The sequence below is a fragment of the Streptosporangium sp. NPDC000095 genome (assembly GCF_042899335.1).
Classification (GTDB): Bacteria; Actinomycetota; Actinomycetes; order Streptosporangiales; family Streptosporangiaceae; genus Streptosporangium.
This window is the reverse complement of the sequence record NZ_JBIAZS010000002.1, coordinates 372751-430245: the sequence shown is the minus strand read 5'-3', so window position 1 is coordinate 430245 and position 57495 is coordinate 372751. Positions and strand designations below refer to the sequence as shown.

Sequence of the window (57495 nt, the reverse complement as noted above, 5' to 3'; positions counted from 1 at the left end):
GGCCGGGCCGGGTAGGCCGAGCGGATCGAGTGGAACATCTGGAAGATCCGTTTTGGCGGGATTTTCTTTAGCGGGATTCGCCGGGATCGCCGATTCCGACGGCAGTTCGAGACTCGACGATTTCTTTCCGCGGTCCCGGCCGCTCCTGCCCTTTCCGCTGCCCCGATTCTTGCCGGGACGATCGCGGTCACACACGCAGTGCTGTCCACGGCACTTGCAGTCTTCCCGCCCGAGGGTTCCGATCAGGGAGAAGCTCGCGCCCCCGGGCGCGCCGATCGTCCTCCCGACCGGGACGGTCTCGCTACCCGCGGCTCGCGTGCTGAGGAGAACGACTCCCGTGGTGTCGGTCACGGCGCCGGCCGGCGCCTGGCAGGAAAGTGCCAGAATGGCGCCGATTGCTGTTGTCGCGACGGACCGGTTTCGAGCGTGTTGGCTGGAATTAATGTTTTGAGCCCGTCTTCTACCGCTAAAAGTCATCGCATTCCATGTCTTTTGTGATTTCAGGAGATCGGATTGCTTGAACCGCGACGATGGCGGCAAGCAGGAGTTACCCGATGATCGACATGGCAAAGCGTGACCCTCGTTAAGAAGGTTTAAACGGATTCGTCAATGGCGGGGATATGTCCAGGTTGCTGGATTCCCCGCCGTACGGTCGCGGCAGAGGGTGCTCTCTCGATTCGCGTATCCGAGTCTAGGCATTTTTGTTGCCCGTAATGATTTTTGAGATGATTATTCGGGCCAAAATCAGTGACGTGCGTCGTGTCGTCCCTGGCGGCGGGACCGAGAGCGCCGGATCCCGCCGCCGACAGGTGTCGTGGGTGAACCCGGTGGACGCCCTCTCGGTCGTGTCTACTGGCCTTCGCTCGCCTGTGCCTCTCCCTGCTCGGCGAGCGTGCCGCACTTGTAGCCCGGCTCGCGGTCCGGCTGCAGCTGGACGTTGCCGAGGAGCGTGCCGTCGATCGGGCGCCGGAAGGTCTCCAGCTTGTCGCAGTCGTAGAAGACATAGGTGCCCTGGCTCTCGCCGAGCAGCATCATCCACCGGCCGTCGTAGAGGGGCTTGTTGTCGTCGGCGTTCTTGATGACGGCCCACTGGTCCTGGAAGCCGACGTAGGGGAGGAGGTCGTTGGCCCGTCCCGTCTCCTGCATCTCGATCGCGCCCATGGTCATCTGCAGGATCAGCAGGAATCCCAGGCCGATGCCCGTGAGGGCGCCGGTGAGCACCTTCAGGCCGGCGCGGCCGACGGGCTTGCGGCGCAGCAGCCGGAACGGCACCAGGAACGTCAGCACGCCCAGCCCCACCGCGACGACGACCATGACGGCGATGTCGAGGTCGCCCACGAGGTTCAGCAGACCCCAGTAGGTCGCGCCACACCACAGCGCGGCGATCAGGGCGGCCACCCAGGGGCGGCTCCGTACGGCCGTCATGACTTTTCCGACCGCGCCGAGGGTCATCTTGTCGGCGATCCAGCCCACCCCGACGACGAGGCCGAGGAGCGGCGCGATGAAGAGCAGAAGCAGGATCAGCGTCCCCATCAACCGGCCGAGCAGGACGGACTGGTCGATTCCCGCCTGCTGGGGGCTGATGCCGAACACGCCGTACATCTGCTCGACGCCGAGGTAGAGGACGGCGTAGAACGCGACGCCGATCGGGACGATGATCGAGCCGATGCGCTCGATCATCGCCAGCACGCCGCTGCCCTCCTCCTCCGTGGGTTCCACGGGCTCTGCGGAGGTTTCGGCGGGAGGCGCAGGGGGGATATATGCCTGTCGCTCTGAAATATCCTGACTTGTCACGAAGGATGATGGTAGGTCATGGCGATTGACGCGACGTTGACTATCTGTAAACGCGTCGAATCCGCCCTTCACCTGGGCGGGAGCAGTGGAGACCGGCTCTCCTCGGAAAACCGTCATCGGGGAACGAATCGCCCGCCCGAGGTTCCCTTGCTCGCAGTGTCCCGCAGTCCGGAGTGGTCCCACTAACCTCCGGGATGTCCTCCTGATCTGTGAAAAGTAACTATAAGTTTTTGCTGCGCGACCTAAAGTGATGGAGCTAGCCTGCCTACCGACACAGGCGGACCGTGGCGAGGGCGACGGGAGCGCGAGCGAACGACGAGACACGGCGAGACACGGCGAGAGACGGTCGACGACCCCCTCCTGAATGCCTGAAGGAGGGGGCTTGAGGTGCCGCCTGGTGCCTTGAGCCCGTATTGACCAGCCCCAGCCATCACGAACAGGAGGTGCATCCTCGATGGCTACGTTCACCGCAAGACAGCAGACCCACCAGCCCGTGCTTCCTCAGCGGGCTGCTCTGGAATCCGTGGGAGCAGACAACCCGGGGCGGGACGAAACGGCTCACGGACGCGGCTTCGCCGCACCTGGCGGTGGACATGGGCGAGGGGAGACCGTACGGCACGCACCGGCCGTTCGGCGTCACCCCCAGGGCACCGAGGTGTCCGAGGGAGCCAACCGTGAGGTTCACCCGGCCGTGTTCGTCCTCGACGTCCACGGCCACCCGCTCGACCCGTGCCATCCCGCCCGTGCCCGCCGCCTGCTGGCGGCCGGGCGGGCGGTGGTGGTGCGCCGCACCCCGTTCGTTATCCGCCTCAAAGACCGGCTGGTGGCCGACTCCACCGTAAAAGGCGTGCACGTCGGTATCGACCCCGGCTCCCAGCACACCGGCATCAGTGTGTTCGCCGACCGTGACGGGAGCCGCACCGGCCTGTTCGGCATTCAGCTCGACCATCGGGGCGGGCGGATCCGCGACAGGCTCAGCGCGCGGGCCGCGTTGCGCCGTGGCCGCAGGTCGCGGAACCTGCGCTACCGCGTCCCCCGCTTCAACAACCGCACGAAACCTCAAGGGTGGCTGGCGCCGTCGCTGCGACACCGCGTGGACACGACGATGTCGCAGGTGGCGCGGCTGGCCCGATGGGCGCCCATCACCGCCGTCCACGTGGAGGAGGTCTCCTTCGACACCCACACCCTCGTCGCGGGCAAGCCGCTCGAAGGAGCCGAATACCAGCGGGGCACCCTCGCCGGGTACGAGGTCCGCGAATACCTGCTCGCCAAGTGGGGGCGCGCCTGCGCCTACTGCGGCGCGAGCGGCGTGCCGCTGAACCTCGACCACATCCATCCCCGCAGCCGGGGTGGCTCCGACCGCGTCAGCAACCTCACCCTGGCCTGCATCCCGTGTAACCAGGCCAAGAACGCCACCCCGATCGAAGAGTTCCTCCAGGCCAAACCCGCACTCCTGGCGAAGATCCTCAAGCAGGCGAAAGCGCCGCTGCGCGCCGCCGCCGCCGTCAACGCCACCCGCTGGGCGCTGTGGCGGGCACTGCAGGCGACCGGCCTGCCGGTCGCGACGGCCTCGGGCGGGCGCACCAGGTGGAACCGGTCGCGTACCGGCGCCGCCAAGTCGCACACGTTGGACGCCCTGCACGTCGGCCACCTGGAGACCGTGACCGCCTGGCCGTCCACGATCCTGCTGGTCGCGGCGACCGGGCGCGGCACCTACGCCCGCACCACCCCCGACCGCTACGGCTTCCCCCGCCTGGTGCGGCCACGGATCAAACGCCACCACGGCTTCCAAACCGGCGACCTGGTCCGCGCGGCCGTTCCGGCGGGCAAGAAGGCCGGAGTCCACACCGGGCGAGTCCTGGTCCGCTCTTCCGGCTCGTTCGCCATCACCACCCGGCACGGCCGCATCACCGGGATCAACCACCGCCATGTCCGCCATCTTCAACGCGCGGACGGCTACGGCTACACGACACAGAAAGAAGCCGATCTCAATGACCGACCGATCAGGACACGCTCGGGCCTCGGCGGCCCTCCCGCCCCCGACTCCTCCCCAGCCTGAAGGCCGGAACATCCTGGGGAGGTTCCGGTGAAGGCATGGTGATGGAAGGCGCGGTGGCCGTGGTCACCGGTGCGGCACAGGGCATCGGCGAGGCCGTGGCGCGAGCCCTGACGGCGACGGGCACACGTGTCGCCGCGCTCGACGTGAACGCCGAGCGGGTCGCGCGGGTCGCCGCCGACCTCGGCGTCGCGGTCGCCTACCCCTGCCAGGTCACCGACAGCGCCGCCGTCGACGACGTGGTCGCGCGGGTCGAGGCCGATCTCGGCCCGATCGGGCTGCTCGTCAACGTCGCAGGGGTGCTCTGCTCGGGACCCGCCGTCGCCATCAGCGACGACGACTGGGCTCGCACGTTCGCCGTCAACACCGGCGGAGTCTTCCACCTGTCCCGCGCGGTCGCCCGCCGGATGATCCCCCGCAGATCCGGGGCGATCGTCACCGTGGGGTCCAACGCCGCGGGCGTGCCCCGGACCAACATGTCGGCCTACGCCGCCTCCAAGGCCGCGGCCGCGCAGTTCACCAAGTGCCTCGGCCTGGAGTTGGCGCAGTACGGCATCCGCTGCAACGTGGTGTCGCCCGGCTCCACCGACACTCCCATGCAGCGCGCCCTGTGGGCCGGCGGCCACGACGCCAGGACGGTCATCGACGGCTCGCCGGCCAGTTTCCGGGTGGGCATTCCCCTCGGCAGGCTGGCCGATCCCGCCGACATCGCGGACGCCGTCCTCTTCCTGGCCTCCGACCGTGCCAGGCACATCACCATGCAGGACCTGTACGTCGACGGGGGCGCCACGCTCCGGTCGTAGTACGGCACACCCCCCGTTCCTGGATTTCTCCCGACAGGAGACCTCTTAGCCATGTCGTCGAACGACACCAGCACCATGTCTCGAACGCCCGACCTTCTGGGAGATTACGAGCCCGGTACCTTCTTCTTCACCTCGCCGACCAGGACCCTGCTCGCCAGGGGGGTGGTCCAGGAGGTCCCCGACTCCGGGACGACGAGCCTGCAGGGGCGCGTCGCCTCGGCCCTGCGCGACGCACGGGATTCCGGTCACCCCAATCCCGTGGTGGTGGGCGCGGTTCCCTTCCGCGACGACCGTCCCGCGCGCCTGCTGGTACCCGCCACCGTCTGCTGGACGAGTCCGCCGACCGGCCTCTCCGCCGCCCCCGAGCAGGTCACGGGGACGTTCACCGGGGTCGGTCCGGTCTCCGATTCCGACGACTACATGCGCGGTGTGGAGAAGGCGCTGGTCAAGCTGACCGCCGGAGAGCTCCAGAAAATCGTGCTGGCCCGGACCCTGGACATCACCATGGGCGCACCCGTCGACGTCGGCCGCATCCTGCGCAACCTCGTCCGGCGCGATCCGCAGGCCTACGGTTACGCGGTCGACCTGCCGTCGAGCGACGACACGGCCCGTACCCTCCTGGGAGCCAGTCCCGAACTCCTCGTCTCCCGCTCGGGCCGCCGGATCACGACGAACCCGCTCGCGGGGTCCGCGCCCCGCCACCCCGACCCCGTCGTCGACCGCGAACGGGCCCGCGCTCTGCTCGCCTCGGACAAGGACCTTCGCGAGCACGCCCTGGTGATCGAGAGCATCGTGGAGGCACTGCGCCCGTACTGCAGGAAGTTGTCCGTCCCCGCCGGGCCCTCGCCGCTGTCCACTGCCTCCATGTGGCACCTGTCGACCCGGATCACCGGCGTGCTGGACGACCCGACGGTCACCTCGCTGGAACTGGCCACCGTGCTGCACCCCACCCCCGCCGTCTGCGGCACGCCCGCGAGCGCCGCGCGTGAGGCGATCGAGGAGATCGAGTCGTTCGACCGCGGTCTGTACACCGGCCTGGTCGGGTGGGGTGACGCGACGGGCGACGGCGAATGGGTCGTGACCATCCGCTGCGCCGAGGTCGCCGACCAGACCCTGAGGCTGTTCGCGGGCGCGGGGATCGTCGCGGGGTCGGTACCGGAGACCGAGCTCGCCGAGACGACCGCCAAGTTCCAGACCATGCTCCGCGCCGTCGGCCTGGACCAGGACCGCTGACCCGCCGGCACGGGAAACGATCCGTCGTCACGGGCGATGATCCGCCACGGGGAGGCGACTCGCCGTCACGGAGGAGGTTCACCGTCGCGGGAGGCGGTCCGCCACCGCGAGAAGGTTCCGGCACCGCAGAGAAACCGCAGAAAAACCGCAGGAAACCCACGAAAACCGAGGAAAGGAGACAGTGCCCGTGGCCCTTCCCCAGATCGCCTCCTACCCGCTGCCGAGGGAGAACGACCTGCCCGAGAACCGGGTGAGCTGGCGCCCTGATCCGCGCCGCGCCATCCTGCTGGTCCACGACATGCAGAACTACTTCCTCGCCCCCTTCGCCGCCGACGCCTCCCCGCTGACCGGGCTCATCGCCAACATCGGTCACCTGCGCGACGCCTGCGCGGAGCTGGGGGTTCCCGTCGTCTACTCGGTGCAGCCCGGCGGCCAGAGCAGGCATGAGCGCGGCCTGCTCCAGGACTTCTGGGGGGCGGGCATCCCCGGTCCTCGCGAGAGCGAGATCGTCGCGAGCCTCCTTCCCGCGGAGTCCGACATTCTGCTCACCAAGTGGCGCTACAGCGCCTTCCACCGGACCGACCTGCGTACCCGGATGGACGCGATGGGACGCGACCAGATCATCGTCTGCGGTGTCTACGCGCACATCGGCTGCCTCATGACCGCCTGCGACGCCTTCATGCAGGACCTTCAGCCGTTCCTCGTCGCCGATGCCGTCGCCGACTTCTCTCCGGAACATCACGCCATGGCCCTCACGTACGCCGCGCAACGCTGCGCGGTCACGATCGCCACCCGTGGGCTGGTGGGCGGGTGGGAGCCGGTGCCGCCGCCCGCAGAGATGGTCGGCGGCATGTAGGCGGCCGCGGTCGGCGAGGCTGCCTTGAATACTAGCGGGGGGTATCCTTTCGCAGGGGAAGCCGAGCGGAGGGGGCGAGATGTACGGATACACCGCCAACAAGCAGGACCATGTGCGGCGGCTACGTCGGATCGAGGGACAGGTGCGGGGCCTGCAGCGGATGGTCGAGGAGGACAAGTACTGCATCGACATCCTCACCCAGGTGTCGGCGGCCAACCGGGCGCTGCAGTCCTTCGCGCTGTCCCTGCTGGAGGAGCACCTGGCGCACTGCGTGGCCGAGGCCACCGCCAAGGGCGGAGCCGAGGCTGAGGAGAAGGTTAGGGAGGCGTCCGACGCGATCGCCCGCCTCGTCCGTTCCTGAGCGAGTCGTGATGGGCGGCGCCGTTCCTGAGCGCGTGGTGATGGGCGGCGCCGGTGGGTGGAAGGCCGAACAGGCCGGACGCGCGTGCCGGACGATCCCTCCTGGCCGTGACGCTGTCCGCCGCGACCGAACGCCGACCCCGGACGACCGGCGGGGACGGGCAAGCGCGGAGTCTCGGTGAGATGCTCCGCCCCCGCCCCCGCAGATCGTCAGGGCCGGACCGTCCTTTGCCGCCTCACGCCGTCGCCGGAGCGGCCCTCGGCGGGGTCGCCAGGCGCCCCGATCGATCCAGAACGGCGACGGCCGTGGCGCAGCCGAGGCCGATCAGTGCCAGGACCAGCCACGGCAGGCTCGGCAGGCCGACCCGCGTGCCCAGATCCAGGGCCGACCCGGTGAGCAGGTTGCCCACGGCGATACCGACGCCGGCCAGGGTGCTGTAGAGCCCGTAGTACGTCCCCACCATGTGCCGGCCTCCGAAGGTGGCGACGGTCGCCATCTCGAACGGATAGATGATCATGGTGGCCAGGCTGAGCAGCACCGTGGTCCCCAGGACGGGGACGAGCGCGAGCATCAGGGCGGTTCCGCCGGGCGGCACGACGGCGGTGCCCGCCCAGGGTGCTGCCAGGGCGAGGGGGACGAAGGCGAGTCCCATCAGGACCAGCCCCCACGCGATGGCCTGCGGCGGTCGCCACCGCCGGGTCGCCCACGCGGTGAGACGGGCCTGGCCCGCCAGGGTCATCACCGCCGAGACGGCGAACACGAGGGTGATTCCCAGCTCACCGCCCGTGGCCCGGCGGATCTCCAGCGGCAGCCCCAGGTAGATCTGGAAATTCAGCACGTAGGAGCCGATCATGGCCAGGGAGAACAGCAGGAACGGCCGGTCACCGACCACCTCGCGCCAGGCCGGCAGCACGCCTCGCCCCTCCTCGCCCTCCGGAGCGGCTCCCGAGGGCAGGGCTCGCGTCTGCGCGACCGTCAGGACCGCGAACATCACGCCCGCGACCAGGCAGACGAGCCTGAAGGCCACCGCGTTGAGCAGCAGGCCGACGAGCGGTCCGATCAGGATGCCGACCTGGGAGAAGGCGTTGAACACGGCGAACGCCTCGACCTTGCGCGCTCCGGCCTCGCGGGCGAGGTAGGCCCGTACGGCCGGGTTGAACAGCGCGCCGGCGAACCCGGTCAGGGCCGAGGCGACCACCAGCACGGGCAGGGAGTCGGCCACGGCGAGCAGCAGGAACGCGACCGTGCGCAGCCCGCAGCCCGCGACGATCATAGGCTTGTGGCCGAGCCTGTCGGCGAGTGTGCCGCCCACCAGGAACATGCCCTGCTGGCTGAGGTTGCGGATGCCCAGGACCAGGCCGACCAGTGCGGCCGGCAGCGCCAGCGTTCCCGACAGGTGACCGGCCAGATAGGGCATCAGCATGTAGAAGCCGGTGTTGATGGTGAGCTGGTTGATCAGTAGCAGTCTCACCGGCCGGTCGAAGGAGCGGGCCAGAGCGACGGTGCCTCTCACCGGAGGCCACCTTTCCCGGTCGTCTCCCCGGCGGTTTCGGCGCGGGCGCCGTCTTCCGCGGCGGCCGGCGACGTTTCCACGACGCCGTCCCCTGGGAAGCCGGCACCGTCTTCGGGGAAGGCGACCCCCTTTTCCAGGGAGACGTCGCCGTCTTTCCGGAAGGCATCGCCGTCTCTCGGGAAGCCGGCCGGGTCGGGTACGGTCGCGCATCGCGTCCAGCGCGTCACCTCGCGTTCGGCCGGATGGGCGATCTCGTCGGGGTCCGTCATCGGGGGCGCGCCGAGCAGGCCGCGTTCCGCGCAGTAGTCGTCGTTGAAGACCGTGTCGAAGTAGCGGTGCGGACCGTCTGGGAAGATCGCCGCTATCCGGGTGTATCCGGGCAGCGTGCGGGCGAGCCAGGACGCCACCAGGGCCACCGCGCCGACGCTCCAGCCGCCGGTGGCGTACCGCAGCGAGGCCAGGCGTCGGCAGGCCCAGACCGCCTCCGCGGGCGCGACCCAGTGGACCTCCCCGAAGGCCTCGTACGCCACGTTGCGCGGGTGGATGCTGCTGCCCAGGCCGCGCATGAGCCGCGGGCGCGTGGGCTGGCCGAAGATGGTCGAGCCGATCGTGTCGACGCCGACGAGCCGCAGGTCGGGATAGAAGCGCCGGAGCGCGCGATGAACGCCGGCGCTGTGACCACCGGTGCCCACACTGCACACCAGGACGTCGATCCGCCCGAGCTGACCGGCCAGCTCGACGGCGAGTCCCGCGTAGGCGGCGACGTTGTCGGGGTTGGTGTACTGGTCGGGGCAGTAGGCGTCCGGGTGCTCGCCGAGCAGTTCCCGCACGCGCTGCCGACGGGCCTGCTGCCAGCCGCCCACCGGATGCGGTTCGGTGACGACGACGACGCGGGCCCCGTAGGCCGACAGCAACCGGTGCATCAGCGGTTCCATGCCCGGGTCGGTCACCAGCGTCACCGGGTGGCCGTGCACGATGCCGGCCAGCGCCAGGCCCAGCCCGAAGGTCCCGCTGGTGGACTCCACGATGGGTGCTCCCGGTCGCAGCAGGCCGCGCTCGCGCGCCCGCTCGACGATGTAGAGCGCGGAGCGGTCCTTGATCCCACCGGGATTGCCGCCCTCCAACTTCGCCCAGAATCCGTGCCCCAGCCCCGAGGCGATCTCGGGAACCCAGAGCACGGGGGTGTTGCCGACCACGTGCTCGGGAGTGTGGCAGGTGGCTCCGGTGATCAGCCGGCCGAGTGAGGCGGTGTCGATCTGCGGCCGTTCGGCCGCTACCTGTGGTGAATTAAGTGTGTATGTCATGATCCGTTTCCCCTGGATGCGATGTGATCAACTCGCTTCTGGGCACGCTTGAGCGACGGCTCCACCGCTCATGAGGAACTCGCGAGGAGCCTCGTGAGGAGTGCGGAGTCGTTGACCGGCGGGCCCGCGGGGCGGGCTATATACGGGAAACGGATTTGAGAAGGAGTAACACCGCGCCCGGGGGCGGGCGGACCGGTCGCGCGCGGCGCCACGCGGGCGACGGCGGGGGTGCCGGGGCCTCGTCGACGGCCACCGGGTCACCGATGACCGGGCCGGTCGGCACCGGGGCGCGTGTACCGGTGATCTGCGCTCCGGCCGCCGCCCCGCACAGGTGGTGATCCTCCTCGGCGGGTGGTGGCGCCGGGCACGGTACGTGATCCGTGGGCACCTCCGCGTCGATCGCGGTGACAGGTCCCGCGGCGGTGGCCGTGATCGTGGTGGTCGCGGCGGCCGGTGACCAATGGCCGGGGGCGTGGAAGTGCCCCCGGTGCGCGGGGGCCACGACGCACAGTGCCAGATGCATCAATATGACGGCGCCGAGCGCGGCCAGTCCCAGCGCGAGGGTGACGCCTCCGCGCTGCGCGACTCGCCGCATCGACACGATCATGACCACAAACGTACATTACCGTCTGCGGTCGCATGACTCCGGGGGGTTACTTTATGTCGCTAAAGGGTGCTAGATGGGTAGTTATGGGGGCAGAGGGGCCGGTGATGCCGATGTGGGGTATCTCGGTGGATCCGCTTCGCCGACCTCGCGATGGCCGGGATCGAGGTGAAGGTCCTCGACGGTGCGGGCGAGGCGCTGGACGCGCGTCCCGCGCATGGTTTCGTGTGCGGATGGGCGCGGGGGCGTCGCGTCACGGAGGGTGTCGTGGCAGCGGTCAGGGGGCTTGGAAGCCGGCCTTGGTCAGTACGTCCTTGCCCTGCTGTGACAGTACGAGGTCGACGAAGCGCTTCGCCGCCTCGGGGGCGGGTGCGCCGGACAGGGCCGCGATCGGGTAGTCGTTGATCGCTTTTTCGGCCTCGGGGAAGTCGATGCCCTGGACCTTGCCGCCGGAGGCGATGACGTCGGTCCTGTAGACGAGGGCGGCGTCGACCTCGCCGAGCTCGACCTTGGTGAGGGTGGCCTTGACGTCCTGCTCCAGGGTGACGGGGGTGACCTTGAGGCCGGCCGCGTCCAGGGCCTTGACCGCGGCGGCGCCGCAGGGCACCTGTTCGGCGCAGAGGGCGACCTTGACCTTCGGGTCGGCCAGGTCGGCCAGGTCGTCGACCTTGGCCGGGTTGTCGGCCGGGACGGCGATCTGGAGGACGTTGCGCGCGAAGGTGGTCGGGGTCGTGGCCAGGGAGGCGTCGGTGACGGTCTTCATCGTGGCCGGGCTGGCGGCGGCGAAGACGTCGGCCGGGGCGCCCGCGACGATCTGCTGGGCCAGGGTGGCGCTGGAGCCGAAGCTGAAGCGCACCGTGGTGCCCGGGTTCGCGGCCTCGAAGGTCTTGCCCAGCTCGGTGAACGTGCCGGTCAGCGACGCGGCGGCGAGCACCGTCAACGTCGTGGTCCCGTCGCCGGAGGAGGCCGTGGTGGGGGCCGGGGCGTCGGAGCCGCAGCCGGACAGGACGGAGGCCAGCGTGAGGGCGAGGGGGACCGCGACGGCCCACCGGGGAAGACGCCTGAACAACGGGAGCTCCTTACCGGCTCACCGTGCTGAGCCGAGACATCGTGAACAACCACACTACCTTCGCATATTCCTGCTCTAATGGCTAAATCACCTGGCAGTCATGCGGTATTGACCACTTCTCCATCGCATGTGCGAGGGTCGTCCATGTCGTCGGAGCAGCACCGGACGGACGGGGGCGGACGGATCGGCGGGGTGGCGAGTGGAGGGGCCCTGCGTCCCCCTTGGGGGGCGGCGCCCTGCTCGGTGCACAGCGGTCCGGCCTCTGTTCGGCCCGAACTCGATAAGAAATGGCTCTTGGGCTTCATAAGAAGCCCTTATGACACTCCCATTGCTCCACTGGTATTGCCGCACATAGCGTGAATATCAGCCGTGGTCATATCGAGCGAAGGAGGAAATGTGAAATTTGGGATATATCCCGCTTACATCTGCGGCCGAGATGTCACCGGCGAGAACGCCCAGCTTGTTCACACGCTCGCCGCTCGGGCCCTTATCGAGGACACCTTCCCAACCCTGGGGCTCAAGCGTGATCTCGATCTGGGAGTCACCGATTCGCACACCGCGGGGGAACGTGTCGTGGGGGCGTGCGTCGTCGCCGACGAGAGCATGACGACCCTCGCCCTGGAATCGGCCGCCGCCGCCGCACCGGAATGGAGACGCGTTCCGCTCGGCGAGCGAATCGAGATCGGACGCCGCATCGCGAAAAGAATTCTTGAGCACCTCGACCCCCTCGTCGAGATCCTCGTCGCCGAGGGCACGCCGCGCTCCGCGGCCCAAGGCATGATCGGCGGGCTCCCGTACACCAGCTGGAGCCGGGAGACCCTCGAATGGTGCGCCGAGCAGATGGAGTTCCGCCGTTGGGACGGCGACCGTGAGATGATCCTGCGTCGCGTTCCGGACGGGGTCGTCTGCATCAACCCACCCCAGAACGCCGCGGCGGTCAACGCGCTGAACGGCCTCACCTCCCTCATCGCGGGCAACACCGTGGTGGTACGCGCACCGCGAGGGGTCGCTCTCAGCTGCATGTACGCGATGCGGGAGATCGTGGCGCCGGTGCTCGAAGAGGCGGGAGCCCCGCCGGGAACGATCAACGCCCTCTGCGGGCCGCCGATGCTCGACGCCTGGATGGCGAGCGAGCACGTCGACGACATCCTCTATTTCGGGGGCAGCAAGAAGGGGCTCGAGTTCGAGGGCGAGTGCATCGCCGCGGGTAAGAAGCCGATCCTGGAGCTCGCGGGCAACGACTGCTGCGTGGTGTGGCACGACGCCGACCTGGACGCCACGGTGGAGACCCTCACCCAGTTCTTCATGAACTCCGGACAGATCTGCAACGTGCCCAACCAGGTGGTCGTCCATCCGGCGATCGCGGACGAGATCATCGAGCGGCTGGTCGTGGCCACCCGGAGGATCCAGCCGGGATACCCGGACGAGGCCGGTGTGGTGCTCACCCCGGTTCTGGGGGTCGACTGGTTCTTCGGCTGCCTGGGGGAGGCCCTTTCCAAAGGTGCGAAGCTCGTCCACGGTGGCCGCCGCCTTGAAGTGGACGGATCACCGTCCGAGACGGGGTTCTTCGTCGAGCCGAGCATCGTCCGTGTCGACGGGCTCGGCAACGCCAGATCGCTCTCGGTGGTCCGCGACGAGACCTTCTTCCCGCTTCTGCCGATCATCGTCCCCGACGCCGGGACGGATGACGAGGCTCTCCTGGAGGAGGTGCTGGCCTTCGTGAACACCAACGCGTACGGCCTGCGTAACTCCGTCTGGTCGACCGGGACCTCGACGATCGAGCGGTTCCTGGAGGGGATCGTCAACGGCGGCAACCTGAAGATCAATGATTCGCACAGTGGCTTCCTGCCCTTCCTGCCCAACCAGGGCGGGCCCGGTCTCACCGGCGGTGCCTTCGGAGAGGCGAGCCACCCCATGCTGCGCACCACCCGCCTGCAGGGCGTCAGCGTCATCCGCCCGGCGGACTGAGAAGGAGCATGCGTCATGACATCTCGCATTCTGAAGGCCACGGTGCCGGCGACGGCGGCCGAGGTGATCGAACGGCTCGGCGACGAGGCGACATTCCCCGCGTACGCCCGTGACATCGTCTCCGTCTCCGACACCGGCGACGGGCTCCGCCAGTGGGTGCTGGCCTTCCGCGGCGGTACGGCGCGGTGGGTGCAGCGCAGCCGGGGGTCCGGAGACGGCTCGCAGCCGTACCGCATCGAGTTCGAGCAGGTCAGCGGGGATTTCCAGCACCTCAGGGGGGTGTGGACGAGCACGGACCTGCCCGAGGGCTGCGAGGTCGTGTTCGACGTGAACTACAGCACGAGCGTTCCCCACTTCGCGGGGGCGATCGACTCGGCCGTCGGGCGGGTGCTGATCCGCAGTGCCCACCAGATCATGTTCGCCGTCGGAGGCCCGGTGCGTGTCACGGCCGGCGGTCACCACCTGCGGGACCTGCCGGAGGGCTTCGTACCGGAAGGGATCACGGACGACGCGGTTCGGTGACCTCCGGAGTCCCGGATCCCCGAATCTCCGGAGTCCCGAATCCCTGGAGCCCCGAACGCTTCGGCCCGGGGACGGGCCTTCGCGTTCGTCGCCACGCCGGTGTTCCGAAGCACCGTCATCGGTGGGGCGACGAAGGCGGGGGCACCCGTCGGGCCCGGAGATCAGCGGGAACTGATCGATAAAGCGGTCATTGATGGATGAAATAGGCGAATAGGGGAAATTTCGCCAGATGGTCACTCGCTTTCGCGACCCGACCGGGGTTCACAAGCAAAAAGCCTGGTCACCATTTCTGGTGACCAGGCTCTCACTTCGGGACATTCAACGTCGGGGTGACAGGATTTGAACCTGCGGCCTCTTCGTCCCGAACGAAGCGCGCTACCAAGCTGCGCCACACCCCGGTCGCACGTCCGGACTTGCTCGTGCTTGGGAAAGTCTAGCGGACTTCGTGGGTGCTTGCGTCGCCACGGCGACGGGGCACCAGGGTGAGGAGGCTCGCCTCGGGATAGCAGGAGAAACGCGCCGGGGCGTAGGGGCTGGTGCCGAGACCGGCGGAGACGTGCAGGTAGGCGGAGTCGTGGCGGCTCATGCCCTTGACCCGGGCCCGGTCGATGCCACAGTTGGTGACCAGCGCGCCGTAGAAGGGGACGCAGAGCTGACCGCCGTGGGTGTGCCCGGCGAGCAGCAGCTGGTAGCCGTCGGCGGCGAAACGGGTCATGTTGCGGGGCTCCGGCGAGTGCATCACGCCCAGGCGCAGGTCGGCCGCCGCCGGGGCGGGGCCGGCGATCAGGTCGTAGCGGTCGAGGTTGATGTGGGAGTCGTGGATGCCGCCCACCGCCACGTCGAGATCGCCGACCTTGAGGCGGGCGGTGGTGTTGTTCACGTCCAGCCAGCCCTCGGCGGCCATCGCGGCGCCCAGCTCCTCCCAGGGGAGGTTGGGGATCTTCTGCCCGTAGTCGGCCTTGGAGGTGCGCCAGAGGTAGCGCGCCGGGTTCTTCGGCCGCGGCTCGTACATGTCGTTGGAGCCGTAGACGAACAGGCCCGGGCGTGACAGCAGGGGCTCCAGGGCGTGCATGAGAGGCGCGACCGCGTCGGGGTGCGCGATGGAGTCGCCGGTGTTGACCACCAGGTCGGGGTTGAGGGCGCCGAGCGAGCGCACCCACTCGATCAGCCTCCGCCTGCCGGGGGTGAGGTGCAGGTCGGACAGGTGGAGGATGCGCACCGGCCGCTGTCCCGGCTCCAGAACGGGCACGTCGAAGCGGCGCAGCCGGAACGCGTTGCGCTCGACGACCGAGGCGTACGCGAGGCCGGCCAGGCCGACGCCGAACAGGGACAGGGGCACCGCGGCTGCTTTCCTCACCTTCTCATCATGCCCGAGATCGAGCCCTCGAACGGAAACTCGGGATACGGCGGGGCTGGTGAGGCGGCAAGATGGACATCATGAGCGCATTGAAGGACAAGCTGAAGGCCGATCTCACGGCCTCCATGAAGAGCAGGGACGAGATCCGCACCCGCACGATTCGCATGGCCCTCGCGGCCGTGAACGTCGAGGAGGTCTCGGGCAAGACGGCACGCGAGCTCAGTGACGACGAGATCGTCAAGGTGCTGGCCAAGGAGGCGAAGAAGCGCCGCGAGGCGGCCGAGGCGTTCAGCGGTGCCGGCCGGGTGGAGCAGGCCCAGGCCGAGGTCGACGAGCAGGCCGTGCTTGAGGCGTACCTGCCCGCGCAGTTGTCCGACGAGGAGCTCGCCGGGCTCGTGGACGAGGCCGTCGCCGAGAGCGGCGCCACCGGGCCGCAGGCCATGGGGCAGGTCATGAAGATCGTGAACCCGAAGGTCGCCGGACGCGCCGAGGGCGGTCGCGTCGCGCAGGCCGTACGGGCTCGCCTGGCCGCGTCCTGACCTGACGATCCGGCGGAGCTGAGCGGCCCTGCCACCGCGGCTGCCCGGCTGATCCGGGTGCGGGGCCGCACCGGCGACAACCGGTTCGCCCCGATCGAGGGGTGTGGGCCCCGATGCGGGGCCCACGCGGCGAGAGCCCTGCTCGCCGGACCTCCGAGAGGTCCGGCGAGCAGGGCTCCGACGGTTTTGAGGCCGCCTAACGGGACGGCGGGGCTTCGAGGGCGTTACTACGGGACGACCGGGGCGACCGGGGCGCCGCCGAACGGACCGAACGGGTCACCTCCGTTGACCTCCCGGCCGTCGCCGCCCGGCCTGAACGGGCCGTTGCCGTTGTCGCCTCGGTTGTCACCCCGGCGGTCTCCGGGGCCGTCTCCGGGGCCGTCACCGTCGCGCTTCGGCGGAGGCTTGGGCTCGCACCGGCCGGCGGAACAGCCGCCGAAGCGCGACATGTTCACCGGGGTGAAGGGGGTCGCCTCGACCCCCTTGAGCGCGCCGAGCATGGAGTTCTTCCAGATCCGCCCGGAGATCGAGGCGCCGTACACGTAGCTGTAGTAGCGCCCGCCGATGGTCACGCCGGTCAGGTCGTGCTTGAAGGCGCCGCGCGGGTCGCCGAGGCTGACCGCGGAGGCGAGGTCGGGGGTGAACCCGGCGAACCAGGCGGCGGTGTAGGCGTCGGTGGTGCCGGTCTTGCCCGCCGCCGGCCGGCCGATGCCGCCGACCTCGGTCATCGTGCCCTTGGTGAAGACCCCGGACATGATGTGGGTGGCCGCGTCGGCGACCTCCTCGTCGAGGACCTGCTTGCACTTGGGCTTGTAGGAGGTCTTCTTGCCGTCGCGGTCGGTGCTCTCGGTGATCACCATCGGGGTGCAGTAGGTGCCGCGGGCGGCGATCGTCGCGTAGGCGGCGGAGACCGTCACCGGGTCCATCTCGTTGATGCCGAGGGTGAAGGTCTCGAACTCCTTCAGTGGCTCGCCGTCGGCACGCTTGATGCCCAGGTTCTTGGCCATCTTGACCGTGTCGCAGAGGCCGACCTCCTGCGACAGGCGCATGAAGAAGGTGTTCACCGAGCCCAGGGTGCCGGTGGTCAGGGTCTTGAAGCCGCCGCCGCCCTCGCTGGAGTTCTTGACCTCGTGGTTCGTGTCGCCGACCACGTTGCCCTTGCAGTCGCGGAACGCGCTCCTGCTGGGGGCCTTGTAGCCGGAACCGGTGCCGAAGCCGTCGTTCAGCTTCATGCCCTGGTCCAGGGCGGTCAGCAGGGTGAAGGGCTTGAACGTGGAGCCCGCCTGGAAGCCCGCTCCGCCGCCGTGCGTCCTGTCGCCGACGAGGTTGTAGCTGATCTCGTTCTTCTTCTTGTTCCTGCCGAACTTGCGGCTGGCGGCCATCGCCTTCACGGCGCCGGTGCCGGGGACGATCATCGCCTGCGAGGCGACCGGCTTGTCGCTGGTCTTGACGTACTGCTTGATCGCCTTCTCCGCGGCCTTCTGCGCCTTCGGGTCGAGCGTCGTCTTGATGACGAGGCCGCCTCGCTGCAGCAGCCTCTCGCGCTGCTTGCGGGTCTTGCCGAAGTCCTCGTTCGTGGCGATCTCATGCCGCACGTAGAGGCAGAAGTACGGGTAGGGGCTCTCCTCGCAGCCGCCGGGGGCCTCGATGTTCTTGTAGCCGAGCTTCTTCTTCTTGGCCTCCTCCGCCTCCTGCGGCGTGATCTTGCCGAGCTCGGCCATCCGGTTCAGCACGGTGTTGCGCCGAACCAGCAGCCGGTCGCGGGAGGCCTTGCCCGCGTTGGGATCGGTCACGCTCGGGTTCTGCACGGCTCCGGCGAGGGTGGCCGCCTCCCACAGGGTGAGCTTCGAGGCGGGCTTGTTGAAGAAGCGCTTGGACGCGGCCTGGATGCCGTAGGCGCCCGCGCCGTAGTAGGAGATGTTCAGGTAGCGCTCAAGGATCTCCGACTTGGTGTACTTCTCCTCGATGGCCAGCGCGTAGCGCAGCTCGTTGAGCTTCCTGGAGAGCGTGGGAGCGATCGCGGCCTCCTGCTCCTCCTTGCTCTCCGCGGCGTTGACCAGCACGAGCTTGACGTACTGCTGCGTGATGGAGGAGCCGCCCTGGACGACCCCGCCGCCGGAGACGTTCTTCACGGCCGCGCGGAAGGTGCCCTCCAGGTCGATCGCCCCGTGCTCGTAGAACCGGAAGTCCTCGATCGCCACGATCGCCGTCTTCATGACGTCGGCGACCGCGTCCAGCTTCACCGACTCGCGGTTCTCGAAGTAGAACTGGGCGAACTGCTTGCCGTTGGCGTCGAGCAGGGTGGTCTTCTCCGCGAGCGGGGGCTCCTGGAGCTCTTCGGGGAGAAGGCGTAGCTCGTCCGCCGCCGCGTTCACCGTCAGCCCCGCGCCCCCCACCGTCGGAAGCGCCACGGCGGCGACCAGCACACCCGTGACAGTCGCCGCGCCGAGCAGCTTCACCACGTTACCGACCGCGCCGATCACAGACCGCTGGTCTTTGCCTTGAGCTTGCACGAGTCCCAGAGTACGTCGGGCAGATGACCCATACGGTAACGGAACGCCATCTTAGTTTGGCTTTGTCCTGTATCTCGGGCAGGTGACTAGTCATTCCCGGCCAGATGGCCGTGGATGACCATGTGAGAATTTGGTCCCGCCGGGGTCTGTCGGCCCGAACGTCTGGTTGCGTACGTTCTCTTTCTGCAGCAATTGAATACCGAGGCCTGACGCCCGCGCCCGTCGGCCCAAGTCACGACTGACCACCTAAAGGGGAGTGGGGTCGAATGTGGATCACGGATTGGACCTCCCGTGCGGCCTGTAAGGGTGCGGATCCTGACGCATTGTTCGTTCAGGGCGCTGCCCAGAACCGAGCGAAGCTGATCTGCCGAGGATGCCCGGTCCGGACCGAGTGCCTCGCCGATGCGTTGGACAATCGCATCGAGTTCGGGGTGTGGGGCGGGATGACCGAGCGCGAACGCCGAGCGCTGTTGCGTCGGCGACCGGATGTCGACTCCTGGCGGGACCTGCTGGAGTTGGCCAAAGAGGAGTACGAGCGGACTAACGAGCTGATCGCCGGCTGAGTTCGCGCCGATCCCGTACGGCCGGCGCCGGGCGTCGGCCGTACATGCGTATAACGATTGTATGAAGGTCAGGGAGTGTGCCGCCGGGCGCGCTCCCTGACTCGTTTTCTGCTCCCGGAGGCCGGAGGGAGGCTCCTCCCGGCGGGCGGCCGGGCCGCACCGGCCGATCGGTCGGCGTCCGGGCGTCCCCTAGCGGGCGGCTAGAAGCCGACCCACCTCGCGCAGTCCTTCCAGGTCGTGCACGTCCTGCGCCATCGCGGGGACCCGCGCGACGGGCACCGTGGGATGGGCGGAGACGAAGTGCTCCTCCTCGCGCTGCTCGCGGGCGGCCAGCTGCATTCGTCCGGCGTGCAACCGCAGCACGGCCGAGGTGAGCTCGTGCTCGCCGCGCGACTCCAGGTCCTCGGCGGCGGCGGTGCTCCGCGCCCCGGACAGCATGGAGGCGGGTGAGCGGTGCACCCGGTTGACCACGAGACCCGCGAGGGGCATGCGCTCCTCGGCGAGCCTCTCCACGAAGTAGGACGCCTCGCGCATCGCGTCGCGCTCGGGCGAGGCGACGACGACGAACGCCGTTCCCGGAGCCTGCAGAAGCCGGTAGGTCTGCTCCGCCCGAGCCCTGAAACCGCCGAAGACGGCGTCCAGCGCGGACACGAACGTCTGCAGGTCCTTGAGCACCTGCGCGCCCAGCAACTTGGTCAACGCCCCGGCGACGATGCCGAAACCGGCGTTGAACAGCTTGAACGCGCTGCGTCCCCCGGCCTTGGCGGGAAGCATGAGTAGCCGGATGAGCTTGCCGTCGAGGAAGCGGCCGAGCCGCTCGGGGGCGTCGAGGAAGTCGAGGGCGGAGCGGGACGGCGGGGTGTCGACGATGATCAGATCCCAGTCGTCCGACCGCCTGAGCTGGCCCAGCTTCTCCATCGCCATGTACTCCTGCGTGCCGGAGAAGCTGGACGACAGGGACTGGTAGAAGGGGTTCGTCAGGATCTGACGGGCTCGCTCGGGGTCGGCGTGCGCCTCGATGATCTCGTCGAAGGTCCGCTTCATGTCGAGCATCATGGCGTGCAGACGGCCCTCCCCCTCGATGTCCGTGACGGGCCTGGGGGTGTTGTCGAGTTCGGTGAGCCCCATCGACTGCGCGAGCCGCCGCGCGGGGTCGACCGTGAGCACCACGGCGGAACGACCCCGCTCGGCCGCGCGCAGTCCCAGCGCCGCGGCGGTGGTGGTCTTCCCGACACCGCCGGAGCCACAGCAGACGACGATGCGGGTGTTCGGGTCGTCGATGATCGCGTCGAGGTCGAGGAACGGGGGGGTCTTCACGCTGCTCCCTGGTTGCGGATCGCTTCCGCCAGCTCGTACAGCCCGGCCAGATCCACCCCGTCGGCCAGCAGCGGCAGGTCGTAGCGAGGGCGGGCGGCCTCGTCCAGCGCCAGTCTCTCCTGCCGCTCCAGCTCGGTGCGGTGGGCGTGCTCGGCGATCTCCTCGCTCAGGGCCTCGGCCACCGTGACCGCGGCGGAGCCGCCGTCGGTGAGCCCCGCGGCCTTGAGGCCGAGTGCCAGCTCGCTCGGGTCGAACCTGCCCTCGGCGGCGGCCTCCAGGACCGGGGCGGGGAGCAGCGACTCGCGGTTCATGTTGACGAAGATCCCACCGGGCGGAAGCCCGGCGGCGCGGAGCTCGCGCAGGCCGTCCAGGGTCTCCTGGACCGGCATCTCCTCCAGGAGCGTGACGAAGTGCACGGCGGTCTCCGGGGAGGACACGACGCCGTTCACCAGGTCGGCGTGGTTCTTGATCGGGCCGACCCTCGCCAGCCCCGCGACCTCGTTGGTGACGTTGAGGAAGCGCGCGATCCTGCCCGTCGGCGGCGCGTCCAGCACGACCGCGTCGTAGACCCTCCTGCCGTTCTTGCCCTTGCGCCGGACGGCCTCGCTCGTCTTGCCGGTGACCAGGACGTCGCGGAAGCCGGGGGCGATGGTGGTGGCGAAGTCGACGATGCCGATCTTGCTGAGCGCCCTGCCCGCCCTGCGCATGCCGTAGAACAGCTCGAGATATTCGAGCATGGCCTCCTCGGCGTCGACGGCCAGCGCGTAGACGTCCCCGCCGTCGGGCGCAACGGCGATCTTGCGCTCCTCGTACGGCAGCGGTGGCAGGTCGAAGACCCGGGAGATCCCCTGGCGGCCCTCGACCTCGACCAGCAGGACCTTTCCACCACCCGCCGCGAGGGCGAGCGCGAGTGCGGCGGCGACCGTGGTCTTGCCGGTCCCGCCCTTGCCTGTGACGACGTGAAGGCGTACGCCGTCCCAATCGGTGTCGCGAGCTCTCACCCTTCGAAGGCTACCCAACCGGTACTTGACAACTCCTCGGCGCCTTCCTCCGGAGGCCGCGCACCCGCACCGTTCCCCACCCGAGGAGGGCGGACCGGCCCGGATGGCCACCCGCTCGGGAGTGCCGCCGCCGAGCGGGCGTGCGACCGTTTTCCGCTGGTTGTCGGGGTGAAGTGGGTCGCGGGCGTCGGAGCCGGACCCGGCGCGCGGCCCGGTGAACCGTACGCCGCCGTCTCGCTAATCGATCGGATGCGGAAAGTAAATATGCAGATTCTCACAGCTTCCCGGGGGGACCGTCCTGATCGTCGGTCCGGGCCCGCCCGGGGACGGGTGAGGGAGGCGAGACGCCCGAGAGGGCGCGGTGGGCCGTTCGCCGCGAGCGGTCTCGCTAATGTGTCCCGCATGACGAAATGGGAGTACTCGACGGTGCCGCTGCTGGTTCACGCGACGAAGCAGATTCTCGACAACTGGGGGCAGGACGGCTGGGAGCTCGTCCAGGTCGTGCCCGGCCCCAACCCCGAGCAGCTGGTCGCCTACCTGAAGCGGCCCAAGCAGTGACAGGCGAGGAGAGACTGGCCGAACTCGGCCTGATCCTGCCGGAGGTGGTGCCGCCGCTGGCGGCGTACGTCCCGGCGGTACGTTCCGGCGGCCACGTCCACACCTCGGGGCAGCTCCCGATCGTGGACGGCAAGCTGATGGCGACCGGGAAGGTCGGCGCCGAGGTGGACGTCGAGGACGCCTACGCGCTCGCGAGGGTGTGCGCGCTCAACGCCCTCGCCGCGGTCGCGTCGGCGGCCGGGGGATTGTCGAACATCGTGCGGATCGTCAAGGTGGTCGGCTTCGTGGCCAGCGCCCCTGACTTCACCGGGCAGCCGCAGGTCGTCAACGGCGCGAGCGACCTGTTCGCCGCGGTGCTCGGCGACGCGGGCAGGCATGCCCGCAGCGCGGTCGGCGTCGCCGTCCTCCCGCTGGACGCGCCGGTCGAGGTCGAGGTGATCGCCGAGGTTCGCTGAAGGTCGTCAGGGGGTCCGGAGTCGAGAAGGGCCCCTGACGACCCGGTGGGCTTCGCCGGCGGCGGCTGAGGTCTCAGGATGGATGAGGCTCGGCGGGGCCGTACGGGCGCGGTGAGGGCCCGTCGGAGCCGTGTGGGTGCGCCCGCCGGGCGGGGCGGCTCCGCGGGCCGGTGACAGCCCGCCGCATGCCGTTTTTTATCCGGATGAGGCTGCATCTGTCGTAGCAAAGCTGTTTTTATCTGGGTTTAGCCGGATGGAACCATGATTGTCTGAATGGTGCCGCGGTTGTCCGGGGCGGCGGCCGTGCCACATGATGGACCTGAAACCGAGTGATGTTCTGGTGGAGGGTGTCAAATGGGCGGTATCCCGCTCCCCGGTGAGCTGGGCGAACGTGCACGCGACATTCTGGCCGGGCGGGTGGCCCCCGTCCCGGCCAGGGACGCCGCCACCGTGGTCGTCCTCCGCGAGGACGCCGGCGGGCTGGAGGTCTACCTGTTGCGGCGCAGGGCGAGCATGGCCTTCGCCGCCGGGGCCTACGTGTTCCCCGGCGGGTCGGTCGACCCGCGCGACACCGACCAGGTGATCGCCTGGGCCGGTCCCCCGCCCGCCGCCTGGGGCGAGATCTTCCGCGCGGACGAGCGGACCGCGAGGGGCCTGGTGTGCGCCGCCGTACGGGAGACGTTTGAGGAGTCGGGGGTGCTGCTCGCCGGACCGTCCGCGGAGTCCGTCGTGTCCGACACCACCGGCGACGACTGGGAGGCCGACCGGCTCGCCCTGATCGGCAAGACCCTCTCCTTCGCCGACTTCCTCGACAGGCGCGGCCTGGTCCTCCGCGCCGACCTGCTCCGTCCCTGGACGCACTGGATCACCCCCGAGGTCGAGGTCAGGCGCTTCGACACACGGTTCTTCGTCGCGGCGCTACCGCCGGGCCAGCTCACCCGCGACGTCGGCGGCGAGGCCGACCAGGTCGCCTGGGTACGGCCCGCCGACGCGCTCGGCCAGGGCGAGACCGGCCAGATCTTCCTGATGCCCCCGACGCACCGCACGCTCACCGAGTTGAGCGCCTACGAGAGGGTGCCCGAGGTGCTCGCGGCCGAGCGTGAGATCGTGACGTTCATGCCGGAGATCGCCGAGGTGGACGGGGAGATGCGCATCGTGCTCGACGACGACTACCGGTTCGGTGCGCGATGAGCGGGTTGCGGATCCCCCTGGAGGGGCCCGACGGCGCCGGCACGGACCACGCGTTCAACCTCCTCGCCCCCAACCCCTCCGAGATGACCCTGGACGGTACGAACACCTGGGTGATCGGCCTTCCCACGGGCGCGGAGGAGGTGTTCGTCGTCGACCCGGGACCGGACGACCACGAGCACCTTTCGCGGGTCGCCGGGCACCTGGCGGGCCGCCGGGTCGCCGCGATCCTGCTCACCCACGGCCACCACGACCACAGCGGCGGCGCCGCGACGTTCGCCGGCCTGGTCGGCGCGCCCGTCAGGGCGCTGGACCCCGCGCACCGGCTGGGCGAGGAGGGGCTCGGCGACGGAGACGTGCTCACGGCCGGGGACCTGGAGGTTCACGTCGTGGGCACCCCCGGCCACTCGTTCGACTCGCTCTGCTTCTGGCTGCCACAGGACCGGGCGATCCTCACCGGCGACACGGTGCTCGGCCGGGGTACCACCGTGATCGCCTCGGACGGCGACCTGGCCGACTACCTGCGCTCCCTCGACCTGCTGCGGGCGAAGGCCGAGGGGGTCGGGGCCGAGGCGCTGCTGCCCGGCCACGGTCCGGTGCTACCCGACCCGATCGGCGCCCTCGACGGCTACATCGCGCACCGGCGGCGGAGACTGGACCAGATCCGGGAGGCGCGGCGGCGGGGCGCGACGACGCCCTCGGAGATCGTCGAGATGGTCTACGCGGACGTGGACAGGGCGCTCCGGCCCTACGCCGAGATGTCGGTCCGCGCGCAGCTCGCCTACCTCGACGACTAGAGACGGTCCTCGACGGTCGGAGACGGTCGGACCGGCCTCGGAGGGCGGTCCGCTCCGTTGGGGGACCCCGTTCGGAACGGTCCTTTTTCCGGCGAACCACCCTCCGCGCGCACTTCCTGTCTCCGCCGGGTCAGCGCGAGCGGTTGTGCAGCCGCTCCAGGTCCATGATGACCACGGCCTTGGCCTCGATGCGCAGCCAGCCTCGCTGGGCGAAGTCGGCCAGCGCCTTGTTCACGGTCTCCCGCGAGGCGCCGACCAGCTGGGCGAGCTCCTCCTGGGTGAGGTCGTGGTGGACCCGTACGCCGTCGTCGATCCGCTGGCCGAAGCGGTCGGCCAGGTCGAGCAGGGCCTTGGCCACCCGGCCCGGCACGTCGGTGAAGACCAGGTCGGCCAGCACGTCGTTCGTACGGCGCAGGCGCTGGGCGAGGGCGCGCAGCAGGTGGAGGGCGACCTCGGGGCGGCCGGTCAGCCAGGGCCGCAGGTCGTCGTGTCCGAGCCCGGCCAGGCGGACGTCGGTCAGCGCGGTGGCCGACGCCGTACGGGGACGGGGGTCGAACAGGGACAGCTCGCCGAACATCTCGCCCGGGCCGAGCACGCTGAGCAGGTTCTCCCGGCCGTCCGGCGAGGTGCGGGAGAGTTTGATCTTGCCTTCGAGTACCACGTAGAGGCGGTCTCCGGTCTCGTTCTCGCTGAAGAGGGTCTGTCCCTTGGGCAGCTCCACCTCCGAGATGCTCGTGCGCAGCGCGGCGGCGCTCTCACGGTCGAGCGCGGCGAACAGAGGGGCCTTGCCCAGCACGTCGTCGGAGTTCACAGTGCCTCCTGTTTCACGGCTCACGCAGTCATTGTGACCCATCCCGCCGCGCCACTCTCCAGAGGGCCTTGAGCGTAGGCTGTCGGAGTGCTTCGCAACGTCAGCCCCGGTGGTGAATCCCAGCTTGCCCTGGTCCGTCGAGCTCGTCGAATGGATCGGATTCTGGTGGAAACCTATCCTGACGCCCACTGCGAACTCGACTTCCGTGATCCTCTCGAATTACTGGTCGCGACGATCTTGTCCGCCCAGTGCACGGACAAAAGGGTCAATACAGTCACTCCTACCCTTTTCGTAAAATATCCTACGGCGGAGGACTACGCAGGTGCCGACCGGGCCGAGCTTGAGGGGATCATCCGGCCGACCGGCTTCTTCCGCGCCAAGACCACCAGCATCATCGGCATGGCCCAAGCCCTGTGCGAGCGCCACGGCGGAGAGGTCCCCGGCCGCCTCAAGGACCTGGTGGCCCTGCCCGGAGTCGGGCGCAAGACCGCCAACGTCGTGCTCGGAAACGCCTTCGGGGTGCCCGGGATCACCGTCGACACCCACTTCCAGCGGCTCGTCCACCGCTTCCGCTGGACCTCGGAGACCGACCCGGTGAAGATCGAGCAGGTCGTCGCCGGGCTCATCCCGAAGCGCGACTGGACGATGATGTCCCACCGCCTGATCTGGCACGGCCGCCGGATCTGCCACGCGCGCAAACCGGCCTGCGGGGTCTGCCCGCTCGCCGCGCTCTGCCCGTCGTACGGCATCGGCCCCGTCGACGCGGCCCAGGCCGCCAAGCTGGTGCGTCCAGGGCCTTTCTCGTGATCTCCCCCCTGCCCGTCGCCGGATGACCACCCGGCCTGCGTCTCCCGGTGTCTCCCCGTGTCCTCCGGTGCCTCTTGGGTGTCTCCCGGTGTCGGTGGATCCGCGAAGGCCGGGAAGCGCGGGGCGGGGCATCGTGTTGCAGAGAACCGGAGGTGTGCCCGTGGAAGAGGTCCCAGGGTGGTTGGAAACGCTGACGGAGCGGGTCACGGGGATGTCGCCCGCACCGCTGCTCCGCCCTCCGGTGTCCGGGGGGCGGCGGGCGGCGGTCCTCCTGCTCTTCGGCGAAGGGCCGCTCGGCCCGGACGTGCTGCTCATCCAGCGCAGCTCGCGCGGGCGTACGCACGCGGGACAGCCCGCGTTCCCGGGGGGCGGGGTGGATCCCGAGGACGACGGCCCGATCGGTGCCGCGCTGCGCGAGGCGGGCGAGGAGACCGGTCTCGATCCGGCGGGCGTCCGGGTGCTGGGGACCATGCCCGAGCTGTATCTGAGCCACAGCGACAACCGGGTGACCCCGGTGCTGGGATGGTGGCACACCCCCTGCGCGGTGCACGCGGCCTCGCCCGACGAGGTGGAGTCGGTGGAGCGGGTCCCGATCCGCGAGCTCGTCGACCCGGCCAACCGGATCGTCCTGCGCCACCCGAGCGGTCACCAGGGGCCGGCGTTCCGGGTGCGCGGGCTGCTGGTGTGGGGCTTCACCGCGGGAGTGCTCGACGGGGTGCTCGGCGGTTCCGGCTTCGAGCTTCCCTGGGACCGGTCACGGGTCGAGGACATCCCGCCCGACGTCCTCAACCTCGCGTCCCGTTGACAGGGCGAGGCCGAGGCGGGCCCAGTCGGCCACGTCCTCGTCGGGATCGAGGGTGAGCCGCCGCAGCGCGGCCAGACCCGTCGGGTCCGGCGGGCTGCCCATGATGTTCGGCAGCGCGTACGCGGCCCCGTACCTTATCCGGGGATCGTCGTGCTCGGCGAGGGCGATCACCGACGGCAGCGCGCGGCGGTCCCTGAGATGGCCGAAGGCGATCAGCACCGAGTAGAGCACCAGGCAGTCGTCCTCCCGGACGGACATGGCCCGCAACACCGGCAGCGTCCGGTCGACGAAGCCGAGCCGTCCCAGGATGTCGACCCCGAGCATCCGCTCGGCGGCGGTCTTCCCCGAGCACAACCTCCGTGCCGCGGTGAAGGTCTCCAGATCGCCGCGTTCCTGCAGCTGGGTGATCGCGCGCCAGCGTGCCGCACCCTCCTGATCGCGTTCTCGCAGCGCGGCCTCGATGAGAGACTCCACCGCCGCCCCTCCGATCATCGCCATCTGGCCACGATAACCGCAGAGAGCTCACGGAAGGGGTGCACGCGCGGGGCGGTGGCTGGATACCGTAAGGGAGTGAGCGGTGATCTCCTCGATCTCATCCTGATCGCCCTGATGGTGGCCTTCGCGGTGTCGGGATACCGCCAGGGGTTCATCATCGGGGCCCTGAGCTTTGTCGGTTTTGTCGGTGGCGGCCTGCTGGGCATGTTCATCGCCCCACCCCTCGCCGGGGCGGTGGTCGACGGCGAGACCGAGCGTGCCCTGCTCGCGATCGTCATCGTCTTCCTCACCGCCACGGTCGGGCAGTTCGCCTCGTCCACGATCGGCGCGGTGGTCCGCAGCCATGTCACCTGGGAGCCCGCCAAGGTCGTCGACGCGGTCGGCGGCACCTTCGCCAGCGCCTTCTCCGTGCTGATCATCGCGTGGCTGATCGGCTCGCTGGTGGCGTCGTCGCAGTTCACGCTGATCAGCGAGCAGGTCAACAGGTCCCTGCTGCTGAGCACGGTCGACCAGACGCTGCCCAGCGCGGCCAAGGACCTGCAGGTGCCGTTCAAGAACTTCATCAACACCTCCGGCTTCCCCAAGGTGTTCGACGCCATCGGGGGCGGCCAGCTCGTCGACGTCTCGCCGCCCGATCAGAGCGTGGCGAAGGGCAACAAGCAGCTCACCCGGGCACGCCGGGGCATCGTGAAGGTGCAGGGCGTCGCCACGAGCTGCCGCAAGCACATCGAGGGCACCGGGTTCGTCTACGCCCAGAACAAGATCATGACGAACGCGCACGTGGTCGCCGGGGTCAACCAGGGCCTGCAGGTCACCGACTACCTCAACAAGACCCACCCGGCCAAGGTCGTGCTCTACAACCCCGACCGGGACATCGCCATCCTCCACGTCCCCGGGCTCAACATGCCGATCCTGCGCTTCGACGGCACCGCGCAGAAGGGTGACGACGCGATCGTCGCCGGATTCCCGCACGGCCACGGCTACACCATGAACGTGGCCCGCATCCGGGTGCAGCAGAAGGCGAAGGGCCTCAACATCTACGAGCGCAAGTCCGTCGTCCGCGACGTGTACGCCATCCGCGGCCTGGTCCGCCAGGGCAACTCGGGTGGCCCGCTGCTCACCACCGACGGCAAGGTCTACGGTGTCGTCTTCGCCGCGGCCCTCGACCAGCAGGAGACCGGCTACGTGCTCACCGCCGCGGAGGTCGCGCCGGACGCCGAGGACGGCTCCAAGCTCTTCAACCAGGTCGACACCCAGGAGTGCGACCAGAACTAGCCCGTCGACGAGAACCCGCGAACGGCTCCCGGAGCCCTTCGCGGACCGTCACGGCCTCGCCCTCACCGCCGCGCGGAGGGGCGAACGTCAGAGAAGGGCCTCGATCCTGGCGATGGCCACCTCAGCCTCCAGGTCGTCGAGCTCGTGGGCGGTCCTGGCGATCAGCTCGTACGGCATCCCGTAGCGGCTGATCCGGTCGGCGCCCCGCACGAACAGCGTCGCGGCCCCGCGCCGGTTGCCCCGCTGCAGGTGGGTGAGGCCGACGCAGATCTGCGCCAGTCCCTGCCAGAGCTCGCGCTCCTCCTCAGGGGAGTTCTTCCAGCGGCCCTCAAGCACCTCGTGGGCATGGAACGGCCGCCCCTCGCCGAGCAGGCGGCGCGCCTCGGAGATCGCCTCCTCGGCGCTCGGCGCGTAGTCGTCGGGGATGCGCTCCACGCCCTCGGCGCCGTGGGGCAGCGGGCGGCCGAACGCGTCGCGGGGGCGCTGGTTGCGCGGCCTGCCGTCGGGATCCCGGTCGCGTCGACTCATCGGTCGGGCTCCGGGTCGGACAGCCAGGCCACGAGTTCGGCGTCGAACTCCTCGGGGCGCTCCTCGTGCGGGAAGTGCCCGGCACCCTCGATGAGCCGCCACCGGTAGGAGGCGGCGACGTAGCGGCCGGAGCCCTGGGCGGTGCGCGGCAGGATGTGCCTGTCGAGCGCGCCGTGCAACTGCAGGGTCGGCGCGTTGACCTGGGTGCGCATGGTCTTCGCGTAGCGCCACCCGTCGGGGCGGAGCTGGGAGCGGCCGAACCAGCGGTGATACTCCAGCGCGCAGTGCGAGACGTTGCGAATGCGGAACGCGTCGCGATAGGTCTTCGCCACGTCCTCCTCAGGCCAGCCGGGCCCCGACCACTGATCGAGCAGCCGCCCCACCCTGGCGCCGGAGTCGGCGGTCAGACGCCGCTCAGGAAGCAGCGGCAGCTGGAAGCCCAGCGCGTAGCGGGCCGCCCTGAACTGGCCGAAGGGCTCGGTGAACAGCGTGGTGCGGAGACGCCGGGGGTGCGGTGCCGAGACCGGGACCAGCCGCAGGACCGCCTTGGGATCCGTCACGGCCATGGTCCAGGCGAGCAGCCCGCCCCAGTCGTGGCCGACGACGACGGCACCGGTCTCGCCCAGCGCCCGGATCAGTCCTGCCGCGTCGGCGGCCAGGGTGTGCAGGTCGTAGCCGCGCGGAGGCTTGTCGCTGGCTCCATAGCCCCGAAGGTCGACGGCGACGGCGCGATAGCCGGCCGCGGGGAGCGAGACGAGCTGGTTGCGCCAGCTCCACCAGAACTGCGGGAACCCGTGGAGCAGCAGCACGAGAGGGCCCGTACCGGCCTCCACGACGTGGAAGCGGGTGCCGCCGGCGTGGACGGAACGGTGGGTCCACGGGCCCTCGATCCTGACCAGGGACTCGTCGGGCCTGCTCACTGGCTCGGTCTCACCGGGTCGCGATGGCCGCCCGTCTGGCCGGCCGTGGCCACAGCCGTGTCGAGAGCGGGGTCGTGCCCGCCGCTCTTGATGGTCTTGAGCGAGCGCAGCGTCCGCTTCATCCCGGTCAGGCCCTTGAGCCGCCGTATGCCGATGAAGACCAGCAACGCGGCCACGATCAGGTAGAACACGGTGACGATCAGGAAGGCGAGCCAGGTCCACACACCTGCGGCGACCAGGGCGTAGGCGATCGTGAAGGAGGCGAGGATCAGGCACAGGTGCGCCATGAACGCCGCGGCGCCGAAGAGCCCGGCCGCCGTACCGACCCGTTTGGCGTCGAACCTGAACTCGGCCTTGGCGAGCTCGATCTCGGCGCGTACCAGGGTGGATATGTGGTCGCTGGCGGCGGCGACCAGCGCGCCCAGTGACTCCTCCTGTGGTTCCGCGGGCGGGATATGTGTCATGGACGATCTCCTATCGAGGGCCTTTGTCGAACATCATGCTGCGCGTCGAGGTGGTCGCGCACGCACACCTGCAGCGGAGCCGGCGCCGCGAGCACGCCGGGGTGATCGCGTACGTGTCATCAAATACCTGCGTCATCAAGACTTCCGACTTTAGTCCTGAGGCGGAAGGGAGGCGTGGGGCTGCACCCCTTTGGTGAGGTCTCGGCTGTTCGGTGGTGAGAACCTGCACCGCGGGTCCGCCGCCGGGCGGACGGCACGTGAAGCCGCTGCGGGACCGTCGGACCCCTGACCGGGACGGCGACCGCCGGGGCGACTCCCGCCCCCTGAGGGAAGGAGCTCCCGGTTCCCGCGGGCTACGGCGGCCTTCGGCCGTGAAGATGATGTTCAACGGGCCGGGTGCTACCCCGGCGGCGGGCCGGTGAACATCGCCGGGCCGATGAGAGTCGACGAGAAAAGGCTTCCGGGCGAGAGGGGCCCCGTCATCGCGGGGATCGGCGGGAGGGCCGGGAGACGCCGCCGTCACCGGAGCCTGTTGAAGGCCCGGCGACGGCGAGGGACCACGGGGAGCCTTTCGGCGAGACCACGTGAGACCACGTGAGACCACTGAAGGTCCGCGACGGCGACGTCGGGGGACCGGGAGACCGCGTGAGTTCGCCGGAGGCCCCCGGGGAGGGCTTCTCACGAGGGCTCGGAGTGCTCAAAAGCTCCGGGTGGGCCGTGTCTTCGGCGTCTTCGGCGTCTTCGGCCCACCCGGGTGTTCCGGTCGGCTCAGTCCTCGCTCTTGGCGCTGGGCAGCTTCTCCGAGATGAGGTTCATCACCGTGCTGTCGGCGAGGGTGGTGACGTCGCCGACGCTGCGGTTCTCCGCCACGTCACGCAGGAGGCGTCGCATGATCTTTCCGGAGCGGGTCTTGGGCAGCTCGGGGACGACGAGGATCTGGCGCGGCTTCGCGATCGGGCCGAGGGCCTTGGACACGTGGGCGCGCAGCTCGGCCGCGATGTCCTCGCCCTCCTCGGCGTTGCCGCGCAGGATCACGAACGACACGATGGCCTGCCCGGTAACCGGGTCGGTCGCGCCGACCACGGCCGCCTCGGCGACCTTCGGGTGGGAGACCAGCGCCGACTCGACCTCGGTGGTGGAGATGTTGTGCCCGGAGACGAGCATGACGTCGTCCACCCGGCCGAGCAGCCAGATGTCGCCGTCCTGGTCCCTCTTGGCGCCGTCGCCCGCGAAGTACATGCCCTCGAAGCGGGACCAGTAGGTGTCGATGTAGCGCTGGTCGTCGCCCCAGATGGTGCGGAGCATCGACGGCCACGGGTCGCGGATCGCGAGGTAGCCGCCACCGCCGTTGCCCACGCTCTGGCCCTGGTCGTCGACCACGTCGGCGGTGATGCCGGGCAGCGGGCGCATGGCCGCGCCGGGCTTGCCCTCGGTGACACCGGGCAGCGGGCTGATCATGACGGCGCCGGTCTCGGTCTGCCACCAGGTGTCGACGACCGGGGTACGGTTGCCGCCGATGTGCTCGCGGTACCAGATGTAGGCCTCGGGGTTGATCGGCTCGCCGACGCTGCCCAGGATCCGCAGGGACGACAGGTCGTACTTCGCGGGGATGTCGTCGCCCCACTTCATGAACGTACGGATGGCCGTCGGGGCCGTGTAGAGCAGCGTGACCCCGTACTTCTGCACGATCTCCCAGAACCGGCCCCGGTGCGGGGTGTCGGGGGTGCCCTCGTAGATGACGCTCGTCGCGCCGTTGGCGAGAGGGCCGTACACGATGTAGGAGTGGCCGGTCACCCAGCCGATGTCGGCGGTGCACCAGTAGACGTCGGTGTCGGGCTTGAGGTCGAACACCGCGTTGTGGGTGTAGGCGGCCTGGGTGAGGTAGCCGCCGGTGGTGTGCAGGATGCCCTTGGGCCTACCGGTCGTCCCGCTGGTGTAGAGGATGTAGAGCGGGTCCTCGGCGTCGTTCGGCCGTGCCTCGTGGACGTCGGACTGCCGGTCCACGACGTCGTGCCACCAGACGTCCTTGTCGGTCTGCTCCACGTCCTGGCCGGTCCGCCGCACGACGAGGACGTGCTCGATGCCGGGGCACTCCTTGACGGCCTCGTCCACGGTCGGCTTGAGCGCGCTGGGCGCGCCACGGCGGTAGCCGCCGTCGGCGGTGACCACGAGCTTGGCGTCCGCGTCCTGGATCCGTCCGCTGAGCGCGCTCGCGGAGAATCCGCCGAACACCACCGAGTGGATCGCTCCGATCCGGGCGCAGGCCAGCATCGTGATCGGCAGCTCGGGGATCATCGGCATGTAGATCGCGACCCGGTCGCCCTTGCCGACGCCCAGCTCGGTGAGTGCGTTGGCGGCCTTGGAGACCTCGCGCAGCAGGTCGGAGTAGGTGAGCGTACGGGTGTCGCCCTCGGGCTCGCCCTCCCAGTGGTAGGCGACCTTGTCGCCGCGGCCCGCCTCCACGTGGCGGTCGACGCAGTTGTAGGCGATGTTGAGCTCGCCGCCGACGAACCACTTGGCGAAGGGCGGGTTCCACTCAAGGGTGGTGTCCCAGCGCTTCGACCAGGTCAGGCGGTCCGCCTGCTTCTCCCAGAAGGCGAGGCGGTCCCGTTCGGCCTCCGCGTAGGCGTCGGCGGTCACGTTCGCGGCCGCGGCCAGGTCGGCGGGAGGTGCGAACCGCCGGGTCTCCCGCAGCAGGTTCGACAGCGTCTCCTGGGTCTCACGCGACTTGGAACCAGGGTTCTCCGGGGCCACTACGCACTCCTCACGTACTGCTATCGACGGTCGTGTCCCACTTCACCAGGCCACATGTGTCCGCCACAAGAGGTCTAGACAGGTCTGTACCAACCGGTGATGAGGGGCCATATACGGTCAAACGCCTCATTTCTAGGGAGTTCCACCCACGGAACGCTGCGTTTTCGACACCGTAGGAATGTGGACGGCGTTGTTCAACGTGCGGTGGCGAGGTGGTGCGCCGGACGGTGCCATGCGCTCGGTGAACGGTTCGCACGCCGTGTTTCCCGAGCCGCCTCCGGTAAGCCTCCTGAGCCTCCCGAGAGAGGGCTCCCTGCGAGGGCTCCCGAGGACGGGGTGCCCCGAGGAGATGTCTTCCCGGAGGTCTCGCGAAGGCCGCCTTCTCCCGCGAAGGCGGCCTTCCGAGGAGGTCTCCGTGGGTGGCCTCTCAGCGGCGAGGTCCTCAGAAAGGGTCTTCCCGGGCGGTCTCCCACGCATCTCACGGCCTCTCAAGGGTCGTTTCCCGCGGGGAGGCTCCTCCGGACGGGCGGAGACGCGACCCGAAGTGCCGCATGGTCTGGCCGAAGTCCCGCCGAACGGCCCCGATAGGGTCGGGCAGCGTGAGCGACCCATTGGCTGTCATCGCGGGAATGCCCGGAGTGTCCGAGGCGGTCACCGACGCGCGCAAGGCCGTCGACCGGCTCTACGGGCACCGCGTGCTGCGACGTAAGAGTCCGGAGGTGTCGGCCAGATCCGCGTTGCGCGGCGCACGCGCGTCAGCGGCCCTGGAGGGCGTGGACGTGCCCCTCGAAGCCATCCCCGAGGTCACCGATCCCGTGGTACAGGGCGCGCTGCGGGTCTCGGCCGAACTCGGGCGACTCGGCGCGACCTGGCGGTCGGCGCCCCGTCAGGTGCTGGCCAGGCTGCATACGCTCGCGGCCTCGGGGCTCGTCGGAGACGGCGGGGACACGGGGGACCTCGGCCGCCCCAGGGCCGTCGCGGAGGCGCCCGACCCGCTCGGCCTGGGGGCCGCCCCCGGACCGCAGGAGACGGTGGCACGGGTGGACGGGCTGGTCCGGCTGGTTACGGCCTCGTTGAAGGCCCCCGCCCTGGTGCTCGCCGCCGTCGTACACGCGGAACTGGCCGTGCTGCGCCCGTTCGGTACGGCGGACGGTGTGGTCGCGCGGGCGGCGGAGCGGTTGACGCTCGTGGAGTTCGGCCTCGACCCGAAGTCGCTGGTCGCCGTCGAGGTGGGCCACCTCGAACTCGGCTCCGCCTACGGGGAGGGGTTGCGGTCATATCTGAGCGGTACCCCCGAGGGCGTCGCCGCGTGGGTGCGGCACTGCGCGTCGGCGGTCACGCTGGGCGTACGAGAGGCCACGGCGATCTGCGAGGCCATGCAGCGCGGCTGACCTCGGACCGGCCGTGAGCTCAGCGGGTCGGTGCGAGGGCAGTGGGGCCGGCGGGGGCGGGGCAGTGGGGCGGCGCGAGGACACTTGCCCGCGTCCCTGAGCCCGTCCGCGCATTCGCGTCCGACCTGCCCCGGGATCGGCTCGATCGCACCCGTGGCCTGCCCGCCTACTCACTCATCGGTGCCGCTGAGTGACGACTGACCGCGCGTTCGATCACCGAACGTCACTGATTGCGGACATCCGGCGGGATCGGCCGTACATACCGACGGCGCCCCTGGTGTGGGGGCGCCGTCGCCGACATGTCCCGACCGAGTTACCAAGCGTGCACCTGATAATCGCTGAAGCGGGGCAAGCCCGATTCAGCGCGCCTCCCGCGGCTGACGGCACGTGGGTACTCGGCGGCCATGCCCGGACAACTGGTCCGTAAAACCTTTGTACGTCCGATCCGCGCAGATGGGAACCCCTGGGAGCAAGACCTTTACGGATCAGGGGACATTAATGGACGAATCCCCTCTTATATCGTTTTATGCTCCGCTGCGCATGCCCGGTGTGGCGTCCGGCGGGTGCCGTGGCATCTCGGTGGCGATTACCGAGCGTCACCGTCGTTCGTGTGTGCGTGGCGCGCGCCTCGGCGGGACCGTGTCCGGAGACTGGACCGTTGCATTAAAAAAACTGGTGGAAATCCAGGATTACTCCTCGACGGAACTCAAGTTGATCGGGCAGCATGAGGTGTTATCTCCCCAAACCGGAGTAACTGCGCAGGTCGCAACACGACCCTCTCGCTGTGCTCCGGTCGGTTGTTGAAGGCTTTCTTCCGAAACGGGACCGGCTCTACCCCCCCAGAGCCGGACCGGTTGGCGACCCCCGCTCTCTCCCCCCCGGCGGGGGTCGCCCTTTTCTTCGAGCGCCCTCTGCCCCGGCGGCATGACTTCCCGACCTTCCGGCCGACGACCGGTTATCCACAGGCTCTCCCTGTCGGCAAGGGTTATCCACAGTGCGGCGTTCGGTTTCCCCTGAAGGGGAGGTCGTCGCGGAAAGTGGAGCCCCCGCACCCCAGGGAGGCATCCGTGGACCGTCCGCTGATCATCACCGAAGACCACGATCTGCTCGACGACCTGCTTCGTGTAGCCGCCGCGGCCGGAGCCGAGCTCGACGTCGCCCACGTGCCCGCGCACGCCCGGCCTTATTGGAACCGTGCTCCGCTGGTCGTCGTCGGGGGCGACGTGGCCGACGCCCTGGCCGCGACCGGTCCGCCACCTCGCTCCCGTGTCTTCCTGGCCACCCACACCTCCGAAGATCCCGACACATGGCGCAAGTGCGTCGCGGTCGGCGCTCAGGGCGTGCTGGAGTTGCCCGCCGCGGAGCGACAGCTGGTCGACGAGTTCGCCGACGCCGTCGAGCCGCCCGCGACACCCGGCTCCGTGGTGTGTGTCGCGGGAGGGCGGGGAGGAGCGGGAGCCAGCGTCCTGGCGGGTTCGCTGGCAATGGCCGCGTCCCGGCGGCGCATCCGCACCCTCCTCGTCGACGCCGATCCGCTCGGTGGAGGTCTCGACCTCCTCCTCGGCCAGGAGGAGTCCGACGGGGCGCGCTGGTCGGACCTGGTCGCCCGTGAGGGCAGGGTGAGCCATACCGCGCTCCAGGCGGCCCTGCCGACCTTCGCCGGGCTGACCTTGCTCTCCTTTCACCGGGGCGAGGTCGATCCGATCCCGGCCGAGGCGATGCGCTCGGTCCTTGAGGCGGGCCGCAGGGGCTTCGACCTGGTCGTCGTCGACCTGCCGCGCCACCTCGACGAGGCCGCGGTGGAGGCGCTCGGACGAGCCGCCACGACCCTTCTGGTCGTCACCGCAGATGTGCGCGGCGTGCTCGCCGCCGCCCAGGTGCTCGCCGGGCTGCGCGGGCACACGGGTGAGGTGCGGGCCGTCGTGCGCAGCGGGGTCCTGAACGACGACGTGGTGGCGGCCTCGCTCGGCATCCCGCACGGCGGCAGCCTCCCCGACCAGCCTCGTCTGGCCGCCGCGCTCGAGCGGGGGGACGTCCCCCCGCTCGGCCGCCGCACCTCTCTCGGGCGGTTCTGCTTCGCGTTCCTGCACGAGTTGTTCGGGCCGGACGCGTGAAGCGGGCCGACACAGCCGTGACGGTCTCGCCGGAGCTGGTGGAGGCGGTTCGCGTACGACTGGCCCGGACGGGCGTCGAGCCCAGTGCCGCGCACGTCGCGGTCGCGCTGCGAGCCGAGCGGGCGATGCTCGGTGACGCGGAGATCCTGGCGGTGGCCCGGGTCCTGTGCGCCGATCTCATCGGGGCCGGTCCTTTGGAGCCGTTGCTGGCCGAGGCCGAGGTCACCGACGTTCTGGTGAACGGCCCGCGCGAGGTGTGGGTCGACGACGGCGGTGGGTTACGCCTGACGTCGATCGTCTTCCCGAGCGAAGACGCTCTCCGGCGGCTGGCACAGCGCCTCGCCTCCGCCGCGGGCAGGCGCCTCGACGACGCGTGCCCGTACGTCGACGCACGTCTTGCCGGAGGTGTCCGGCTGCACGCCGTCCTTCCGCCCGTGGCGCCCAACGGCACCTGCCTCTCCCTGCGGCTCCCGCCCAGACGCACCTTCACCCTTCCCGACCTGGTCGAAGCGGGCGCGATCAGGGCCGACAGCGTCTCCGTTCTCACGGCGGTGATCGAGTCGAGGCTCGCCTTCCTGGTCACGGGCGGCACGGGTACGGGCAAGACGACGCTGCTCTCCGCCCTGCTCTCCCTGGCCCATCCCGGCGAGAGGCTGCTGCTCGTCGAAGACTCGGCGGAGCTGAGACCGCTTCACCCTCACGTCGTCCGCCTTGAGTCGCGCCCGGCCAACCTTGAGGGTGCGGGTGGTGTCGGCCTGCGCGATCTCGTCCGTCAGGCCCTGCGGATGCGCCCCGACCGGCTTGTCGTCGGAGAGGTGAGGGGAGCCGAGGTAGTTGATCTTCTTAATGCTTTGAACACCGGTCATGAGGGAGGTTGTGGCACCCTGCACGCCAACACCGCGACCGATGTGCCACCCCGTCTGGAGGCGCTGGGGTGCGCGGCGGGTCTCAGCCGGGAGGCGGTCCACAGCCAGATCGCCGCCGCCTTGGACGTTGTCGTCCATCTGGTTCGTGACCGTGCCGACGGACGTCGCCGGGTCGCCGAGATCTGCATGCTGGTCCGTCGCCCTTCGGGGCTGGTCGAGGCCGAATCTGCCCTCACCTTCGCTCCGGACGGGCAGGTGACCCCCGGCCCAGGTCTGCCGGCCCTCGCGGCCCGAGCCCCCGGCGTCGCCGATTCATGTCAGGCGGTGCCCGCGTCCTGTCACCGCCGGGAGGCTTCCCCGGACGCGCCGAGTGATCCGAGTGATCGGGACTTTGACGAGCCGAGGGCGTGGTCGGTGCCACGGTCGATGTCACGGCCGACGACATGATGGCGACCGCCCTGTTCCTCGCCGCTGTGGCGGCGTGGCTATGGATGGGGGCGGACCTTGGCGCCGCTCGCCTGCGCCGGATGAGGCGTCGCCGCCCGATCGTGCAGGGTTCCCTCCACGAGAGGTTCATCGCGCGGGCACGGCCTTCCAGGCGTGCGGACGCCTGGCGGATCGCGTCGATCGAGCTGTGCCAGGGGCTCTCCGCCGAGCTGGCGGCGGGACGGACGGCGGGCGAGGCGCTGGCGCGGGCCGTGGGGGCGGCGGGCTTTCCCGAGCCCGTGGCCCTGCGCCCGCTGGTCGCGGCGGCGAGAGACGGAGGTGACGTCCCCGCCGCTCTGCTGGCCGTGGCACCCGAACACGGCGGCGAGGCGTTCCGGGGGCTGGCCGCCTGCTGGAAGGCGAGCGTGACCGCCGGGGCGGGTCTGGCCGTTCTCGTCGACCGTGTCGCCGGTTCGCTCCGAGAGGCCCAGGCTCATCGTCACGAGGTCGCCGCCCAGCTCGCCGGTCCCCGCGCCACGGCCCGGCTGCTGGCGGCTCTGCCCGTTCTCGGTCTGCTGATGGCAGCCGGTCTTGGCATGCGCCCGCTGCACTTCCTTTTCGGCGGCCCGGCGGGTGCGGGCTGCCTGGCCGTCGGCCTCGCGCTCGACGCCTGTGGTCTGTGGTGGACCCACCGTCTGGTCACTCGTGCCCAGCGGATCTGACAGCCACGTGCCCAGAGGATCTGGCCGGTGAGTGCCCCGTGCGGGTTGCCCACCACCCTCGACCTGCGCAGGTCCCCCCACATCGCCCACCCCGGGTCCCAGCACGCCTTTCGGCCGCCAACAGGGAAGGAGCTCGTCGCCCTTCGTAGCACGCCTGCCGGGCAAGGCCAGACCCGCAACCTCGGGAGGGCTGAGGCCCGTGTTCAGGGGTTAGGCCCGTGTCCAGGAGTGAGGAAGGCAGGACATGAGGCCAGGGGGGTTCAGGAAGCCGTGACGTGAGGCCGACGGAGGCGAAAACCAGGACATGGAGACGTGGGCAGAACGTGGAGACGTGGGGAGGAAAGGTGATGATCATCTTGCTGGCCGTGGTGCTCGCCGGAATCGCCGGCCGACTGTGGAGCACCCGGAGAGAACAATCCGACCGGCTCCGCCATGTGCGGAGTTCACCTCACCCGGCCGGGTTCCCCGGGGTGGGGCAGCCGACTGGGTTCCCTCGGGTGCGGCAAGAGGCGGAAACACCCGCGTTTTCCTCTGCTGCGGGGACGGTCCGAGGACCTGCGGAGGTGGACCGAGGACCTGCGGGGATGCTCCGAGAACCGAGAGAGGGCACGGTCCGGGAGCCGAGGGAGAGACGACGGCCGGGCCGGGGTGAACTCGCGACCGCCGTAGCTCCAGGGCTGGTGGCGTTCCTGACAGTGGGCGGCCTGCCGGGAGTGGTCATGGGCGTCGCCGGTTTCTGGATCGCACTGGTGGTCCTGCGCAGGCGGGAGCCACCCGAAGTCCGTGAGGAACGCCGACGGCTGACTGCGGATCTGCCGCTGGCGGCCGACCTCATGGTCGCCTGTCTGCGCGTCGGTCAGCCGGTCACCGGAGCCATCGATGTCACGGTGGAGGCGATCGGGGGACCGCTGGGCGAGAGACTGGCCTGGGTGAGTGGCCAGCTGAGGCTGGGAGCCGCGCCGGAGGACGCCTGGCGGGCTCTGGCCTCCGAGCGCCCGCTCGCCCTTTTGGCCCGTGCCATGAGCCGGGCCGCGTCGAGCGGCGCACCGGTGGCCGATGTCCTCACCAGGCTCTCCGACGATTCCCGCCGTGTCGCCCGCGCCGCGTCCGCGGCGGCCGCCCAACGGGTCGGGGTCCAGGCCGTCGCTCCCCTGGGACTGTGTTTCCTGCCCGCGTTCGTCTTCCTGGGCATCATCCCCGTCGTGGCCGGTCTCGCCGGTGAGGTGCTGCTCCCTTGAGTTATCCACAGACTTTTCCCCGCCGAGAGGGGTTATCCACAGAAAAGTGGTGCCGCCTGTGGATAGACGTCCAGAAATTTCCTCATTGAGAACCCGGAAAGGCCTCCATCCGTGGATGGAGGCCTTTCGTGCTGTCTAAGGCCTTTTTCGCTTGCCGAGCTGTGGATAACCGAACGCTCTTTCCCCAGAACGTGGTTCGGGTCGGCGGCGCCTCGGGCGTATGGAGAACCCTGACGGTACCGATGCCGGGCGGTGGGTCCGGTGGAGATCTCCAGGAGGAGCAGATGGCTCGAACGAGTGCTGTTCACGCGGGGCGCGACCGGTGGCGGTGGTTGCGCGCACAGTGGGCGTTGCTGGTCGCCGGCGCGCACCGTGATCAAGGCATGTCCACCGCCGAGTATGCGGTCGGGACGATCGCCGCCTGTGCTTTCGCCGCCCTTCTTTTCAAGGTGGTGACGAGTTCCGAAGTCCAACAGATGATCACAGGTCTGATCAATCGAGCGCTCACCGTGGCCGGATGATCCTCCCGGCACCGTTGACCTCCTCCCGCCGGTCAGGTTCCCGCCGGTCCAGGGGTTCGGTGACAGCGGAGACGGCCGCGGCGCTGCCCGCCCTCATGGTCGTTCTGGGAGCCGGGCTGTGGGCCGTGGCGGCGGTCGAGGCGCGGCTGGAGTGTGTGGACGCCGCGCGAGCCGGGGCCAGGGTCGCCTCGCGCGGCGAGTCCCTTGAGCGGGTTCGGGGCGGTGTCCTGTCCGTGGCTCCGCCGGGCGCCGTGGTCACGGTGACCCGGAGCGCGGAGGTGACACGGGTGGAGGTGTCCGCGAACGTCAAACCTCGATGGGGTGCCTCGCTTCCGAGCGTGACCGTTCATGCGACCGCGGTGTCCATCACCGAGCCAGGGCTGGAACGGTAGGCCGGGCATGGCCGGTATGAGGAGGGAGAGCGCGCAGCGGGGGTCGGCGACGATCTGGACGGTCGGGCTCATGGCGCTGGTCTTCGCGGTCGCGGTGGCGGTCGTGTTCGCGGGCATGGCCAGGGTCGCGCGCCATCGGGCGCAGAGCGCCGCCGACCTGAGTGCGCTCGCCGCCGCCCGACTCGCCTTCGCGGATCCGGATCGGAGCTGCCTGAGGGCCTCCTCGCTCGCCGCGGACAACAAGGCCAGGATCACCCGCTGCTCTCTCAGCGAGGGGGGTGTCGCGGATATCGAGGTGGTCATGGAGGTCTCGCTGCCGTTGAAAGGGCCGGTGCCGATCACCTCCAGGGCACGTGCGGGACCTGTTCACATCGTTGATCCAGGACCTTGACGGCGGATCGAGCAGAGCAGCGGTGAAGGGCATCGAGTAAAGCAGCGTTGAGTAAAGGCAGCGGGGAAGAGCTCATCCGCCGTCCGTCATCCCGGCGGCTCTCCCACCTGTCACATCCGAAGTGTCCTGAGTTTTCGGGGAAAGCGGGAGCACGTCCGCAGGGTCCAGGGGGAGCGTGGAGACGTTCGTGGGCTCTTGCGGGAGCGGGGAGGTATCCGGGGGGTCCGGGAGGAGCGAGGGCATGTCCGTGGGCTCAGGGGAGAGCAGGACGGCGAGAAGCCGGAGGGCTCCGGCCTTGTCGAGAGGTTCGTTGCCGTTGCCGCACTTGGGAGACTGGATGCACGACGGGCAGCCGCGCTCGCACTCGCAGGAGGCGATGGCCTCGCGGGTGGCCGTGAGCCAGTCGCGCGCGCGGGCGTAACCGCGTTCGGCGAAGCCGGCGCCGCCCTCGTGGCCGTCGTAGACGAAGACGGTGAGCACCCCGGTGTCGGGATGGAGTTCGGTGGAGACGCCTCCGATGTCCCAGCGGTCGCAGGTCGCGAAGAGCGGCAGCAGGCCGATGGAGGCGTGTTCGGCCGCGTGCGCGGCGCCGCCGAGGTCCAGGCCCTCCTCGGCGAGGGGAAGGATCGCCGCGGTGGGCAGCGTCCACCAGACGGCCCGGGTCCGTAGCGTGCGCGGGGGCAGGTCGAGAGGTTCGTCCCCCATGAGTTCACCGCTCTGGGCTCGGCGCTTGAGATAGGCCACGACCTGGCTCGTCACCTCGACCGCGCCGAAATGGAGCTCTCCCTGACCGAGAGGGTGCGAGCGAAGGGACTCGATGACCGAGATATCGGTGACATCCCTGGCGAAGGTCGTGTAGTCGGGGGTTCCCGCCTCGACCAGCGCGACCCCCGCCTCCAGATCGAGTTCGGCCACCAGGAACGTCTCTCCCTGGTGCACATAGACGGCGCCGGTGTGCACGGCCGAGTGGGCCGAAGGTTCGTCCACGGTGCCGAGCAGCCGTCCGGTGGACATCTCGACGACCTGAATGGGCGCGGCGCCCGCCCCTCTGATGTCGGCGAGGTTGGTGGCGCGCTCCCGGCTGGTCCAGAACCAGCCTGTGGCGCGTTCCCTGAGCAGGCCGTCCCCGACCAGATCGGCGAGCACCTCCTTGGTGGTCGGGCCGAAGACGTCCAGTTCGTCGTGGGTGAGCGGGATCTCGGCCGCTGCCGCGCACAGATGGGGCCCCAGCACGTACGGGTTGCCGGGGTCGAGCACGATCGTCTCCACGGGACGGCCGAACAGGGCTTCCGGATGGTGGACGAGGTAGGTGTCCAGGGGGTCGTCCCTCGCGACCAGCACCGCCAGCGCGTCCTGCCCGTCTCGCCCCGCCCGCCCGGCCTGCTGCCAGAGAGAGGCGCGGGTCCCGGGCCACCCCGCGATGAGTACGGCGTCCAGCCCGGAGACGTCGACGCCGAGTTCCAGCGCGTTGGTCGTCGCGAGGCCGAGCAGTTCGCCGGAGCGCAGGGCCCTTTCCAGGTTCCTGCGATCTTCGGCGAGGTATCCGGCCCGATAGGCCGCGACCTTGCCGGGCAGCTCCGGGGGCGCCTCCCCGTCGATGACGAGGTCCTGGAGCTTGGCCCGGGTGGTGAGGGCCACGGTCTCGGCGGCCCTGCGGGAACGGACGAAGGCGAGGGTCCGCACGTCGGAGGCGACGAGATCGGCCAGGAGATCCGCGCTCTCGGCGGTCGCGGGGCGCCGGACCGGGGCGCCACCCTCGCCGCGCAGATCGGTCAGGGGTGGCTCCCACAGTGCGAAGGTGGTCGCGCCCCGAGGAGAGGTGTCCGTGGTCACCTCGGCCATCTGGAGGCCTGTCAGGCGCTGCGCGAAGACTCCGGGCTCGTTGGCCGTCGCCGAGGAGAGCAGAAACGCCGGGCGGGAGCCGTAACGCGCGCAGATCCGGCGCAGGCGGCGCAGGATCTGCGCGACGTGGGAGCCGAACACGCCCCGGTAACCGTGGCACTCGTCCACGACGACCATTCGGAGCCGCCGCCAGAAGAGCGACCACTGAGCGTGACGGGGCAGCAGGCCGCGGTGAAGCATGTCCGGGTTGGTGAGGACGTAGTTGGCGTGCTTGCGCACCCATGCCCTCTCCTCGAAGGAGGTGTCGCCGTCATAGGTCGCGGCGCGGAGGCCGGGAGGGTCGAGCTCGCGCAGCGCGCGGAGCTGGTCGGCGGCGAGTGCCTTGCTGGGCGACAGATAGAGGATCGTGCCGCCGTCGAGCGTCGAGGAGAGTGCCGGGACCAGGTAAGAGAGGGACTTGCCCGACGCCGTCCCTGTGGAAATGATCACGTTTTGGCCACGGTGGATCAGATCCGCGGCCTCGGCCTGATGTGGCCACAGGCCGGAAATACCGAGGTTCGCCCAGCGCGTAACCAGCCGCTGGTCGACCCAGTCGGGCCATCGGGTATCACCGGCCTGACGTGCGGGAACGTGCTCCACATGGGTGACACGCGCCCGACGTGCGGGAACGTCGAGGAGGCGGCTGAGGGCGGTGCCCGCGCTGAGGGGCGAGGATGAGGGCGGGGTCACTGGTTTCCAGTCTCACATCTGTGGGCAGAGTCGCCGGGAATCGTGATTTCGTATAGACACTGAGCGTACGCATGGTTGAATGCCGCGCGTCGGGGCTTGTCGTCCGGGGGTCACCCGGTCCCAGGAAGGCATGCTCGAATCGGTACTTTCGCAGGCAAGGCGCTGGAGGATCTGTGGATCTGAAGTTGGACCACCATTCCGAGGACCGTCTCACCATCGTTGAGGTTGAGGGTGAGATCGATGTCTACACCGCGCCCAGATTGCGTGAGCTCCTGATCGACCTGGTCAACAAGGGGAATTTCCACCTGCTCGTCAACATGGAGAAGGTCGACTTCCTTGACTCCACGGGCCTTGGTGTCCTGGTCGGCGGGCTCAAGCGAGTTAGGGCGCACGATGGCTCACTGGAGCTTGTCTGCACCCAGGAGCGCATCCTGAAGATTTTCCGGATCACTGGACTGACGAAGGTCTTCGGGATCTACGCCTCGGTCGACGAGGCCAAGGAAGCTCACGGTCGAGACAAGTAGTCGTGGCTACCGTCGAGCTGACGTTCAGCGCTCTCCCCGCGCATGTGCGGACGGCACGCCTGGTGGCCACGGCCATCGCCAGGCGTACCGGCGTACAGGAGTCGTTGCTGGACGAGGTACGGCTCGCTGTTGGAGAGGCGTGCTCGCGGGCTGTGGAGGCACATCGCCTCCACTGTCCGGGAGAGCCGATCCGGATCGAGCTACGTGATGACTTAGGGCGTTTTGAGGTGACAGTCACCGACTCCGCCCCTAGTGATGAGCTGGAGCATGATCGGGCCCTTCTGGGGTTCGACGATCCGTTCGGGCAGCTTCCCGATGACCTGATGGCCGGTTTCGGCATCGCGGTCATCGCGGGGCTGGCCGACGACGTTCAGGTCTACCCAAGCCAGAAGGGCATGTGCATTCGCATGAGCTGGCCGGCGGCGACGAACGGAATGTCTCCGGTCTGAAAAGCAGACTTCGACAGCCGGGCGTGTCCATATGGACACGCCCGGCTGTTTTTGTTGGGAGTGCGCGGCCACAAGATCGTCTGTGATGACATCCGTGCCGGGGTCGCCATCCGCCCGTCTCGCCCGTCTCGCCCGTGTCGTCCGTGGTGTGGCGGTCATCGACCCGAGGTGTGTTCGTTGGAGACGTGTCCGGAGGCCGGATGATCTCGCCTCGCCAACGGGCCGCCGATGGCCCTCGCCGGGCCCGCCTCGCCGTTCGCCGGGGCTGAGAGCCGAGGCGGGGAGAGAGGCCGCCGAGACTCGGCGCGGCAACGTCGTTCTGCCTGCCTCGCCGTATACCGGGGCTGCGGGTTGGGGGCTGAGGGTGGGGAGAGGGGCCGCCGAGATCCGGCGCGGCAAGATCATCCCGGCCTGCCCCGCCGTTCACCCGGCTGAGAGTTGAGGGCGGAGGGAGGGGGCCCGGAGGATCGTCCGTGATGTCCGGTGGGCGAGCCTGGCCGTTCCCCGAGGAGATTTCAATTTCGGTCAAAACTTAACGTGGCTGTTTCTTGACTGAAACTGGGAGGAAACAGGAGCTGAGGGGGGGATGTGACGGATGAAATGACCCCATAAGCAGGTCGGCTGTCAAAGGGGGCCGCTCGTGTCGTCAATTGGGCGGGGGCAGAGGCTTCATATCCGCGTCGTCGCTGCGTAGACTCCCGGGACCGGCCAAGGTTTATCCTTCGGAGCGGCCCGTCACGCGAGCCGTACTCCGCGGGGGTCTGCAACTGGAAGCGGCACTGCCCACCATCCCGGAGTGCGCCGCCTCAGCCGCCTGACAATCACCGCAGCGCACTCCGGGCAGGACGTGTTCCCGTCTTGCCAAGGAGAGTCGGATGTCTGTGCTCCATCTCGCCGCTGCGGAGCCAGCGGTTTCCCTAAGTGGTCACCACTTCACCATCGTCATCGTGGTCGCCGCCGTCGCCCTGCTCGCACTCGCCGTCGCCGGCACACTGGTGCGGGAGGTGTTGTCCGCCGACCAGGGCACCGAACGTATGCAGAACATCGCGAGAGCCGTCCAGGAGGGGGCTTCCGCGTATCTTGCGCGGCAGTTCCGGACGCTCGCGCTATTCGTCATTTTGATCCCGTTCCTGCTGTACCTTCTCCCGGCCGAGACGACCAGCGTGAGGATCGGCAGGTCGGCGTTCTTCGTCGTCGGCGCGCTGTTCTCGGCGTTGACCGGATTCATCGGCATGTGGCTCGCGGTCCGCGGCAACGTCCGTGTCGCCGCCGCCGCCCGCACGTCCGGTGAGAAGGTCGCCATGCGGATCGCCTTCCGCACCGGTGGCGTGGCCGGAATGATCACCGTTGGCCTCGGCCTGCTCGGCGCGGCCGTGGTGGTGATCACCTACGGGGGCGAAGCCCCGGCCGTGCTGGAGGGCTTCGGCTTCGGTGCCGCGCTGCTCGCGATGTTCATGCGAGTCGGCGGAGGCATCTTCACCAAGGCCGCCGATGTCGGCGCCGACCTCGTCGGCAAGGTCGAGCAGGGCATTCCCGAGGACGACCCGCGCAACGCCGCCACCATCGCCGACAACGTCGGCGACAACGTGGGTGACTGCGCGGGCATGGCCGCCGACCTGTTCGAGTCCTACGCGGTCATGCTGGTCGCCAGCCTGATCCTGGGCCGGGTGGCCTTCGGCGTCGAGGGACTGGTGTTCCCGCTGATCGTGCCCATGATCGGTGTGATCACGGCGATTATCGGCATCTTCGTCACCGCCCCGCGCGCCGGCGACCGCAACGCGATGGCCGCGATCAACCGGGGCTTCTTCATCTCGGCGGCCATCTCGGCGGTCCTCGTCGCCGGCGCGGCCTACCTCTACCTGCCGGCCAGCTTCTCCGGTCTGACCAATGTGAGCCCGGAGATCGCCGCGGTCACCTCGGACCCGCGTCTGATCGCGATCGGGGCGGTGCTCATCGGCCTGGTCCTGGCGAGCACCATCCAGATCCTCACCGGCTACTTCACCGAGACGAACCGCCGCCCGGTGCAGGACATCGGCGAGAGCTCCCGTACGGGCCCCGCCACGGTCATCCTGTCCGGCATCAGCGTCGGTCTGGAGTCGGCGGTCTACTCCGCGCTGATCATCGGAGCCGCCGTCTACGGAGCCTTCCTGCTTGGCTTCGGCAACGTCACGATCGCGCTGTTCGCCGTGGCGCTGGCGGGCACCGGCCTGCTGACCACGGTCGGCGTGATCGTGTCGATGGACACCTTCGGTCCCGTCTCCGACAACGCCCAGGGCATCGCCGAGATGTCCGGCGACGTCGAGGGCGAGGGCGCTCAGGTCCTCACCTCGCTGGACGCCGTCGGTAACACCACCAAGGCCATCACCAAGGGCATCGCGATCGCCACCGCCGTGCTCGCCGCGACCGCGCTGTTCGGAGCGTTCCGTACGGCGGTCGAGGGCGAGCTGGTGGGTGCGACGGCGAGCGTGAAGGAGGCGCTGGGCTCGTTCAGCGCGTTCAGCCTGAGCGTCGACTCCCCGAACGTGCTGGTCGGTCTGATCATCGGCGCCGCGGTGGTGTTCATGTTCTCCGGCCTGGCGATCATGGCGGTCGGCCGCGCGGCCGGACGGGTGGTCTTCGAGGTGCGCGAGCAGTTCCGCACCAAGCCGGGCATCATGGCGGGGACGGAGCTCCCCGACTACGGCAGGGTCGTCGACATCTGCACCCGCGACTCGCTGCGGGAGCTGGCGACGCCCGGCCTGCTCGCCGTCCTCACCCCGATCGCCGTCGGTTTCGCCCTCGGGTACGCCCCGCTCGGCGCGTTCCTGGCCGGTGCCATCGCCTGCGGCACGCTCATGGCGGTGTTCCTGGCCAACTCCGGTGGTGCCTGGGACAACGCCAAGAAGCTGGTCGAGGACGGCCACCACGGTGGCAAGGGCTCGCCGGCCCACGAGGCCACCATCATCGGTGACACCGTCGGCGACCCGTTCAAGGACACCGCGGGACCGGCGATCAACCCGCTCCTCAAGGTGATGAACCTCGTGGCGCTGCTGATCGCCCCCGCCGTGGTGACCTACGCCGACAACCCGACGCTGCGCATCGGCATCACGGTGGTCGCGGTCGGCATCGTCGTCGCCGCGGTCGTCTTCTCCAAGCGTCGTTCGGCGGGCATCGCCCCGACGGAGGAGAGCAACTCCGACCGGGAGCCGGAGCAGGTCTCCAGCTGAGCGAACGTTCGACGGAAACGTTCGACGGAAACGTTTGACGGAGGGGTGCACGGGCCACGTGCACCCCTTCGGCGTGTGCGGGCCACCCCGGTGGGAAACTGGCCCGTATGGAACAGCAGCCTTCCGGAGGCAAGACACTCGTCCTCATCCTGCTGGCGATGGCCGCGATGTTCGCGGTGATCGTGGGTCTGGCCGTGTGGGCGTCGCGATGACCGCGCGCACGCTCGTCGTCCTGCGCCACGCCAAGGCGGCTCACACCTCCGGCCTCGCCGACAGGGAACGCCCCCTCACCGATGTCGGCGAGCGCGACGCCCTCAAGGTCGGCGCGGCCCTCGTCGGTATGGACCTCACCCCCGACCTGGTGCTCTGCTCGCCGTCGGTACGGACCAGGCGGACCGCCGACCTGGCACTCCCCGGTGCGGAGACCCTCATCGAACCGGCCATATACGAGGCATATCCCGACGAGTTGCTCACGCTGATCCGGCGGAGCGATCCCGAGGTGCGCACGCTGGTCCTGGTCGGCCACAACCCCGGGGTTCAGGAGCTTGTCATGCAGCTCACCTCGGCCGACGGCGACGCCGGGTTCCCGCCCGGCGCGTTCGCCGTCATCGGGGTCGACGGCGAGTGGGCCGAGCTCGACACCGGCCGCGGCATCGTCCACTGGACCCCCAGGAAGCACTGAGAACCCACGCGAGAGCTGAGACACGAGCGACCGTCTCAGCTCTTCGGCGACGCCTCGGGACAGCCGTACGGTGATCGCGTTCGCGGGTGGCCCACCCCACCGATCACGGTCAACGTTCGGCGGCGGTGACACCGTCCTCGGCGTCGGCGTCCTCCACCTCGGCGCGCGGGATGCCCAGCAGGTAGAGGATCGAGTCGAGGTAGGGGACGTTGACCGCGGTGTCGGCGGCGCGGCGGACCACCGGCTTGGCGTTGAACGCGATGCCGAGACCGGCCGCCGCGATCATGTCCAGGTCGTTGGCGCCGTCGCCGATGGCCACGGTCTGGCTGATCGGGATCCCCGCCTCGCGGGCGAAGCGCTCCAGTGCCCGCGCCTTGCCCGGCCGGTCGACGATCTCGCCGACGACCCGCCCGGTCAGCACGCCGTCGACGACCTCCAGGGTGTTGGCCGCGGAGTAGTCGATCCCGAGGTCCTCGACGAGGGCGTCGGTGAGCTGCGTGAACCCGCCGCTGACGATCGCGAACCGGTAGTCGAGCCGCTTGAGCGTCCGTACCAGCGTCCGGGCGCCGGGAGTCAGCACGAGCTCCTTGCGTACCTTCTCGAAGACCTCCTCGGAGAGGCCCTCAAGCTGCGCGACCCGGCGGCGCAGCGACTCGGCGAAGTCGAGCTCTCCGCGCATCGCCTCCTCGGTGACCCGGGCGACCTCCTCCAGGCAGCCGGCGTGCGCCGCGAGCAGCTCGATCACCTCGGCCTGGATGAGCGTCGAGTCGACGTCCATCACGATCAGGCGCTTCGCCCTGCGGTGCAGGCCGGTCCGCTGCACGGCGACGTCGACCTGCTGGGCGTGCGCCTCGACGGCCAGCTCCGCCCTGAGGGTGTCGGGGTCGGCGCCGGAGAGCGAGAGCTCGATGCAGGTCACCGGATAGCTGGACAGGCGCTCGATCCGGTCGATGTTGGCACCGGCCGCGGCGATCCGCCCCGCGATCCCCGCCATGGCGGCGGGCTGCAGCGGTGAGCCGAGCACGGTGACGTCGAGCCGCCCCCTGCGCCGCTTCTCCTTCGAGTCGGAGCCGGTGGACAGCTCCACGTGGAGTCCGAGGTCCTCCGCGGCCCGCTCGACGGCGGTCCAGAGGGCCCCGAGGGTGCCGCCGGTGCCGGTCGGCGTGTCGCCCGCGTACGAGACGAGGACGCCGAGGGTGAGCCGGCCGCGGATGACGACCTGCTCCACGTCGGCGACGATGACGGGGAAGCCGGCCAGGACCGAGAAGAGGCGTGAGGTCACGCCCGGTCGGTCGGGGCCGTTCAACGTGATCAGAAGCGTGCGCTGGTTCATCGGTTCCTACGGTACTTGGCTCCGGATTCGACCGTGAATGTGGTTCATCATCCGGACGCCTGGAGTTCGCGGGTCCCTCAGGTCCCGCGTCATCTGCGGATGTCTTCATGAACCTCATGACGACCCTTCCCGTGGAGTCGCGCCTCGCCCGCTACCGTGTCGGGCTGGCCGCTACCGCCGTCGAGATGCGCGAGGCCCAGCGCCTGCGCCACCGCGTCTTCTCCGAGGAGATGGGCGCCCGGCTGGACAGTCCCATCACCGGCCTGGACGTCGATCCGCTCGACGCCTACTGCGATCACCTCCTGGTGAGGTGCGACGACACCGGTGAGGTCGTCGGCACCTACCGGCTGCTCGGCCCCCGCAGGGCCGACCGCCTCTACTCCGACTCCGAGTTCGATCTCAGCGCGCTGGCCGGTATCCGAGGGAACATGGTCGAGACCGGCAGGGCCTGCGTACACCCGGAACACCGGGGTGGCGCGGTGCTCGGGCTGATGTGGGCGGGCATCGCCCGCTACATGACGGCCGGGGGGTACGGCTGGCTGGCCGGGTGCTGCTCGGTGCCGGTGGCCGACGCGGCCGGGATCATGGAGCGGGTGCCGCTCTCACCGCCGGACTACCGCGTCACGCCGCACCTTCCCTGGCGGGCGGGCCCGGTCTCCGGCTCTCCTCGCCGGAGAGGGAGGTCGGGTCCCTCGGCCGCCTCCGGGTCCGTGCCGGTCTTCCCGATCGGCGCCGGAGCGGCGCGGTCACCGCGGGAGGACGCCTCGAAGCGTACGGCCGCCACGAGCCCCGCCATCGACCGGGGACGGGCGACGCTGCCGCCGTTGCTGCGCGGGTACGTGCGGCTGGGCGCCTGGGTCTGCGGCCCGCCCGCCCACGACCTCGACTTCGGTACGGCCGACTTCTTCGTCCTGCTCTCGATGGCCGAGGCCGACCCCCGCTACCTGCGCCACTTCCTGGGAGCCGCATCGTGAGCCCGTGGATACCCGTGGCGCCGTGCACGCCCGCCGGCTGCCTGTTCCCGCCGGGATCGAAGGCCGAGGCGCCGCGCAGGGCGCTGCGACTCGCGGCGGTCGGGCTGGTCGTCCTGGCGGGAGTGGTCCTCACGCTCGTGGCCCGTGGACTCGGTACGACGAACAGGATCCGGCTGACGAGCGCCTGGTCCCGGCTGGTGCTGCGGGCGGTCGGCGTACGGATCGAGGTAAGGCGGGGGTTCGCGTTCATGGCCGGCTCGGTCGCCGGGCCCTGTCCGGTCGTCGACGGATCGTCCGGGGCCGCTCCGCTGGTCGTGGCCAACCACGTGTCGTGGCTGGACCCGCTCGTGATGGCGGCGGTCCTGCCGTGCCGGGTGCTCGCCAAGCAGGAGGTCCGGGCGTGGCCGGTGGTCGGCCTGCTCGCGACGGGCTCGGGCGCGTTGTTCATCGACAGGGACCGGCTCTCCGCGCTGCCCGGGACCGTCGCCGACGTGGCCGCGGCGCTCGCCGACGGTCATCCGGTGGCGGCCTTCCCCGAGGGGACGACCTGGTGCGGGCGCGGGATGGGCTCGTTCAGGCCCGCCGTGTTCCAGGCGGCCCTGGATGCGGGGGCCCCGGTCAGACCGGTCGCGATCAGATATCTGGAGGGGGAGGACGTCCTGGCCAGTGGACCCGTCTATGTCGGTGACGACCTCCTGTGGGCGTCGATCCGCCGCGTGGTGGCCGTCCGGCGGTTGACGGTGGAGGTGACGATGCTGCCCCCCGTGCGGGGACGCGACCGCGGGGAGCTGGCCTGGACGGCCGAGTCGTCCGTCGCCTCTGTGCTGGTCGCCGGGGCCGCGCACGGTGTTCCCGCCGCGGCCTGATCCGATCTCGGAGCCCTGGCCCCGGCTAGGCCGAACCCAGGTATGTGATGACGGCCGCCACCCTGCGGTGGGTGTCGGGACTGTTCTCCAGGGCCAGCTTCATGAAGATCGAGTTGACGTGTTTCTCGATCGCGGAGACCGACAGGTGCAGGGCGCGGGCGATTCCTCCGTTGGACAGGCCGTGCGCCATCTCCCTGAGCACGTCCAGTTCCCTGGGGGTGAGCTCCGCGGGCGGGGGGCCGCCGCGTACCCCGCGCTTGGCCAGCAGGCCCTCCACCACCTTGGGGTCGATCACCGAGCCGCCTCCCGCCACCGACCTGATCGCGCCGAGCAGCTCGTCGATGTCACCGACCCGGTCCTTGAGCAGGTACGCACGACCCTCGGTGCCGTCCCTGAACAGATCCAGGGCGAACATCGCGTCGGAGAACTGGGAGAGCACCACGACCCCGATGTCCCGTGAGGCGGCGCGGATGCGGTGCGCCGCGTCGATGCCCTCCATTCCCGGGCGGACGAGATCGGCCGAGCCCGGCATCCGGATGTCGGTGACGACCACGTCGGGGCGCAGCCGTCTGGCGGCGTCGAGCAGGTCGTCCGCGGTGCCCACGGCGGCGACCACCTCGATCTCGCCGGAGGTCTCCAGGAGCCTGCGGGTGCCCTCACGCACCAGGTAGTGGTCCTCGGCCAGGACGACTCTCAGTTCAGCCATGGATCGCGCACCGTCCGGAACTCGCCATGGGGAGATCCTGCACGGTGCGCGGACGCCGTGTATATGAGGTTGCCCGCACTCGTCGCCGTCGCCGTCGCCGGGATCCGGGAACGGAGCCGGTGGCGGGAGCGAGCGGAACGAACCGAAACCGGTGGCGAGATCGGAACCAACCGGATCCGGACCCGGGAACGGGAGCGGGAGAGGGGAGAGGCGGATGATCAGCAGGTGAGAGGTACGGAACGCTTGGTCAGCGGAGCACCCGGGTCTTCACCCGCACGTACTTGATGTCGGTGCCGATGTCGATGCCGTAGATGTCGAAGGTGTCCAGCCCGCCCGCGGGGACGTCGATCGAGACCGAGCCGAAATTGGCGGTCGCGGTGCCGCGGGCACCGTTCTTCAGCCAGACCTTGACCTTGAGGGTGGCCGTTTTGCCGGGGTTCAGGGTGTCGAGCAGACAGCCCACCTCGCGCCCCGAGATCTCGCAGTACGAGCCGGCGGGCTTGCCGACGATGCGGATCTTGGAGATGTGCGGGGAGAGGCGGCCGCCGACGTAGGCGATGTCGGTGTACCACTTGCCGACGTTCTTGATCTTCAGCGTGTAGACGTACGAGTCGCCCGCCCAAGCCCTGCGCGGGTAGAGGACGGTCGTCTTCAGCGGCGCGAGCGGCGGGCCCGCGACCTTCTGCGGTGCGGTGATCGGGGGGGCCGAGGCGTTCGCGGTCGCGGGGGTGAGCAGCATGCCTCCCGCCAGGGCGATGGCGGCGATGGCGGCCAGGTGCCGGCGCATTTTTACTCCAGTCGGATTTCGTCCCGTTGATTACGGATCATCATGGGAGATCCGACTTGTAAACCTCTTGCGATTGACTATCCGCTAACCGGTGATCAGGTGGACATCGCCGAATTCGTGCCAGAGATAGCCCTCTCCGAGCGCCTCCGCGTACGACCGCGAGAGCAGATCGCGGCCGGCGATCGCCGACAGCATCAGCAGGTGGCTGGAGCGCGGCTCGTGCAGCCCGGTGAGCAGGCCGTTCACCGCCCTCACTCCGACCTCGGGGGTGACGATGTGCGAGGTCCAGCCGTCCGCGGCCCGGACACGGCCGGTGGCCAGCGCGGCCGTCTCCAGCGCCCTGACCACGGTCGTGCCGACCGCGATCACCCGGCCGCCCGACTCGCGAGCGAGCTCCACCTGCCGCGCGGTGGCCTCGGGCACCTCGAACCGCTCCGGATACGGTGGCTCGTCCTTCTCCGGAGACGCCACCCCCGTGTGCAGGGTGATCGGCGCGATCCCGACCCCGCGCGACACCAGGGAGGTCACCAGCCCGGTGGTGAACGGCCGCCCCGCGCTGGGCATCTCCGCGCTGCCCGGCCGCACGCCGAACACGGTCTGGTAGTCGGCGAGCGGCCAGTCCCTGTCCACGTACGAGTATCGGATCGGCACGCCGTACCGGCGGAGGTAGCCCGTGACCTCCCGGTCCAGCCTCGCCCGCCACAGCCGCGGCGTCTCGCGTCCCAGGAGCCGCAGGGTCGCCCCACCCGGCAGCGGCAGCCACTCCCCGTCCGCACCGCCCCGGTAGGGCTCACCGGCCGTCTCGGTGCTCCCGGGGCCTCCGGCGAGGCCCGTCCGCTCCCTGAGCCTGCGGAGTTCGACCAGCCAGGTACCGTCCTCACGCTCGGTGGAGAAATGCACCGCGAGCCGATCGAGCCGGACGGCCGCGGGAAGCGTGCCGGAATTGTTCACCACGAGCAGGTCGCCGGGGCCGAGCAGACCGGGAAGGTCGGCGAACGCGTGGTGCCCGATCTGTCCGGTGCCCCGCTCCGAGACCAGCAGGCGCACCCCGTCACGGGCCAGCCCTCGGGCCTCCGGGGGCTCGTGCGCCTCCAGTTCGCGCGGGAGCACGAAGTCCGCGGCCATCGCGTCCGCCACGGGCGCGCTCACGTCCCCTCCCCGTACGCACGCACGGATTCCGCCGTCGTTCTCACAGGTCCTCCTCGTTCGGTGCCCCGCCCGTTCATCCGTGCCTCACCCGGCCGCTGTCCGGGCGGTCGGCGATCAGCCGCAGCAGGGTGGGAACGACGCTTTCCGGGGCCGGGGCCTGTTCGGCCTCCTTGGCGCCGACGGCGTCGGCGAGCATGGCGGTGGACATCTCGCCCGGATCGACCCACCAGACCGCGACGTCGGGTTCCTCGACGGCCAGCACGTGGGAGAGCCGCTCCAGGGCGGCCTTGGTCGCGCCGTATCCGCCCCAGCCCTCGTACGCCTCCACCGCCGCGTCGGAGGAGATGTTCACGATCGCGCCGCGCCGCTCCCTGAGCCCGCGCAGGTTCGCCTGGATCAGTGCCAGCGGGGCCAGCACGTTGGTCTGGAACAGCTCCTGGAGCGTGTCGAGCGGGTATCCGGCCAGCGGTGGCAGCGGGACCGCGCCCAGCCCTGAGGCGTTGTTGACCAGCAGGTCCAGCCCGCCGTGTTCCTGTACGGCCCGCGCCAGCCGATCCCGGTGGGCGGGGTCGGCGACGTCTCCGGCCAGGGCGAGGGCGCCGAGCTCGTCCGCGGCGGATCGCAGCGCGTCCTCACCCCGCGCGGTGAGGACGAGCCGCCAGCCGTCGGCGGCGAGGGAGCGGGCGAGTGCCAGGCCGAGGCCGTGGGAGGCGCCGGTGATGAGTGCGGTCTTCGTCATGCCTCGACGCTAGGAGCCGCGCGCCCGCCGTACATCGGCCGCCGGACCTGGCCGGAGGTGGGCCGATGGGCTTAGGACCGATGGAGTAGGCGGCGGGCGTCCGCCGCCGCCTAGAGTCGGTCTCGTGAACTCCGAGAGCGAGGACAGGGACGCCGTGCTGCACGCGGTGAGCTCGGCCGTCCTCGCCGTGACCAGGCACCTGTCGGTGCGCGAGGTGCTCCAGGTGATCGTGCGGTCGGCGCGGCGGTTGCTGGACGCACGCTACGCCGCGCTGGGCGTGCCCGACGACCAGGGGGCGTTCGCCGAGTTCGTCGCCGAGGGCATCTCCGACGAGCAGTGGGACGCGATCGGGCCCATGCCCCGCCAGCACGGCATGCTCGGCGCGATGCTGCGCGAGGGCACGCCGGTCCGGCTGCCCGACATCCGCAGGGACCCCAGGTTCGAATACTGGCCGCGGGCCCATCCGGTGCTCAAGGACTTCCTCGGGGTGCCGATACTCGACGGGGACGAGGTGCTCGGCATCATCTTCCTGTCCAACAAGCGGGCCCCCGGAGGCTTCACCGAGGCCGACCAGCGGCTGCTCACCATGTTCGCCGCGCACGCCGCGATCGCCCTCACCAACGCCCGCCTGTACGAGCGCGGCCGGGAGCTCACGCTGGTGGAGGAGCGCACCCGGATGGCGAGGGAACTGCACGACGCGGTGACCCAGAAGCTGTTCTCGCTGCGCCTCACCGCGCAGGCCGCCGCGTCGCTGGTCGTCGACGATCCCGTACGGGCGCTGCGGGAGCTCGGCCAGGTGGAACGGCTGGCGGGAGAGGCACTGGCCGAGTTGCGCGCGGTGATCGTGGAACTCCGCCCGGCCGACCTCGACCGGCACGGCCTGGCCGAGACGCTCCGCAAGCACGTCCGTCTGCTCGACCGGCTGCACCCGGCCTCGTTCTCGTTCGAGGAGTCCCCGGTGTGCGAGCTCGAACCGGTGATCGAGGTGGCCGTCCTGCGGGTGGCCCAGGAGGCGCTGCACAACGCCTCAAGACACTCGGCTGCGCGTGTGGTCGAGGTGCGGCTGGGCTGCGAGGGCGGGCACGTGGTTCTTGAGGTGAGTGACGACGGGGCCGGTTTCGACGTGACCGCCGCCGCGGGGAGAGGGCTGGGAATCGCCTCGATGGGCGACAGGGCGCAGGCCGTCGGCGGCGACGTGCGGGTGACCTCGGAGCCGGGACGGGGCACACTCGTCCGGCTGGAGGTGCCCGCGTGACCCGTGATGCGGAGAAGGATGATCGTTCGACCCGGCGTCCGGGGGAGTCTGCCGTGGGCGGTCCCGACGATGGTCGTCCGGTCCGTCGACCGGGTGAGTCGCCGGAGTCGGCCGTACGCGGTCCTGACGGTGGTCGTCCGGTCCGTGGCCTGGGCGGGTCCTCGGGGTCGGCTGTACGCGGTCCTGACGGCGACGACCGGGTGATCCGCGTCCTGATCGCCGACGACCACCCGGTCGTGAGGCAGGGCCTTCGCACCTTCCTGGACCTGCAGGAGGATCTCGACGTGGTCGGCGAGGCCGCCGACGGCGCCGAGGCGGTCGCCCTGGTGGAGTCTCTCGCCCCCGACGTGCTGCTGCTCGACCTGAAGATGCCGGTGCTCGACGGGCTCGGCGCGCTGCTGCTGCTGGGCGAGCGAGGGCTGTCGCCGAGGGTGCTCGTGCTGACCTCGGTGAGCGACAGGGGCGACGTGGCTCCGGCGATGCGAGCGGGTGCGGCGGGCTTCCTCTACAAGGACGTCGAACCGGTCGCGCTCGTGCGCGCGATCCGGGCGGTGTACGGCGGCCAGGTGCTGCTCGCCCCCGAGGCGGCCGAGGCGATGCTGGCCGGTCCCGAACCCGTCCGGGCCGCGCGGGAGGGCGGACAGGAGGACAGGTATGTGGCGCCGCTGACCGATCGGGAGCGCGAGGTGCTCGCGTTGATCGCCTCGGGCCGTTCCAACCGGGAGATCGCCAGGCAGCTCGCGGTGGCGGAGAAGACGGTGAAGACCCACGTCTCCAGCGTGCTGATGAAGCTGGGCGTGCAGGACAGGACCCAGGCCGCTCTCTACGCGGTGAGAAACGGTCTGGCCTGACGGCGGTGTCCCGGTGGCCGGATCCTCGGGCCGGCCCTCAGACCAGCTCGGTGATGGCGTGGTGGGCGACCACCCTGGCCCGGCGCACCGCGCGGTCGAGCTCACGCAGGGC

At 69.9% G+C, this 57495-nt stretch carries 54 protein-coding genes and 1 tRNA gene (1 of these 55 only partly in view); 32 read left to right on the top strand and 23 right to left on the bottom strand.

What is annotated here, in order from left to right; translation table 11 throughout:
* Positions 1-849: 849 nt before the first annotated feature.
* Positions 850-1719 carry a hypothetical protein gene (locus tag ACFY3V_RS07375; RefSeq protein ID WP_362903803.1) on the bottom strand — a complete coding sequence of 290 codons (870 nt, stop codon included), beginning with the start codon at positions 1717-1719 and terminating at the stop codon, positions 850-852.
* Positions 1720-2449: 730 nt separating this feature from the next.
* Between ACFY3V_RS07375 and iscB the strand changes: the two genes are divergently transcribed.
* The 5 genes from iscB (at position 2450) to ACFY3V_RS07350 (ending at position 7103) form a co-directional block, all read left to right on the top strand.
* The gene (gene iscB / locus ACFY3V_RS07370; protein WP_389770908.1) at positions 2450-3853 is read left to right on the top strand and encodes an RNA-guided endonuclease IscB; all 1404 of its coding nucleotides are present in this window, start codon (positions 2450-2452) and stop codon (positions 3851-3853) included.
* Between the two features lie 35 nt (positions 3854-3888).
* Positions 3889-4653 (top strand): 2,3-dihydro-2,3-dihydroxybenzoate dehydrogenase, encoded by a 765-nt coding sequence (locus ACFY3V_RS07365; protein WP_389770905.1) that lies wholly within the window; start codon positions 3889-3891, stop codon positions 4651-4653.
* Positions 4654-4704: 51 nt separating this feature from the next.
* A complete protein-coding gene (gene dhbC, locus ACFY3V_RS07360; protein ID WP_389770902.1) occupies positions 4705-5886 on the top strand; it encodes an isochorismate synthase DhbC in 1182 nt (393 codons plus the stop codon).
* A gap of 187 nt (positions 5887-6073) precedes the next feature.
* Complete coding sequence (locus tag ACFY3V_RS07355; RefSeq protein WP_389770899.1) at positions 6074-6742, top strand: isochorismatase family protein; 669 nt, start codon at positions 6074-6076, stop codon at positions 6740-6742.
* A gap of 79 nt (positions 6743-6821) precedes the next feature.
* Positions 6822-7103 carry a metal-sensitive transcriptional regulator gene (locus ACFY3V_RS07350; protein ID WP_350942464.1) on the top strand — a complete coding sequence of 94 codons (282 nt, stop codon included), beginning with the start codon at positions 6822-6824 and terminating at the stop codon, positions 7101-7103.
* A 235-nt stretch (positions 7104-7338) separates the two neighbouring features.
* Here ACFY3V_RS07350 and ACFY3V_RS07345 read toward each other — a convergent pair whose 3' ends face one another.
* The 4 genes from ACFY3V_RS07345 to modA form a co-directional block, all read right to left on the bottom strand.
* A complete protein-coding gene (locus ACFY3V_RS07345) occupies positions 7339-8616 on the bottom strand; it encodes an MFS transporter (RefSeq protein WP_362903793.1) in 1278 nt (425 codons plus the stop codon).
* A complete protein-coding gene (locus ACFY3V_RS07340) occupies positions 8613-9920 on the bottom strand; it encodes a PLP-dependent cysteine synthase family protein (protein ID WP_389770894.1) in 1308 nt (435 codons plus the stop codon). The genes ACFY3V_RS07345 and ACFY3V_RS07340 overlap by 4 nt, the downstream gene beginning before the upstream one ends.
* Before the next feature lie 136 nt (positions 9921-10056).
* Positions 10057-10515, bottom strand: a complete 459-nt coding sequence (locus tag ACFY3V_RS07335) for a hypothetical protein (RefSeq protein ID WP_389770891.1) — start codon at positions 10513-10515, stop codon at positions 10057-10059.
* Positions 10516-10801: 286 nt separating this feature from the next.
* A complete protein-coding gene (gene modA, locus ACFY3V_RS07330) occupies positions 10802-11593 on the bottom strand; it encodes a molybdate ABC transporter substrate-binding protein (protein ID WP_389770888.1) in 792 nt (263 codons plus the stop codon).
* A gap of 396 nt (positions 11594-11989) precedes the next feature.
* On the opposite strand from modA, the gene ACFY3V_RS07325 reads away from it, so the two are divergent.
* On the top strand, positions 11990-13561 hold the full coding sequence (locus ACFY3V_RS07325; protein ID WP_389770885.1) for an aldehyde dehydrogenase family protein: 1572 nt from the start codon (positions 11990-11992) through the stop codon (positions 13559-13561).
* A 15-nt stretch (positions 13562-13576) separates the two neighbouring features.
* Positions 13577-14083, top strand: coding sequence for an SRPBCC family protein (locus ACFY3V_RS07320; protein WP_362903783.1), 507 nt, complete (start codon positions 13577-13579; stop codon positions 14081-14083).
* A 324-nt stretch (positions 14084-14407) separates the two neighbouring features.
* Here ACFY3V_RS07320 and ACFY3V_RS07315 read toward each other — a convergent pair.
* Positions 14408-14481, bottom strand: a tRNA-Pro gene (locus tag ACFY3V_RS07315).
* Between the two features lie 35 nt (positions 14482-14516).
* Positions 14517-15440, bottom strand: a complete 924-nt coding sequence (locus ACFY3V_RS07310; RefSeq protein ID WP_350942472.1) for a metallophosphoesterase — start codon at positions 15438-15440, stop codon at positions 14517-14519.
* An 80-nt stretch (positions 15441-15520) separates the two neighbouring features.
* Here ACFY3V_RS07310 and ACFY3V_RS07305 point away from each other — a divergent pair, with 80 nt between their 5' ends.
* On the top strand, positions 15521-15979 hold the full coding sequence (locus tag ACFY3V_RS07305) for a GatB/YqeY domain-containing protein (protein ID WP_350942474.1): 459 nt from the start codon (positions 15521-15523) through the stop codon (positions 15977-15979).
* Between the two features lie 227 nt (positions 15980-16206).
* Here ACFY3V_RS07305 and ACFY3V_RS07300 read toward each other — a convergent pair whose 3' ends face one another.
* Complete coding sequence (locus tag ACFY3V_RS07300; RefSeq protein ID WP_389770879.1) at positions 16207-18492, bottom strand: transglycosylase domain-containing protein; 2286 nt, start codon at positions 18490-18492, stop codon at positions 16207-16209.
* Between the two features lie 266 nt (positions 18493-18758).
* Here ACFY3V_RS07300 and ACFY3V_RS07295 point away from each other — a divergent pair, with 266 nt between their 5' ends.
* A complete protein-coding gene (locus tag ACFY3V_RS07295; protein ID WP_012887233.1) occupies positions 18759-19055 on the top strand; it encodes a WhiB family transcriptional regulator in 297 nt (98 codons plus the stop codon).
* Between the two features lie 189 nt (positions 19056-19244).
* Here the strand turns inward: ACFY3V_RS07295 and ACFY3V_RS07290 are convergent, their stop codons facing one another.
* Together ACFY3V_RS07290 and ACFY3V_RS07285 are read right to left on the bottom strand one after the other, a co-directional pair.
* Positions 19245-20372: an ArsA family ATPase gene (locus ACFY3V_RS07290; RefSeq protein ID WP_362896884.1), complete on the bottom strand. Its 1128-nt coding sequence runs from the start codon at positions 20370-20372 to the stop codon at positions 19245-19247.
* Positions 20369-21373 (bottom strand): ArsA-related P-loop ATPase, encoded by a 1005-nt coding sequence (locus ACFY3V_RS07285; protein WP_362896883.1) that lies wholly within the window; start codon positions 21371-21373, stop codon positions 20369-20371. The genes ACFY3V_RS07290 and ACFY3V_RS07285 overlap by 4 nt, the downstream gene beginning before the upstream one ends.
* Positions 21374-21775: 402 nt before the next feature.
* Here ACFY3V_RS07285 and ACFY3V_RS07280 point away from each other — a divergent pair, with 402 nt between their 5' ends.
* The 4 genes from ACFY3V_RS07280 (at position 21776) to ACFY3V_RS07265 (ending at position 24371) form a co-directional block, all read left to right on the top strand.
* Positions 21776-21931 carry a DUF4177 domain-containing protein gene (locus tag ACFY3V_RS07280; protein ID WP_012887236.1) on the top strand — a complete coding sequence of 52 codons (156 nt, stop codon included), beginning with the start codon at positions 21776-21778 and terminating at the stop codon, positions 21929-21931.
* Positions 21928-22386, top strand: a complete 459-nt coding sequence (locus ACFY3V_RS07275; protein ID WP_350942478.1) for a RidA family protein — start codon at positions 21928-21930, stop codon at positions 22384-22386. Before ACFY3V_RS07280 ends, ACFY3V_RS07275 begins: the two co-directional genes overlap by 4 nt.
* Positions 22387-22740: 354 nt before the next feature.
* Positions 22741-23577, top strand: a complete 837-nt coding sequence (locus tag ACFY3V_RS07270; RefSeq protein ID WP_362896882.1) for an NUDIX hydrolase — start codon at positions 22741-22743, stop codon at positions 23575-23577.
* Positions 23574-24371, top strand: coding sequence for an MBL fold metallo-hydrolase (locus tag ACFY3V_RS07265; RefSeq protein ID WP_350942480.1), 798 nt, complete (start codon positions 23574-23576; stop codon positions 24369-24371). Before ACFY3V_RS07270 ends, ACFY3V_RS07265 begins: the two co-directional genes overlap by 4 nt.
* Before the next feature lie 130 nt (positions 24372-24501).
* On the opposite strand, the gene ACFY3V_RS07260 is transcribed toward ACFY3V_RS07265, so the two are convergent.
* On the bottom strand, positions 24502-25224 hold the full coding sequence (locus ACFY3V_RS07260; RefSeq protein WP_362896881.1) for a Crp/Fnr family transcriptional regulator: 723 nt from the start codon (positions 25222-25224) through the stop codon (positions 24502-24504).
* A 45-nt stretch (positions 25225-25269) separates the two neighbouring features.
* On the opposite strand from ACFY3V_RS07260, the gene nth reads away from it, so the two are divergent.
* The gene (nth, locus tag ACFY3V_RS07255; protein WP_362896880.1) at positions 25270-25989 is read left to right on the top strand and encodes an endonuclease III; all 720 of its coding nucleotides are present in this window, start codon (positions 25270-25272) and stop codon (positions 25987-25989) included.
* A gap of 160 nt (positions 25990-26149) precedes the next feature.
* Positions 26150-26794: an NUDIX hydrolase gene (locus ACFY3V_RS07250; protein ID WP_389770869.1), complete on the top strand. Its 645-nt coding sequence runs from the start codon at positions 26150-26152 to the stop codon at positions 26792-26794.
* Here ACFY3V_RS07250 and ACFY3V_RS07245 read toward each other — a convergent pair.
* Entirely contained in the window at positions 26744-27292 is a 549-nt protein-coding gene (locus tag ACFY3V_RS07245) for a HEAT repeat domain-containing protein (protein WP_362896879.1), read from the bottom strand. The genes ACFY3V_RS07250 and ACFY3V_RS07245 overlap by 51 nt on opposite strands.
* A gap of 72 nt (positions 27293-27364) precedes the next feature.
* Here ACFY3V_RS07245 and ACFY3V_RS07240 point away from each other — a divergent pair, with 72 nt between their 5' ends.
* Positions 27365-28564, top strand: a complete 1200-nt coding sequence (locus tag ACFY3V_RS07240; RefSeq protein WP_350942484.1) for a MarP family serine protease — start codon at positions 27365-27367, stop codon at positions 28562-28564.
* An 87-nt stretch (positions 28565-28651) separates the two neighbouring features.
* On the opposite strand, the gene ACFY3V_RS07235 is transcribed toward ACFY3V_RS07240, so the two are convergent.
* From ACFY3V_RS07235 to acs, 4 genes are all read right to left on the bottom strand, one after another.
* Positions 28652-29092 (bottom strand): DUF309 domain-containing protein, encoded by a 441-nt coding sequence (locus ACFY3V_RS07235; protein ID WP_362896878.1) that lies wholly within the window; start codon positions 29090-29092, stop codon positions 28652-28654.
* Positions 29089-30012, bottom strand: a complete 924-nt coding sequence (locus tag ACFY3V_RS07230) for an alpha/beta hydrolase (RefSeq protein ID WP_362896877.1) — start codon at positions 30010-30012, stop codon at positions 29089-29091. Before ACFY3V_RS07230 ends, ACFY3V_RS07235 begins: the two co-directional genes overlap by 4 nt.
* Positions 30009-30476 carry a phage holin family protein gene (locus ACFY3V_RS07225; protein WP_350942487.1) on the bottom strand — a complete coding sequence of 156 codons (468 nt, stop codon included), beginning with the start codon at positions 30474-30476 and terminating at the stop codon, positions 30009-30011. The genes ACFY3V_RS07230 and ACFY3V_RS07225 overlap by 4 nt, the downstream gene beginning before the upstream one ends.
* Positions 30477-31244: 768 nt before the next feature.
* Entirely contained in the window at positions 31245-33230 is a 1986-nt protein-coding gene (gene acs, locus ACFY3V_RS07220; RefSeq protein WP_362896876.1) for an acetate--CoA ligase, read from the bottom strand.
* Between the two features lie 599 nt (positions 33231-33829).
* On the opposite strand from acs, the gene ACFY3V_RS07215 reads away from it, so the two are divergent.
* The 8 genes from ACFY3V_RS07215 to ACFY3V_RS07180 all read left to right on the top strand — a co-directional run bounded on the left by ACFY3V_RS07215 (position 33830) and on the right by ACFY3V_RS07180 (position 41291).
* A complete protein-coding gene (locus ACFY3V_RS07215; RefSeq protein ID WP_389770862.1) occupies positions 33830-34621 on the top strand; it encodes an oxidoreductase in 792 nt (263 codons plus the stop codon).
* 1067 nt (positions 34622-35688) lie between these two features.
* Positions 35689-36735 carry a septum site-determining protein Ssd gene (gene ssd / locus ACFY3V_RS07210; protein ID WP_350942490.1) on the top strand — a complete coding sequence of 349 codons (1047 nt, stop codon included), beginning with the start codon at positions 35689-35691 and terminating at the stop codon, positions 36733-36735.
* The gene (locus ACFY3V_RS07205) at positions 36732-38048 is read left to right on the top strand and encodes a TadA family conjugal transfer-associated ATPase (protein WP_389770858.1); all 1317 of its coding nucleotides are present in this window, start codon (positions 36732-36734) and stop codon (positions 38046-38048) included. Before ssd ends, ACFY3V_RS07205 begins: the two co-directional genes overlap by 4 nt.
* Positions 38009-38749: a type II secretion system F family protein gene (locus ACFY3V_RS07200; protein ID WP_389770855.1), complete on the top strand. Its 741-nt coding sequence runs from the start codon at positions 38009-38011 to the stop codon at positions 38747-38749. Before ACFY3V_RS07205 ends, ACFY3V_RS07200 begins: the two co-directional genes overlap by 40 nt.
* Positions 38750-39429: 680 nt before the next feature.
* Positions 39430-39987 (top strand): type II secretion system F family protein, encoded by a 558-nt coding sequence (locus ACFY3V_RS07195; RefSeq protein ID WP_362896872.1) that lies wholly within the window; start codon positions 39430-39432, stop codon positions 39985-39987.
* A 128-nt stretch (positions 39988-40115) separates the two neighbouring features.
* The gene (locus tag ACFY3V_RS07190; protein ID WP_362896871.1) at positions 40116-40508 is read left to right on the top strand and encodes a DUF4244 domain-containing protein; all 393 of its coding nucleotides are present in this window, start codon (positions 40116-40118) and stop codon (positions 40506-40508) included.
* Between the two features lie 59 nt (positions 40509-40567).
* Positions 40568-40900: a TadE family type IV pilus minor pilin gene (locus tag ACFY3V_RS07185; RefSeq protein WP_362896870.1), complete on the top strand. Its 333-nt coding sequence runs from the start codon at positions 40568-40570 to the stop codon at positions 40898-40900.
* Positions 40901-40907: 7 nt separating this feature from the next.
* Positions 40908-41291 (top strand): Rv3654c family TadE-like protein, encoded by a 384-nt coding sequence (locus ACFY3V_RS07180; protein ID WP_389770850.1) that lies wholly within the window; start codon positions 40908-40910, stop codon positions 41289-41291.
* Positions 41292-41363: 72 nt separating this feature from the next.
* On the opposite strand, the gene ACFY3V_RS07175 is transcribed toward ACFY3V_RS07180, so the two are convergent.
* Positions 41364-43772, bottom strand: coding sequence for a DEAD/DEAH box helicase (locus tag ACFY3V_RS07175; RefSeq protein WP_389771277.1), 2409 nt, complete (start codon positions 43770-43772; stop codon positions 41364-41366).
* A gap of 263 nt (positions 43773-44035) precedes the next feature.
* On the opposite strand from ACFY3V_RS07175, the gene ACFY3V_RS07170 reads away from it, so the two are divergent.
* The 4 genes from ACFY3V_RS07170 to ACFY3V_RS07155 all read left to right on the top strand — a co-directional run bounded on the left by ACFY3V_RS07170 (position 44036) and on the right by ACFY3V_RS07155 (position 48723).
* Entirely contained in the window at positions 44036-44386 is a 351-nt protein-coding gene (locus ACFY3V_RS07170; protein ID WP_030916965.1) for an STAS domain-containing protein, read from the top strand.
* 2 nt (positions 44387-44388) lie between these two features.
* The gene (locus ACFY3V_RS07165; RefSeq protein WP_350942543.1) at positions 44389-44835 is read left to right on the top strand and encodes an ATP-binding protein; all 447 of its coding nucleotides are present in this window, start codon (positions 44389-44391) and stop codon (positions 44833-44835) included.
* Positions 44836-45710: 875 nt separating this feature from the next.
* Positions 45711-48041, top strand: a complete 2331-nt coding sequence (locus ACFY3V_RS07160) for a sodium-translocating pyrophosphatase (protein ID WP_362896868.1) — start codon at positions 45711-45713, stop codon at positions 48039-48041.
* Between the two features lie 208 nt (positions 48042-48249).
* On the top strand, positions 48250-48723 hold the full coding sequence (locus tag ACFY3V_RS07155; RefSeq protein ID WP_350942545.1) for a histidine phosphatase family protein: 474 nt from the start codon (positions 48250-48252) through the stop codon (positions 48721-48723).
* Between the two features lie 109 nt (positions 48724-48832).
* Here the strand turns inward: ACFY3V_RS07155 and serB are convergent, their stop codons facing one another.
* Entirely contained in the window at positions 48833-50056 is a 1224-nt protein-coding gene (gene serB, locus ACFY3V_RS07150; RefSeq protein WP_350942546.1) for a phosphoserine phosphatase SerB, read from the bottom strand.
* A gap of 116 nt (positions 50057-50172) precedes the next feature.
* Here serB and ACFY3V_RS07145 point away from each other — a divergent pair, with 116 nt between their 5' ends.
* Positions 50173-51030, top strand: a complete 858-nt coding sequence (locus ACFY3V_RS07145) for a GNAT family N-acetyltransferase (RefSeq protein WP_389770843.1) — start codon at positions 50173-50175, stop codon at positions 51028-51030.
* Complete coding sequence (locus ACFY3V_RS07140) at positions 51027-51896, top strand: lysophospholipid acyltransferase family protein (protein WP_362896866.1); 870 nt, start codon at positions 51027-51029, stop codon at positions 51894-51896. The genes ACFY3V_RS07145 and ACFY3V_RS07140 overlap by 4 nt, the downstream gene beginning before the upstream one ends.
* A 25-nt stretch (positions 51897-51921) precedes the next feature.
* Here the strand turns inward: ACFY3V_RS07140 and ACFY3V_RS07135 are convergent, their stop codons facing one another.
* From ACFY3V_RS07135 to ACFY3V_RS07120, 4 genes are all read right to left on the bottom strand, one after another.
* Positions 51922-52602 (bottom strand): response regulator transcription factor, encoded by a 681-nt coding sequence (locus ACFY3V_RS07135; protein WP_350942549.1) that lies wholly within the window; start codon positions 52600-52602, stop codon positions 51922-51924.
* A gap of 247 nt (positions 52603-52849) precedes the next feature.
* Positions 52850-53389: a hypothetical protein gene (locus tag ACFY3V_RS07130; protein WP_362896864.1), complete on the bottom strand. Its 540-nt coding sequence runs from the start codon at positions 53387-53389 to the stop codon at positions 52850-52852.
* 84 nt (positions 53390-53473) lie between these two features.
* Positions 53474-54538: an S-adenosylmethionine:tRNA ribosyltransferase-isomerase gene (locus ACFY3V_RS07125; RefSeq protein ID WP_389770838.1), complete on the bottom strand. Its 1065-nt coding sequence runs from the start codon at positions 54536-54538 to the stop codon at positions 53474-53476.
* A 73-nt stretch (positions 54539-54611) separates the two neighbouring features.
* On the bottom strand, positions 54612-55277 hold the full coding sequence (locus tag ACFY3V_RS07120; protein ID WP_389770835.1) for an SDR family NAD(P)-dependent oxidoreductase: 666 nt from the start codon (positions 55275-55277) through the stop codon (positions 54612-54614).
* A 124-nt stretch (positions 55278-55401) separates the two neighbouring features.
* Between ACFY3V_RS07120 and ACFY3V_RS07115 the strand changes: the two genes are divergently transcribed.
* Complete coding sequence (locus tag ACFY3V_RS07115) at positions 55402-56532, top strand: GAF domain-containing sensor histidine kinase (protein ID WP_362896861.1); 1131 nt, start codon at positions 55402-55404, stop codon at positions 56530-56532.
* Positions 56533-56732: 200 nt separating this feature from the next.
* Positions 56733-57383 (top strand): response regulator transcription factor, encoded by a 651-nt coding sequence (locus ACFY3V_RS07110; protein ID WP_362896894.1) that lies wholly within the window; start codon positions 56733-56735, stop codon positions 57381-57383.
* A gap of 37 nt (positions 57384-57420) precedes the next feature.
* Here ACFY3V_RS07110 and ACFY3V_RS07105 read toward each other — a convergent pair whose 3' ends face one another.
* On the bottom strand, positions 57421-57495 hold the 3' end of the coding sequence (locus ACFY3V_RS07105) for a hypothetical protein (protein WP_362896860.1). 645 nt of this gene lie beyond the right edge of the window; the window shows 75 of its 720 coding nt (coding positions 646-720); the start codon falls outside the window, past its right edge — the gene reads right to left on this strand; its stop codon occupies positions 57421-57423.

Coding starts and splice junctions, on each gene's coding strand:
- ACFY3V_RS07365 (WP_389770905.1), top strand. CDS start 3,889: ATGGTGATGGAAGGCGCGGTGGCCGTGGTCACCGGTGCGGCACAGGGC.
- dhbC (WP_389770902.1), top strand. CDS start 4,705: ATGTCGTCGAACGACACCAGCACCATGTCTCGAACGCCCGACCTTCTG.
- ACFY3V_RS07350 (WP_350942464.1), top strand. CDS start 6,822: ATGTACGGATACACCGCCAACAAGCAGGACCATGTGCGGCGGCTACGT.
- ACFY3V_RS07340 (WP_389770894.1), bottom strand. CDS start 9,920: ATGACATACACACTTAATTCACCACAGGTAGCGGCCGAACGGCCGCAG.
- ACFY3V_RS07335 (WP_389770891.1), bottom strand. CDS start 10,515: ATGCGGCGAGTCGCGCAGCGCGGAGGCGTCACCCTCGCGCTGGGACTG.
- ACFY3V_RS07320 (WP_362903783.1), top strand. CDS start 13,577: ATGACATCTCGCATTCTGAAGGCCACGGTGCCGGCGACGGCGGCCGAG.
- ACFY3V_RS07305 (WP_350942474.1), top strand. CDS start 15,521: ATGAGCGCATTGAAGGACAAGCTGAAGGCCGATCTCACGGCCTCCATG.
- ACFY3V_RS07295 (WP_012887233.1), top strand. CDS start 18,759: ATGTGGATCACGGATTGGACCTCCCGTGCGGCCTGTAAGGGTGCGGAT.
- ACFY3V_RS07280 (WP_012887236.1), top strand. CDS start 21,776: ATGACGAAATGGGAGTACTCGACGGTGCCGCTGCTGGTTCACGCGACG.
- ACFY3V_RS07270 (WP_362896882.1), top strand. CDS start 22,741: ATGGGCGGTATCCCGCTCCCCGGTGAGCTGGGCGAACGTGCACGCGAC.
- ACFY3V_RS07265 (WP_350942480.1), top strand. CDS start 23,574: ATGAGCGGGTTGCGGATCCCCCTGGAGGGGCCCGACGGCGCCGGCACG.
- ACFY3V_RS07260 (WP_362896881.1), bottom strand. CDS start 25,224: ATGGGTCACAATGACTGCGTGAGCCGTGAAACAGGAGGCACTGTGAAC.
- ACFY3V_RS07245 (WP_362896879.1), bottom strand. CDS start 27,292: ATGGCGATGATCGGAGGGGCGGCGGTGGAGTCTCTCATCGAGGCCGCG.
- ACFY3V_RS07235 (WP_362896878.1), bottom strand. CDS start 29,092: ATGAGTCGACGCGACCGGGATCCCGACGGCAGGCCGCGCAACCAGCGC.
- ACFY3V_RS07225 (WP_350942487.1), bottom strand. CDS start 30,476: ATGACACATATCCCGCCCGCGGAACCACAGGAGGAGTCACTGGGCGCG.
- ACFY3V_RS07180 (WP_389770850.1), top strand. CDS start 40,908: ATGGCCGGTATGAGGAGGGAGAGCGCGCAGCGGGGGTCGGCGACGATC.
- ACFY3V_RS07160 (WP_362896868.1), top strand. CDS start 45,711: ATGTCTGTGCTCCATCTCGCCGCTGCGGAGCCAGCGGTTTCCCTAAGT.
- ACFY3V_RS07155 (WP_350942545.1), top strand. CDS start 48,250: ATGACCGCGCGCACGCTCGTCGTCCTGCGCCACGCCAAGGCGGCTCAC.
- serB (WP_350942546.1), bottom strand. CDS start 50,056: ATGAACCAGCGCACGCTTCTGATCACGTTGAACGGCCCCGACCGACCG.
- ACFY3V_RS07145 (WP_389770843.1), top strand. CDS start 50,173: ATGACGACCCTTCCCGTGGAGTCGCGCCTCGCCCGCTACCGTGTCGGG.
- ACFY3V_RS07135 (WP_350942549.1), bottom strand. CDS start 52,602: ATGGCTGAACTGAGAGTCGTCCTGGCCGAGGACCACTACCTGGTGCGT.
- ACFY3V_RS07130 (WP_362896864.1), bottom strand. CDS start 53,389: ATGCGCCGGCACCTGGCCGCCATCGCCGCCATCGCCCTGGCGGGAGGC.
- ACFY3V_RS07120 (WP_389770835.1), bottom strand. CDS start 55,277: ATGACGAAGACCGCACTCATCACCGGCGCCTCCCACGGCCTCGGCCTG.